The following is a 57,671-nucleotide window of genomic DNA, read 5'->3' as shown; positions in this document are numbered from 1 at the left end:
ACGCCGATCCAGAGCCCGCCAATAATGGCATCGATCTTAAGATTGAACACTTCCTGCTGATGAGGTGACGCGGCCCGGCAGGATAATTGCCAGGCGAAATGGGGCCAGACGAACGCCCATCCCACCAGTAAAAGCCACCAGCCCCCGGGTAAAAAATGGCTAACCAGCATGCCCGCAACCGGGAAAAACATCGCCGCCAGCCCCACGGCGCGCGCCAGCCGAACGCGCCGGGCGAACTGGATGCCGGCGCGGTGAGAATCATCCTGAGAAAGGGTTAAATTCCACTCTTCCCGAATGCGCTTTGTGTTGTAATAGGTTTCATCATTCATCATTTTTGGGAATATTCTGAAACATTTTCCCAAATTATAGAGAGGGGGTCTGCGGGGAAAGTATGAAATTTCGGGTGAGCCGCCGGAGCCGCTCACCCGTTCGAACTACACTTTTTTCTTCAGGCAGGCACTCATGAACTTGCTGCGGTCATCCCCTTTCAGGGACTGCTCGGTTGCCTTGGCATTACACTCGCGCATCTTTTGCTGCTGAGGCGTCAGGCTTTTTTCAGCTGGCTTTGAAGCGCCGTTTTTGAGGCAGTCGCTCATGTAGGTCTTGCGGGCATCGCCCTTCAGACTCTGAGACGTCGCCTGTTGATTACAGGTGGTCATACGCTGCTGCTGCGGCGTTAACGTTTTCTCTTCCGCGTTCGCCGATGCGACCAGGAACAGGCCGGAGAGCAGAGTAACCAGTAATGTTGTTTTCATTGCACCATCCTTTTGTGAACATTCCCTGTAAGTCTGGTTCGTGACAGGAAAAAAACCACCCGGCAGATGTGATTTCCGCCGGGAATTTATCATTTCAGACCCAGCGCCGCCTTCATGGTGTAGAACAGATCCGTTTGATCGGTCAGGCCTACCACGTTGGCCGCGTGCGGACCGTAGGCGGCAATGCGCAGCTGGGTGCCGGTGTGCTCCATGGACTCTTCTTCAGAGTTGCCGTAGCTCATCACCATGACGGCGCCATCTTTGGTGTTGAGCGCCTGCGTCAGGCCAGGGGCTTTGGTATCTGGCGGAACGATCTGGCTGGCGTGCGCGTGATCCGCGGTGACGATCACCAGGGTGTTACCGTCTTTTTTCGCGAACGCGAGCGCCTTCTGCACCGCTTCGTCCAGATCGACGGTTTCGCCAATCTGACCGCACGGATTTGCCGCATGATCCTGCTTATCGATTGACGCCCCCTCAACCTGCAGGAAGAACCCTTTTTCGCTCTTGCTCAGCAGATCGATCGCCTTATCGGTCATCGCCGCCAGCGTCGGTACGCTGTCCGTGCGTTTAGGGTTAGGCGTACAGGTCACCGCTGGCTTATCAATATTGCCGTGATATGAGGCTTTTGGACCTTCCCAGCGCACGGGCATGTTGCCGTCAGAGAACAGTCCCAGCAGCGGTTTGTCCTGGTTCGCCTCGGTTATCGCCGCCAGCGAATTTGCGTCACTCACCAGCTGATAGCCGCGCGCCTGCGCCTGCTCGCGCAGCGTTTTGCCCTGCCACTCGCCCGCCGTCGCGGTTTCCGCGAAGGTTTTCGCGCCACCGCCCAGCGTCACGTCAGGACGCGCATTCAGCAGCTGTTCCGTAATCGAGCCTTTGCCGCCTTTTTCCAGCGCGTTCGTTGGGCATTTTTCGCTGGTCACTGACGGGCCGTAGCATTTACGCGAGGTCACGTGTGCCACCAGCGCCGCAGGCGTCGCATCCTGAAGTTCAGCAGTGGAGACGTTACCGGTCGCCAGGCCCGCCGCTTTTGCCATCTCCAGAAGGGTTTGACGATCTTTTTCGTGAATATCCACGCCCAGCGCGCCATTATAGGTTTTCACGCCGGTGGACCACGCCGTGGCCGAGGCCGCAGAGTCCGTTACGTAATCCGGTTTACCGGTTTTTTTATCCAGCGCGTAGTGGGTATATTGTCCGGTCAGCGGTAATGCGTCGATACCTTTAAAAAAGCCGCCCGCCCCCTCGGCATAATTTCGCGCCGCCGTGATTTCGGAATCACCCATTCCATCGCCAATCAGCAGAATAATATTTTTCGCCGGTTTTTCATTAAGCGAAGCGCGAATGGCGGCGGTTTGATCTTCCGACAATCGGCGCGCGCCGCCGGGCTGGGTGATATCCCCTTTTGCCGCACGATTATCCAGGACGCTGGTTTGCGTCGTGTCAGCATAAATGGCAGGGGTAATTAACAGAGGAAGTAATGCGATGAAAAGTGCGCTCTGTTTCAATTTATTTTCTCCATGTAAAAATACATAAAAATAAAAACAGAGCGACTATAGGCATCCTGCATGACAATTCTATGACACGTCGTTACGTCCTGTGACGGTTTAGCTGCGCGGATGCCTTAACAGCTTCTTTACGTACTGGTGGAGCATCTCAGCATCTTCAACCGGTACCTGCGATTCAGGCCTGACGCTCTCCAGCGCGCCTTCCACGCTCTCAATCAACGCCTGCTGATCGGATTTCGCCATTTGTCGCAGCAGCGCGGTGACCACAATTTCAAGCGCTTCGACCTGGGCCACCAGCTCTTTTGACTCTTCTTCCTTTTGTGCCAGCTTGACCAGCAATTCAGCAATGAGGTTTTTCATCGTGCCAGTTCCTTTTCAGTTTTATCTGACGTTATCACTCTGAATCCATAATGCAAAGAGAAGAAATTAATTATGGTATGCAAAAGTGATACAGAAACGGAAATAAAGAGACCTCGCCGTGAGCGAAACGTTTTTCTATAAAAAGACGCCGCATTTTGTTATATAAAAATGCGGCTACCATAAGAATATATAATACATCTGCGAAAGCGTTATCTCGCCGATTTCGCCTCCGCCATTTGTCTGCGGCGTCGCAGCGCAATAGCCAACTGGATAATATTGATTAAAACGACCATCGCCGTCGCCGCAAATACCCAACGAAAACCGGCCATCGCGGAAACGGAGGCGCCAATAAGCGGACCGGCAACATTCCCCAGATACATAAATGACTGGTTATATCCAAAAATACGCCCCGTCACCTGGTCGCTGGAATATTTGACCAGCAGGGTCTGTACCGCAGGCAACATGGCGCCATCGGCAAACCCGAGAAGAAATCGCAGTACGCCAAGCTGAAGCGGAGAGGTGACGAACGACATCGCAAAGAAGAGCACCACCGCAAAGATCAGCGTCGCCATCAGGATGCGCGCCGTACCGATCCTGTCACCCAGTTTTCCGAGACGCGGCGCGGAAATCAGGGCGGATACGCCCGGCACGGCGGCAATCATGCCGCTTAAAAAAGCGATGTTCGTGCTCTCCGGCTCCATTGACTTGATAAACAGCGCCAGTATCGGCCCCACCGAACCGTTACAGAGCTGGATCACCATGGTGGTGACAAACAGGCTGATCATCAGCCCCGGATAAGGCAGCGAGGCGAAAACGGCCTTGCCGCTCAGGCGTTCAGATTTACTGATAACCGGGCGGCCTCCCTCTTTAATCAGAAAGAGCGTGACCAGAAAACTGACCACCAGCAGAACCGCAGTGATGATAAATACCGCGCGCAGTCCGACGTGGTCCGCCAGAAAGCCCCCCAGCAGCGGGCCACCGATGACGCCGCTGATCTGCGCCGTGGAGAGCGTGCTCAGCGCCCAGCCGCTCCGCTCGCGCGGCACCTGAGAGGCAACCAGCGCCATGGCGTTTGGAATATACCCGGACGTCAGCCCCATCACCGCCCGCAGAAAGAACAGCTGCCAGACGTTGGTGGCGAAGGCCTGCAGCAGAATGGCTATTGCCATCCCGAGCGAGGCGCGCAGCAGCATCAGTTTTCTGCCTTTTCGATCGGCCAGGCTGCCCCACATGGGTGACACAATCGCGGAAACCAGAAAGGTGACGCTGAACGTCAGGCCGGACCACATAGAGAGCGCTTCGTGCGAGGTGACCCCCAGCTGCGAGACGTACAGCGGCAGGAACGGCAAAATCTGGCTGATGGCCAGCCCGGTGAAGAAGCAACCGAACCAGACCGAGATGAGATTAACTTTCCAGGATTCCATACAGAATAGTCTTCATTTTTAGGCGAATTCGCCGTCAGATTAGCAAGTTACGCGTGTTAACGTCGCACCAGAGATGCGGCCTGACCGACTTTGGTGTTTTATCTTCCCAGTCATCATATTTGTGAAATAAGTCACAATTCATCCATTTTCTGGCGGAATATTATGCTTCACCGGCACAGGCCAAAACCGCGCATTCCGAGATGAAAATGGTTGGCATGCGCCGCGTTGTACTCTGGCCCCAGACCGTTCCCGTAGTACCCGCAGCTTGCCGCCAGCATCGCCTTCAGCCAGGGCTGCGTCGTGGCCGCCTTCCAGCCGTTCAGCACCGTGACGCGGTCGCCGTTCGCCAGACGAAAAGCGGCAATATCCAGCGCCTCCGCCGTGGCATGCTCGCTGCGGCGCGCGTCAGGGCGGTGATAAATATTGCGGCAGGCAAAGCTGCCGAGGTGATCGATACGCGCGAGGTCGCTGCCCGTATAGCGTTTTGTCAGCGGCCGGGCCTGCTGGCTGATAAAGAGGGCTGAGCTGAGCGCCAGCGGACAGCTGGCAAGAAAACTGCCGTTCAGGCCGACCGGGCCGAAGTTGCGCACGCGCACGACGTCGCTCAGCGGGCATTCCCCGGCGCTGTCAGCGACCGGCTGGGTGCGGATGAGATCGCGTTGATTAGCCTGCGCAAGCAGGTTTGCGCAGGCCTCGGGCGTTAAGCGCCGAAGCTTATACTGGGTGATTCGGCCTGGCGGATCGTCAAGCGTCAGCGGTATGAAAGGGTTGTAGTAAGGCGGCAACCAGCGGTAACCCACCGTTGCGACGGCGATAAGAATCAAAACGGTCAGCAGCGTTTTTCCTTTCACTCGCCCCCCTGAACATTCCCCCAAACATTATGGCAGAAGGTCGCGAAACCCGCCGGGCATCGTGGTATGTTATTGGCTTTTCGTCAGACTGGAAGAGAGTGAGATGGCTAAGCAGCGCGTAGGTATTGTCTTTGGGGGAAAATCAGCGGAACACGAAGTGTCATTGCAATCGGCTAAAAATATCGTTGATGCGATCGATAAAAGCCGTTTCGACGTGGTGCTGCTGGGCATTGATAAACAGGGCCAGTGGCACGTTAACGATGCCAGCCAGTATCTGCTGAATGCTCACGATCCGGCCCATATCGCCCTGAATCCTTCAGAAATTAGCGTCGCCACCGTACCCGGCGTCGCGAAGGGGCAGCTTATCGATGCCGGCAATGCTCAGGCACTCGCCCAGATCGACGTCGTCTTCCCTATCGTTCACGGTACCCTGGGGGAAGATGGTTCCCTGCAGGGGATGCTGCGCATGGCCAACCTGCCGTTCGTCGGCTCGGACGTACTCGGCTCCGCCGCGTGCATGGACAAAGACGTCACCAAACGCCTGCTGCGCGACGCCGGGCTGAATATCGCGCCGTTCGTCACGCTCACCCGCGCCAACCGCGACAAGCACAGCTTCGCGCAGATTAGCGCTGAGCTGGGTCTGCCGCTGTTTGTGAAGCCGGCGAACCAGGGCTCCTCCGTGGGCGTCAGCAAAGTGACCAGCGAAGCAGAGTTCACTCAGGCCGTCCGCCTGGCGTTTGAGTTCGACCATAAAGTGGTGGTTGAGCAGGGCATCAAAGGCCGTGAAATTGAGTGCGCCGTGCTGGGCAACGATTTTCCACAAGCGAGCACCTGCGGCGAAGTGGTCTTAAACAGCGACTTCTACTCGTACGACACCAAATACATTGATGATAAAGGCGCGCAGGTTGTCGTGCCTGCGGATCTCGATCCGGCGGTTAACGATAAGATCCGGGCGATCGCCATTCGCGCTTATCAGACGCTCGGCTGCTGCGGCATGGCGCGCGTGGATGTGTTCCTGACGCCGGAAAACGAGGTGGTGATCAATGAAATCAACACGCTGCCGGGGTTCACTAACATCAGCATGTATCCGAAGCTGTGGCAGGCGAGCGGCCTCAGCTACCCGGAACTGATCACCCGCCTGATCGAACTGGCGCTGGAGCGTCATGCCGCCGACAGCGCGCTTAAAAGTTCCGTAAACGGTTAATCGGCGCGCTTCGCCGACGCTGCCTCATCCGCTGTCGTCTCTTCAGGACGGCGGCGGATAATCAACCCCGCCAGCCAGAAACTGATGACCCAGGTCACCAGCCCGACGGCATAGGTTTGCCAGCCTTTTGCCTCAAACCCCAGCAGGCCCACGACACCGTTAAGAATAAAGATCAGCCCGATAGCGAAGGCGTAGTAGTGCCAGTCACGGCGTAGTTTGGACGTGAGCTTCATAACAACTCCGGCAGGAAAAAAAGACATCCTCTCACAGTTTTACGGCCAGGTCTGTGGCAGATACGGAAATTCTGAAACGCGACGCAATTTCACTTAAGTTAATAAATTGTGACGTGCTGCAGAAATCAACAATCCAGGAGGATTCCGGCGCGTAAATTACCACGATTCTGATATTGACAAATGCGATGACCTGTCAAACTCACCCTGTACGAAGCGTATTAACAGAGCGATTTATCCGGAGGTCATCATGGCTGACTTTACATTGTCGAAACCGATTTTTGGCGGAAAACCAAAAACCTCCACGGCGGGTAATATCGCGTATGCCCTGTTTGTTCTGTTCTGCTTCTGGGCTGGCTCGCAGCTGCTCAATATGCTGGTCCATGCGCCTGGCGTTTATGAACATCTCATGCAGGTACAGGATAACGGACGCCCGCGAGTTGAGATTGGCTTTGGCGTCAGCACCCTGTTCGGCCTGATTCCCTTCCTCGCGGGATGTATGATTCTGGGCGTTGTGGCATTAGTGCTGCGCTTTCGCCGCCGCCGTTAAAGCCCCATACAGCGAGCCCGGCGATCGTCCACGCGTTTCGCGAACCACGCGGTGGTCAGGTTACGCGTGATCTTCGGGCTTTCCAGCTGGATCCCCGGCAGGATAGCCCTCGGTAACGTTTTCCCGCTTTTCTTATCGGCAAGCGCAAACACGTTCTTGTAGAGATCCGTTTTCTCAAAGGCCAGGCTGTCGCCTTTCTCAAGCTGACGGCGAATGTCGCTGTTACTCATATCAAGCGTTGTCGATAATTTCCGGATCGCCCGCTCGGTGCTTCCCGCCTCGCTGCTGCCGTAGGCGATAAGATCGCCGTCCAGCGCCAGCTTAACGCCGCTTGCGCGGCTGACCGCACTCTGGAATGCCGCATTACGGCTGGCATACCAGCCTGCGTTAAAGTCGGCAAAGCGGTACAGCGGCTCATCGTAGTTCGCCGGGTAGTTCAACAGGTGATACGTGCCGAACCACAGTCCGCCGCGCAGGGAGAAGACCTCCTGGCGCACCGTACCGTCGATTTTCCACGGATAGCCGTCGGTGTGTTTCTCCGCGAACGCGATGCTTACCTGCATTGGGCCACCGGTGTGGACCGGGTTCAGTGAGCCAAACAGCTTCTGCCCCATCGGCACCATGTTGATGAAATCATCGAAAATAGCGCTAAGCTGTTTTTCGGTTTTCACCGTATCCAGCCGTTCGCTGTAGCTTTTGCCGTTCGGCGAGGTGATTTTAAGCGCGGTATGCACGAGGAACACCGGGATATGCATGGACTCCGCGCGGCGGTCGATCTCTTTCCAGGCGATTTTATTCAGCCCCGGCACAGCCGGGTCTGACTGATACATCGACTCCTGCTGTGCCACCGCCAGCACCGAACAGATGTTCTCCTCGGTCGGCGCGATCTTTTGGCTTTCAAAGGTTTTTGCCAGCGCGTCTGCCCACGCATTGCGATCTTTCACGCTGGCGGGCATTTTCTGCCGCACAACGCTCGCCACATCAACGGGCTTCTCGCCCTTTTTGAGCGGAGCGGCCCCCTTTTCGGCACAGCCTGCCAGCACAAAAGCGGCCAGTATGGTCAACGGTAACGCGCGCGGTACGGCAAAAGGCATAGCAACGTCCTGTATTAGCTAAATGTGTTAGTGACTTCCTGCAGGTCACGATCGTCCAGCTCGCGTTCAAAGCTGCGCAGACGTTTGTAGATGGACATCAGTTCCACCAGCGTGGTCCAGGAGCTGATCAGGTACTGGAATGAACTTCTGACCTGATCGAAAACGTTAGTAATTTGGGTCATCAGTCCCAGGGTAATTGTCCCTGCAACAATTGACGGGAACAACAGGACTATTCCAAAAACAGTATCGGCCTGAAGATATAAAATACGAGCTATGTTGAAATACATGTAGTGGAAGTAGAGCTTAAAGTAGTTAAAACGGACGTTCTGAAATAACTCTTTTACCGTTGGTGGCGCAGCTCGTGATGGGTCATCCTCACCGTAAACGAGTTCTTTACGGTAAGCCGCTTCCACGCGCTGATTTTTAAATTGTAACCCCGGTAATTTGATCCCCACCACAGCAAGAAGCCCCGTTCCCATAAGAGACCAGACCAGTGCGGCAATAACCAAACCATAGGGTAAATGACCAACAATTGGAAGTTCAGGCACATGGGGTGAAAGTGCAATCAGAATCGGTAAAAAAGCGATAAGTTTCATCACAGCATTAAGCAAGCTGACCCCCATGTCCTCCAGCGTTGAGGCAAAACGCATGGTGTCTTCCTGCACACGCTGTGCAGCACCTTCGATGTGCCGCAGTCGTTGCCAATTTGCCATGTAATATTCGTTCATAGCAGTACGCCAACGGAAAACGTAATGGCTAACGAAGAAATTGTTCAGCACTGCCACTGTTACTGCAATCATGGCAATGCCGGTAAAACTAACGAGACTGGCATAGAGTTCACCAATCGGAACCTTATTCGGGGCGCTTAGCGCTTTTTGGATCAAATCGTAGAAGGGTGCATACCATGCATTAATTGCAACGCTCACTTCCACCATGAACCAGGTAACGAAAATGATCAGCGCAGATCCCAAAATCGACCAAAACTGCCAACGATGCGGAGAATACTTGAACCAGAAGAGTGCAAACAGCCCCACACATACCGTGTAGTAGGCATAAAATGCGATAAAGCTCAGCGACCAGAAGCGCGCCGCGCTAATCGGCACCTCACCTGTCGCCCCCGTGATGCGCGTCAGCCATGCGCCGCCGCCCGCCTGCCAGAAAATGACAGCGATCAGTGCCCAAATAAATGCCGACAGGAAAAAAGGCCCCGGCTTTGGGAAAAAAGACTTAAACATAATGCTTCCTTCTTGTTGTTATGGCTGTTGCTGTGTACAACACGTCACCACACGAAAACCTGCCCGCGCCAGACTCCCGGCCCGGGCAAAAAGGTCAGACCCATGGGTTGATTATTAGTTCGCTTTCCAGTTTTCGAGAATTGTTTCGGTGCGTTTCACCGCGAGAGGATTCGCTGGCGCAATGAAGTTACGCCAGACGTCGTTGTGATGGTTAATCAGGATCTGTGCGTCAGCAGCCGGACGGTTGGCGGTGGTATGGGCATCTTCGGCAACGGTGATGTGATAACCCCGGCTAACGCCGTTCTTGATCGTCGCATCGACGCAGTAATCGGTGGCGCAGCCGCAGATGACAAACTCACGAATGCCCTGCTCCCGCAGCAGCGCCTCAAGCCCGGTGTTGTAGAAGGCATCGCAGGCCGTTTTGGTCACGTAAAGCGCACCAGCAGGCTGATGGAGTTCAGGCAGTAGCGCAAACCCTTCGCTTCCCTCTTCCAGCCCCCCGGCCTCGGTATGCTGTATAAAAATCACCGTATCGGCTGCCTGCGTAAGCTGGTTGATCAGAGAGACACACTTTTCGCGCTGATGACGAGGGGTTTCAAACACCCCGTTTTGCATATCGACAACCATAACCACACGCTTCTCAGACATACCGTTCTCCGTAAGATTGAGTGACACTGGTGCCTATCATAAGCCCGATGTCACAAAATGGGAGATGGCTCGCAAGTAAATTGTTCATATTTACCCATGGTTACGTTTTTCTCGCTATCGTTATGCAATTCGGGGCATTGCACGGTACCGATTAGTAGTATAAATACCCATTACTTTCCTCATTCACTTCATGGATGCTTTTCGTTGAAACGTTGTCTGCTCTCTTTTGCCGCGCTGTGTGCGGTGAGCTTCTCTACCGCCCAGGCAGCCCAACCGCTGACGGCTCCCGTTTTAGCTTCAGATATTGCCGATCGCTACGCGAACCTTATCTATTACGGCAGCGGCGCGACCGGTATGGCGATGGTCGTTATCGACGGAAACCAGCGTGTATTTCGCAGCTTTGGCGAAACGCGCCCGGGCAATAACGTTCACCCGCAGCTGGATTCCGTTATCCGCATCGCATCCTTAACCAAGCTTATGACCAGCGAAATGCTGGTGAAACTGCTCGACCAGGGCGTGGTGAAGCTCGACGATCCGCTCAGCAAATACGCGCCGCCAGGCGCCCGGGTCCCCACGTATCAGGGGACGCCGATCCGGCTCGTGAACCTTGCTACCCACACCAGCGCCCTGCCGCGTGAACAGCCAGGCGGCGCGGCGCATCGTGACGTATTCGTCTGGCCAACGCGCGACCAGCGCTGGAGCTACCTGAGTACCGCCACGCTGAAGGCGGCGCCGGGTTCGCAGGCCTCATATTCAAACCTGGCGTTTGACCTGCTGGCGGATGCCCTCTCAACGGCGGCTGGCAAACCCTACACCCAGCTGTTTGAAGAGCAGATCACCCGTCCGCTCGGCATGAAAGACACCACCTTTACCCCGTCCCCGGACCAGTGCCGTCGCCTGATGGTAGCGGAGAAAGGCGCCAGCCCCTGTAATAACACGCTGGCGGCCGTGGGCAGCGGCGGGGTTTACTCCACGCCTGGCGACATGATGCGCTGGATGCAGCAGTTCCTTTCTTCGGATTTCTACTCTCGCAGCAGCCAGGCCGACCGTATGCAGACCCTGATTTATCAGCGTACTCAGCTGCATCGGGTCATCGGGATGGACGTGCCGGGTAAAGCCGATGCGCTCGGCATGGGCTGGGTCTATATGGCACCGAAAAATGGCCGGCCAGGTATTATTCAGAAAACCGGCGGCGGCGGCGGATTCATCACCTATATGGCTATGATTCCGCAGTCGAACGTGGGCGCGTTTGTGGTGGTCACTCGCTCCCCGCATACGCGTTTCGTCAATATGAGTGACGGTGTTAATAACCTGGTGGCGGAATTGAGTGCCAATAAAGCCCAGGTGCTTACCGCATCCAACTGAGATTAATATTCCGTGGGCAAGCGGTTGATGCTGACCAGCTTGCCCCGGCTCATATTGATATAATTTCCCTGTCGCAGGGCGGCCAGAACTTCGGCAACAACAGAACGTGAAATGCGTGTGCTTTGCTGAATATGATTCATCACACCGATTTTTGAACGCAGCGTTTCATCCCACTCGGCCATATTAAGCAGCATCGCGCGGATCTGGTGATAGGAGTTATTGCCAACCAGCTGCTTATCGCGCTTCTCAAGAATGTAATTTATCCAGGATAACCAGCTGAAGGCCTCTTTCCACAGTGAAAATTGCTGGATTTGTTGTCGGGTAGTTTCTGTGGATAAATAAAAACCGGTACAGGCCGTTTTAGCAATCACTCTGTATTCCTGTGAATGATTAATCATCACCGTAGCCAGACCAAAAATAAAGGGGGCAGTCGCAATCCCCACCAGAAGTTCATCAGAAGGGCGATAGATCTCAATAACGCCGGTTTGTAATACGATCGTGCGAGGCTCATTCGATTCGCCCGACGTAATTAATTGTTGGGGTGCACATGTAAAAGGGGTACTGGCTGCTATTAACCCCTGTTCGAGCCGGCGTAATTCAGAAAGTGGTTTCGCATTAACGTTCATGCAGACCTCAAGTCATCCGTATTTGTCGGTTCAATATTATTTTTATTGCTTCGCTAAAAAGCGGAGGAGTTAACCCCTCCCCCGCTTTATTCATTACCAGGTATATTTCACACCCAGGTTTGCGCCCCAGTTCTGGTCAACGTCGCCGCCGCCAAGATATGTGGCATCCGTGTAAGCGCTGAAGTTCTTCGTGAAGCTGAACTGGGTGCCCAGCCCAACACGAACAGCTGAACCTTTCACGCCGTTATCAATGCTGTCACCGTTAATATCGGCATTGTTATCGGCGTCGTCATAAACCCAGGCCAGTTTGAAGTAAGGGGTCAGAGCCTGTTCGCCGCCGTAGTTGAAGGTGTAACCCGTATCAACACCGAGTTCATAACGCAGGCTATCGTATGATTGTCCATCCATGCGCATGTCATTGCTGAGGCGATAATCATCGCCTGACTGGAACAGACCCGATACGGCTGCGTATGGCGTTACGTAGCCAGAGAGGTTTGGCTTCCAGTCATAGCCCAGCTTCAGACCAAAGCCAACAGCGTCACTGGTGGTATTGCCGTCAACATACTGACCGTTGCTCATGTTAGCGGAGAGATCGTTGTTGAAGCGGGTGTAGCTCAGGGAGCTGTCGAGGAAAAGATCGTTCATGAACTTCGCTGACGCGTAGATCATCGCCGTCTGGCTATCCTGATCGACCTGACCGGTACGATCGCTGATATCGCCCTTCGCGAAACCTGCCGCACCACCGACGATCCACTTCGCGTTATTACCGTCAATCTGGGTATCCAGACCCACCATAATACCGCTCACGTCCTGATCGTAGCTGATAACGCCGTTGTCACCGTCGAAGTTGCCGCCGAAGTAGCTCACCCACGCCCCGCCGTTATCCGCTAGGCCGTGACGGCTGTTGGTCAGACGTGCACCTACGGTATCCTGCTGCAGATTCCAGATATTGGTATTAGCAGAAGGGATGCTGAGCGCCATATTGGCATAGTCGGTCAGTTCTTTCTGCTGCAGAACGACGGTGTCACCCTGCTGCTGCGCCTGGTAGGTATAAGCACCTAAATCGGCTTTGTTTGCGGCAGTAAAGCTGGCCGCCGTATCCGCGTTATTGTCATAGACACGGACAATCTCTTTATTTTTGTAATCAGCGACGGAACCTGCTCCGGTCGCGTCGTCGATACGGACTTTATAGTTGCCTGCGACGTCACCGTTCACCGCCAGATGGCCGTCAGAGTGAATGGCCACTACGCCGTAGTCATAATCGGCGCTGCGCTTGTCGTTAGTGATATAGCGTGCGTTGTTCAGATCGCTGTTCAGCACGTAATCGCGGCTCGCAACATTCAGCACGCCGCCATCGGTCAGAACCATAGTGTGCGTATCAACCTGGCCCAGACCCAGCGCCAGCTCTGCACCGTTATCCACGGTGATGGTGTTGGCATACAGCTCGGCCGTTTCTTCCGTCAGTGCCGCACGGCTATCGCTGTCCAGATACAGATGGTCGGTGGCCACGCCGCCGTTGTCGCCAATGTTCAATGAGGAAGCATTGGTCAGAGTGATGGTATCCGCCAGCAGGCCTGAGTTTTCAACATTGACCTGAGACTGGTTGTTTACCGTCAGCGTGTCGATGTTAGACATCTTGCGGGTATCCCACTCGGAGCCGTTATCCAGCGCAATGTTAAACAGACCGCTCTGATACACCGCTTCACCCGCAACATGTGCGTTGCTGTCATAGGTGGAATCCGGCCAAATGCTGTTCGGGGACAGCGTGCGCCAGTCTACGTTGCTGTAGCCCTGGCCATACATCTGCGTCGTGCCGATAGCCTCAACGCTGGACTGCGCAGCACCGACCCATTTGCTGCCGTTGGTCAGGGTGACATCCAGCTTATCGGTGCCGTCCCAGCCGTTGGTGGTAGGGTTATAGACACCGTCTTCGGTGGTATCGGTTGCCGGATCGCCGTTCGGGTAGAAGTTGTTGTCGAAGGTGCTGGAGAACAGGATGTCGCCCGTAACGGTGGAGTGATCGAAGGTGGCAGCGGTCTGCATCGCGTTATCAGACGCGCTGGCGGTAACAATCAGCGCGGCATCATCTGCCCCTGTCGCGTCGGTTTCACTATAGTCGCTCGGCTTCGCGGTCTGACCGTAGAATCCGCTGGTACCTAAATCGCGGTACGCACCGGAAGTCAGTACCGAATCTTTTACCAGCAGCGTGTCGGTAAAGACCTTGCTGCTGTTGGCTACGCCTTCAACGCCGTCGTACGGGGTATTATCCCGTTCCTGATACCCCTGCGTCAGGGTAATCCCCGCGACGTGAGAATTATTCTGGATAACAATATCTGATTCCACGTCCAGGGTAATCGCATTACCCATATCATAGGTATCCAGATAGTGTCTTTCCGTATTTTCCCCATTTACAACATCATACGCATAATGTTCATACGTATCGTTAATGGTGGAATTATCAACGGTCAGGCTAAAACGATCGTATTGAGCATGTTGGGTGCCGTCGGCATCCAGACCATCAGCACAGGTGGCGGTCATACACTGAGAGGTAATCATGCCATTAATGGTGCTGTTGGAAATACTCAACGCATTCGCCCGACCATTGATGCCATCATCGAGATAGTACGTTGAAATAACACCATTCACGGTGGATTTATTAATCACCGGGTAAATATCACCATCGTGGATGGCATCTGAGAAATCCCAGTCGGCATAGCCATAATACCAGGGAGTGGTCGCTGTATTATCGTATCCGAAGGTATTATATGTCGTACCGGAAATATCCTTCGCATTGGCCTGAGAAGCGATAGCCAGGGTGCAGGCTAATGCAAGTTGAGATACAACGAGTTTCTTTTTCCATGTTTGCATTGGGTCATCCCTCCTCAGGGACGTAAGCAAGTTTGTCCATCAATGAATTTGCAATATTTAATTGCGGAGGGAATTATGCAGTTTCATTTCGAAAAGGTTCAATGAATGTTTCCATTAAGTCCGCATTCAGACAAAAAACAGATTCAGACCACAACGCACAGGGCGTCATAAAATAAATATTATAAAAACAAAATGTTAATGCACGGGCAAAGCAATCAGGGAAATATCATAAAAAATAATAAATCATTTTTAATGATACATTCATTTCCATATAGAAATAACACAAATATCTCGTTCTTCTCTCAGCGTTATACTGTCCTGCATTATATATTATTGGTAACAGGCAAACTCATCTGCCGCATTTCGCAAAAGCAAAATGCCCACTTTAGTAAAACACCCGTCGCCACTTTGAGGTACACTAGCCCTCTTTGTTCCACAAACATCAGGCATACCATGACCGATTTAATTGCACGTCCCCGCCGTCTGCGTAAGTCACCTGCACTGCGCGCTATGTTTGAAGAGACAACCCTGACCTTAAACGATCTGGTGTTGCCGATTTTTGTTGAAGAAGAGATCGATGACTACAAAGCCATCGAGGCCATGCCGGGCGTCATGCGCATTCCGGAGAAATATCTGGCGCGTGAGATCGAACGTATCGCCAACGCGGGGATCCGCTCGGTGATGACCTTCGGCATCTCCCATCATACCGACGCCACCGGCAGCGACGCGTGGAAGGAAGATGGCCTCGTCGCCCGCATGTCCCGCATCTGCAAAGAGACGGTACCGGAAATGGTGGTGATGTCCGACACCTGTTTCTGTGAATATACCTCTCACGGCCACTGCGGCGTGCTGTGCGATCACGGCGTGGATAACGATGCCACCCTGCTGAACCTCGGCAAGCAGGCGGTCGTCGCGGCCGCTGCGGGTGCGGACTTCATCGCACCGTCTGCGGCGATGGACGGACAGGTTCAGGCGATTCGTCAGGCGCTGGACGCGGCCGGTTTCACCGACACCGCCATCATGTCCTACTCCACCAAATTTGCCTCCTCCTTCTACGGCCCGTTCCGTGAAGCAGCCGGCACGGCGCTGAAAGGCGATCGTAAAACCTATCAGATGAACCCGCTGAACCGCCGCGAAGCGATTCGTGAATCCCTGCTCGATGAAGCCCAGGGCGCAGACTGCCTGATGGTAAAACCGGCTGGCGCATACCTTGATATCCTGCGCGACATCCGCGAACGCACCGAGCTGCCGCTGGGCGCTTACCAGGTGAGCGGCGAGTACGCAATGATCAAGTTCGCCGCGCTGGCAGGGGCGATCGACGAAGAGAAAGTGATCCTTGAAAGCCTGGGCGCGATCAAACGCGCGGGCGCGGATCTGATCTTCAGCTACTTCGCCCTGGATCTGGCCGAGAAGAAAATTCTGCGTTAATCCGCTTTAGCGCCGGGTGGCGGCTTCGCCTTACCCGGCCTGCTCTCTGCTCAAATCTTCACCCAACTGCAATACAACCGACATCTGCGCCTTCTACTGTCTTCGCAAGACGGCAGGAGGAGTGACCATGTTTAGCCTCGATAGCGTTCTCGACGATCTTTGGCCTCAGGCGAGGCCCGCACCCTGGCAAAAAAGTCTGTTAAAAAGACTGTTCTACGAAGACGAGTTTCAGCAGTTTGCCGCCGCCCACCGCCATCTGAAAGGACTGGATATGGTGGAGCAGGTTCTGGAACACCTGGATATTCTCTGCACCGTTTCCGCCCGCGATCTCGAACAAATCCCCGAACATGGCCCGCTGGTCATCATTGCCAACCACCCGACGGGTACGCTGGACGGTCTGGCGTTGCTGTACGCCGTCTCCCGCGTGCGGCGCGACGTTAAAGTCGTGACCAACCGGATGCTGACCCACCTTGAGCCCCTCAGCTCGCTGTTTATTCCGGTGGACAATATGGGCGGCAGGACGGCGAAGTCGTCGCTGGTGCAGATGGAACAGCACCTGCAAAACGCGGGCGTACTGATCTTCTTCCCGGCAGGCGAAGTTTCCCGCCCCACGCGCAAAGGCATTCGCGATAAGAAATGGCACTCTGGCTTTATCAAACTCGCCGGCAAGCTGCGCGTCCCGCTGCTGCCGGTGCATATTCAGGCGCACAACAGCCTGCTCTTTTACGCCAGCACGCTGGTCTCTCCGACGCTGTCGATGCTGCTGCTGATGCAGCAGATGTTCCGCCGCCGCCACAGCCAGCTGCCGATTAAAATCGGCCAGCAAATTGCGTGGCATCACTGGCACAGCGCCACCCTTTCGTCGCGTGAGATGGCCGAGCAGTGCCGTCAGCACGTGATGCGTCTTGGCAAGGGAGTGCCCGGCGTCTTTAAAACCCAGTGCGCGATTGCCCGTCCGGAAGACCGGGCCACTTTGAAGCGCGCGCTGGCGCAGGCCGAATCTCTGGGCAAAACCAGCGACGGGAAAACCATCTATCTTTGGCAGCGCAACGGTCAGGAAGACGCCCCGCTGCTGCGGGAGCTGGGCCGCCTGCGCGAGATTGCCTTTCGCGCGGTGGAGGAAGGGAGCGGCAAACGCCGGGACACCGACAGCTACGACGATGATTATCTGCACCTGATCCTGTGGGATGAGGACGATCTGGAGATCGTCGGGGCGTATCGCTTTATGCCGACGGCCATGCAGATCGAAAAGCGCGGCGTTGAGGGGTTGTACAGCTATAGCCTGTTCCACTACGACGACAAAATGCAGGACGTGCTGGCACACGGCATTGAGCTGGGGCGAAGCTTTATTCAGCCGCGCTACTGGGGGCGCCGCGGCCTGGACTATTTATGGTCCGGCATTGGCGCTTATCTGGCGCGTTATCCGCACTACCGCTACCTGTTTGGCCCGGTCTCGATTTCCGGTGGCTTACCGCCTGCCGCGCGGGATCTGCTGGTGGCATTTTACCGCCTGTGGTTCCCGGCGACGCATCCGCTCGCCGCCTCGCGCCAGCCGTATCCCGCGTCCCTGCCGGACGTCCTGGCGCAGTTTGGCGGCGTGGATTACGTGGACGATCTGACGAAGCTGAAATCCCTGCTCGGCAATCTTGGCTGCGGCATTCCGCCGCTCTACAAGCAATATTCCGAGCTGTGCGAGCCCGGCGGCGTGCAGTTTATTGATTTTGGCAGCGACCCGGCGTTCAACAACTGCGTTGACGGCCTGGTGCTGGTGGATTTGTGTTACCTAAAGGCGAACCGCTATCAGCGGTATATTGAGGCGCACCTTTAAATGTGCGGTATTTTGTAGGCCGGGTAAGGCGTAGCCGCCACCCGGCAATTGTGCACCGTTTTCGCCGGGTGGCGCTGCGCTTACCCGGCCTACGGGTACTACAGGATCAGGGGCGGTAAAACGGCTTATCGCCCAAAATTGTCGCCCGCTGCATAATCCGGCGCTGCGGCAGATAGTCCGCATTGGCATAATGCTGCGTCACGCGGTTATCCCAGATCGCCAGATCGTTCTCCTGCCAGCGCCAGCGCACCTGGAACTCCGGCTTGGTGATATGCGCGAACAGGAAACTGAGCAGCGCCTCACTCTCTTTTTCCGTCACGTCCACGATGCGCGTGGTGAACCCTTCGTTGACGAACAGCGCCTGCTTGCCCGTCACCGGATGGGTCCGCACCACCGGGTGCAGCAGCGGAGGATGTTTCGCCACCGCCTCCTGCCAGCGCTGATGCTCCTCTTCCGTTTTACGGTACTTGTACTCCTGGAACGATTTTTTGAAATCGTGCTCCGCCCGCAGCCCGCTCAGCAGCGTCCGGAACGGCTCGGAGAGCGCCTCATACGCCGCAATGCCGCTGGCCCACAGCGTATCGCCCCCCGTCTCCGGCAGCAGCTTCGCCGCCAGAATCGCCCCCGCAGGCGGCGTCTCGATAAAGGTCACATCGGTGTGCCAGTTGTCGTTATCCGGCGGGTTATCGTTGTGGGTGTCGAGGACGATAATCTCCTCCACCCCTTCCGCATGCGGATAGACCGGGTGGATATGCAGATCGCCAAACCGCAGGGCCAGCGCGCGCTGCTGCTGCGGGGTGATCGCCTGTTCGCGCAGGAACACCACCTGATGACGCAGCACCGCGTGGTACAGCTGCTCGAACTGGTTATCGCTCAGCGGACGGGTCACATCCAGGCCCGATACCTGTGCGCCAATGTACGGCCCCAGCGGGGTAATGGTCAGACGTTCACTCATTGTATTTCTCCATGCCAGGGCGTCAGGCGGCGCTGTAACGCGCGCAGCCCCAGTTCTAATCCGAAGGCAATCGCGGCGATCACCGCGATCCCTGCCAGCACCACGTCAGTCGCCAGGAACTCACCCGCCGACTGCACCATAAACCCGAGGCCGCGCGTGGCGGCAATCAGCTCAGCCGCCACCAGCGTGGACCAGCCCACGCCGAGGCCGATGCGCAGCCCGGTTAAAATCTCCGGCAGTGCGCCCGGTAAAATCACGAACAGCAGCACCTGCGTACGGCTGGCCCCCAGCGACTGCGCCGCGCGGATCCGCACCTGCTGGGCGCTCTTCACGCCCGCCAGGGCCGACATGGCCACCGGGGCGAAAATCGCCAGATAGATCAGCAGGATTTTTGAGGTTTCACCGATGCCGAACCAGATCACCATCAGCGGCAGATAGGCCAGCGGCGGGACCGGACGATAAAGCTCAATCAGCGGGTCGAGGATGCCGCGCACCGTCGGGCTCAGCCCCATCGCAATCCCCACGGGAATGCCGATAATCACCGCCGCCAGCAGCGCCACCAGAATGCGCGCCAGGCTGGCGCCTAAGTGCTGCCAGAGCGTGGCATCCATAAAGCCCTGCGGCCCGGCGATGGTAATAAGTTTGCTCAGCACCTGTCCCGGCGGCGGCAGAAACAGCGGGCTGACCCACTGCTGGGCAGCAACCGCCCACCACACCGCCAGCAGCACCAGCAGCGTACCGACGCTCAGCGTAATTTGGCGCGAGAAAGGCCAGCGCAGCGCCAGACGCGTGCGGCGCGTTTTTTCACTGAAGACGATACTCATGAGAAAGCCTCCCGTTGTTCAAACACGCGGCTTAAGACGTATTCACGCTGTTCGATAAACAGCGGATCGGATTTGATGCTGCGTACGGGTTCTCCCGCGACGTAGCGGCGGGCAAAATCCAGCGGCAAGCGCTCCAGCACGCGGCCCGGCCCCGGCGAGAGCAGCACCAGCTCGGTAGCCATAAACACCGCCTCTTCGATATCATGCGTAATCAACAGTACCTGCTTGCCCGTCTCATGCCAGAGGCGCAGGAGCAGGGTTTGCATCTGCTCGCGGGTGAAGGCGTCGAGCGCCCCGAACGGCTCGTCCAGCAGCAACAGCTGCGGATTCGCGGCCAGCGCGCGGGCAATCCCGACACGCTGCCGCTGGCCGCCGGAAAGCTGCCAGATATAGCGTTTTTCCGCCCCTTCCAGCCCCACTTTTTTCAGCATCGCCCGCGCCGTTTCCAGCCGCTTTTCGCGATGGATGCCCGCAAGCTGCAGACCAAACGCCACGTTTTCCTGCACGTTGCGCCAGGGGAGCAGGCCTTCATTCTGGAAGACCACGCCGCGCTCGGCGCCGGGGCCCTCCACCTTTTTGCCTTCCAGTTGAATGGTGCCATGCTGATAAGGGACAAACCCGGCGATGAGATTCAGCAGGGTGGTTTTTCCGCACCCGGACGGGCCCAGCACCACCAGCAGCTCACCGCTGTCCAGCGTCAGGTTGATGTCCTGTAAGGCGGGTTTACCACCGTAATCGGCAGACAGATTTGTAATATTCAGCATGGCGAACCCCTTATTTCACAAAACGATCGGTCACGTACTGGCTGTAATCCGCCGCTACCGCGGGCACTTTGCCCTGCTCCTTCAGGAAGGTGGCGGTATCCACAATCGCTTTGTTAACCGGCCCGGTCAGCTGCTGCACCTGCTGCGCGGGGGTCAGATAGGTATTGCCCTTCACCAGCCCCGGCACGTCCGCTTCCGGCACGCCGCTCAGGCGGGAGAGTTTTTCCAGGTTGGCGGGCTGCTTCAGCCATTCATCCGGGTTACTGATGTACGGCTGCTGGGCGTCAATCGCGCTTTTCGCGAAGGCTTTCACCACCTCAGGATGTTTCTCGGCGAAGTCTTTGCGCACGACCCACACGTCGAGGGTCGGCGCGCCCCACTGGCCCACTTTTTCGGAGTCGGTCAGCACGGTGCCGTCTTTTTGCAGCTCGTTCACCGCAGGCGCCCACACATAGGCCCCGTCAATGTCGCCGCGCTGCCAGGCCGCAATAATCGCCGGCGGCTGGAGGTTAATAATTTGTACCTGCCCCGGCTTGATGCCCCAGTGTTTCAGCGCCGCCAGCAGGCTGTAGTGGGTGGTGGAGATAAACGGCACGGCGATGCGTTTGCCGATCAGGTCTTCCGGTTTGGTGATGTTTTTCTTCACCACCAGCGCTTCAGAGTTACCGAGCTGCGAGGCGAGCAGGAACACCTCAATCGGCACCTGCTGGCTGGCCGCAACCGCCAGCGGGCTGGAACCGATATTGCCGATCTGCACGTCGCCGGAGGCTAACGCACGCACCACGGACGCGCCGCTGTCGAACTTGCGCCAGTCGACCTTCGCGCCGCTCTCTTTGGCAAAGGTGTTATCCGCCTGCGCGACTTTCGCCGGTTCCGCAGAAGTTTGATACGCGACGGTGACGTCCACCGCCTGCGCCTGAAATGCCCACAGCGCCAGCGCGCCGAGTAGTGTGATTCGCGATGAAATTGCCATAGTGCCTGCTCCCCTTGTTGTTATGAGGGCAGTATTTCCAACGCGGGAATTTTGATAAAGGAATAAAAATGAATCGCTCATAACGATTCGTTTTTAGATAAAAAATGGGAAAGGATAGTTGGTTTTGTGCGGTTGTTTTATGCCGGGTGGCGCTGCGCTTACCCGGCCTACACATTGTGCGATCCGTAGGCCGGGTAAGGCGCAGCCGCCACCCGGCAAAAAAACTCAGCGCTTCGCGTTAAGCTCAGCAATATCCTTCGGCGTGGTGCGACAGCAGCCACCAATCAGCTTCGCTCCGGCGTCCAGCCACTGGGGCAGATACCCCGCCAGCGTCTCACACGCTTCGCCGTGGTGGTGCCAGGTTTTGGTCACCGCATCATAATGCTCGCCCGAGTTCGGGTAGACCACCAGCGGCAGCGACGTCAGGCTCTGCAGGTGCTTCAGCGCCGCCGTGGTATTTTCCAGCGCGATGCAGTTAATGCCCAGCGCGACGATATGCGGAGAGTCGGCCAGCACGCTGACCACGTCACGCAGCGGCGTGCCGTCGCTCAGGTGCTCGCTGTCCCGCAGGGTAAAGGAGAACCACGCCCGGGCGCGGGGATACCCGGCCAGAAGGGCCGCCAGCGCCTTAATCTCAATAAAAGACGGCAGCGTTTCGCAGGCCAGCAGGTCAGCGCCCGCGTCCAGCAGCGCTTCCACGCGCGGGCGGTGGAAGGCAGTAAACTCCTCAGCGCTGCGCACGTAATCACCCCGATACTCTGAGCCATCCGCCAGATAGGCACCATACGGCCCAACGGATCCCGCCACCAGCAGCGTGCCCGCATGCGGGTTTTCGGCCAGATACGCTTCACGCGCCTTACGCGCCAGCTCCACGCTTCTGCCAATTAGCGCCCGGGACTGCGCCTCGTCCAGGCCGCGGGCCGCAAAGCCCGCAGGCGTGGCCTGGTAACTGGCGGTGATCGCCACCTGTGCCCCCGCGCGGTAGTAATCAAGGTGCACTTCACGGATAAGCGCCGGGTTTTCCATCAGCACTTTGGCAGACCAGAGGCTGTCTGCCAGGTTGCAGCCGCGCGCTTCCAGCTCCGTCGCCATCGCGCCATCCAGCACCACAAACGGCTGCTTTTCAAGGAGGGCGGTAAGCGGATTATTCTGCGACATGTTCGGGCTCCTGCGATGTCATATTTCGGTTCAGGTAGTAGGCACCATAACACAGGGCGACAAACGGAATCCCGCAATAAAGGGCAATGCGCTGGCTTGGGTCAAACCACAGGCCGACGCAGGCCACCACGCAGAGAATAAACCCGAGTACCGGCACCAGCGGATACCACGGCGCGCGGTACTGCAGCGCAGAGAGCGGCTGGCCGGACTGCAGATGGCGACGACGGAAGACGAAGTGCGACGCACAGATGCTGATCCAGACGGCTACCACCGCAAAGCCAGAAATCGCCGAGAGCGCGACAAATACCGTGTCCGGCGCCACGACGCTTGAGAAGAGCGCCAGCACGCCGCCGAGCATGGACACCGACAGCGCCGTCAGCGGCACGCCGTTTTTGTTCACGCGGGCAAAGCAGCGCGGGAGCGTTTTCTCATTAGAGAGCGACCACAGCATGCGCCCGGAGGCGTACAGCCCGGAGTTCGCCGCCGAAAGGATCGCCGTCAGGATCACGAAGTTAAAAATATCCGCCGCGTAAGGAATACCGACCTTTTCAAACACCAGCACGAACGGGCTCTTTTCCACGCCCGCCTGCTGCATCGGGATCAGCGCCGCCAGCACAAACACGGTGCCGATAAAGAAGATGATCAGGCGCGCAATGGTGGTGCGGATCGCCACCGGGATGACCTTGTGCGGGTTTTCCGTTTCCCCTGCGGCGATACCGATGAGTTCGGTCCCGGAGAAGGCAAAGTTCACCGCCACCATGGTCATCAGGATCGGCAGGCCGCCGTGCGGGAACCAGCCCTCGGCGGTGATGTTGCTTAAGCCCGGCGCGGGTGAACCGTCCTGCATCGGGATAAAGCCAAAGACCGCCGCGCCGCCAAGAATAATAAAGGCGATGATGGTGATGACCTTCACCAGGGAGAACCAGAACTCACCCTCCGCAAAGAAGCGCGTGGAAATGACGTTCAGGCCAAAAATCACCACGCAGAAGATCACGCACCACGCCCAGACGGGCACCTGCGGGAACCAGTACTGCATGCAGAAGCCCGCGGCGGTAAAGCTCGAGCCGAGCGCCACCGTCCAGGTGAGCCAGTAGAGCCACGCCACGGTGTAGCCCGTCGCCGGGCCAAGATAACGCGCGGCATAGACGTGGAACGCGCCGGTTTCCGGCATCGCCACGGAGAGTTCGCCTAGACACTGCATCACCAGCCAGACCACCAGCGCACCTATGAGGTACGCCAGCAGCGTGCCCGCCGCCCCGGTCGTGGAAATGATGTAGCCGGTATTGAAGAATAACCCTGTCCCAATCACGCCACCCAGCGAGAGCATGATCAGGTGGCGTGTTTTCATGGTGCGCTTAAGCTGCCCATTTTCTTGTTGTGTTTGCATATTACCTTCTATACGTATGGACATCTAAACATCCAAAGAAGGTGTGTTATACCGCGATTGTTAATAAAAAGCTAGATGACCAGACGCAAACGGGCGCGCCGCGCGCTGAGTCTGGGGTGGGTTGTGAGGATCACATAGAGAATCGGACGCCAGGCCATAAGCACCTCCGCAAGCAGATACTTACAGCATGGTGCGGGAAAAGTCGATCTTCGGTCAGTCGAAAGTGGTATCCGTAAAGCGCGAAGTCATACCGTAACACTCCCCGTAGGACGGGTAAGGCGCAGCCGCCACCCGGCGCAAGGTTGGTAATTCTCACAATCAGTTCTATAGTCGTCACAGTTTCTTAGTAACCAGGACTGACTGATGCGCTTTAACGGACTGACTAAAGGTTTCTTTATTTTCATTCTCGCCCTTGTGACCTGGGCCTTCTTCGACGTGCTGTCGCCCTACTTCTCCGCGATACTGTGGGCCGCCATTCTGACCGTTATCTTCAATCCGGTAAAAAACAAGCTGCGCGCCGCGCTGGGGGATCGCAACGGGCTGGCCTCGCTGTTGACCATTGGCATTATCTGCCTGATCGTCTTTATTCCGCTGATGGTGATCCTCTCCTCGCTCGCCATTGAGCTGAACGTGGTTTACACCAAACTGCAGGAGAACAATACCCAGTTCCCGGAAGTGGTGGCGAGCATCTTCAACCACCTGCCTGACTGGGCCAGCGGCTTCCTCGCGGATCACAACCTGACCAACGCGGCGCAGATCCAGAAAAAACTCTCCGACGTCGCGCTGCAGGGCGGACAGTATCTGGCGGGCAGCGCGTTCCTGATCGGCAAAGGCACCTTTGGCTTTGCGATTAGCTTCGGCATCATGCTGTATCTGCTGTTCTTCCTGCTGAAAGACGGCCCGTATCTGGTACGCCAGATTCTCGACTCCCTGCCCCTGTCCGATTTTGCCAAGCAGCATCTGTTCGCCAAATTCGTCGGCGTGTCACGCGCCACGGTAAAAGGGACGGCGGCGGTGGCCGTGGTTCAGGGCATCCTCGGCGGGATTGCCTTTGCCATTGCCGGTATCGACGGCAGCGTGCTCTGGGGCGCATTGATGGCCTTCCTCTCGCTGGTGCCCGCCATCGGCTCGGCGATTGTCTGGGTGCCCGCCGCTATCTTCCTGTTCGCCACGCACCAGATCTGGCAGGGGCTGTTTATTGTCGGCTTCTTCGTGATCGTCGTCGGGCTGGTGGATAACATCCTGCGCCCGCTGCTGGTGGGGAAAGACACCAAAATGCCGGACTATCTGATTCTGATCTCAACCCTCGGCGGCATGGAGCTTTACGGCATTAACGGCTTTGTGATTGGGCCGCTCATCGCCGCGCTGTTTATCGCCTGCTGGAACCTCTTCTCCGGACGCGATCACGAAGGCAACGCTGAAGAGCTGGACGCGGATTTCATCGAAGAAGGAAAAAATCCTCCAGATTTGTAAGGACGTGACGATAAAGACCACACCAGGCGGCGCCGTGCCGCCTTTTTTTTCGCCTTAAATCAGACGTTTTCTATAATTTGAAGAACGCCATCCTACTCATGTCGTAAAAGGATCATCTGGTGCGAATCGCGACGATAACAAACTGGGCCTATGGGGCCACGGTCTGCCTGACCATCGCCTCCGGCATCATCATGCTGATGGCGTCCAGTGCGGATACCCTCGAACGTCAGGCCGTTGAACAACGGCAGAAATTTGATCAGCTGACGGAAGATATCGAAACCGATATCTGGGCGCAGTCTGATTTAGCGCGGCTGTACGCCATTAAAAAAGATCCTCAGGTACTCAAGGAATATAACCAGGCAGAAAACAGCCTGAAGCGCATCGAGCTTCGGCTGGAAAAGCTGCAGGATAACGGCGCATCGGATGAGGAACTGGCCCTGCTGCATGAAGGAATAAAGATCGTCGATGAGCTGCAGGACGAGCAGCAAACCGCCCTCGAAAGCCTGGAACGCGGTGAAGACGCCCAGGCCGTAGCCTTGCTCTATGGTCAGCCCTATGAGCAGGAGCTTGAGCGCGCGCAGAATCAGCTCGATCACTTCCGCCAGATACTCGACAAGCGCGTCATCGCCGCCGTTCAGGAGGCGACAAAAAAATCGAAAGCGCTGCGTACCGCCTCTGAGCTGACGGTCGGCCTGACCGCCCTGCTGTTCCTGTTTGTGCTCGGCTTTATATTAAAACGCCGCGTGCTGCGCCCCGTGGTGCGCCTGAGCGACGTGGTGCACCGCCTGGCATCCCAGGATTACGCGGTTGAAACGCCCAATTTCAACCAGATTGATGAGATAGGCGATATGGCTCAGGCCATCAGCATCTTCCGTGAAAACGGCCTGGCGCGGCAGCGTCTGGAAAAAGAGCGCGATGCCGACTGGGCCATCCGCGAGCTGCTGGCGCGCATGACCCAGCGGCTGCAGGGGTGTGAGAACTTTAACGATGTGATTAACGTGGCGGAGCTGTTTGCCCCCAATATCGCGCCGGGGATCGCGGGCCGGCTCTACGTCCTTGACCGCGAGCCGTGGCAGATGCGCTGCGTCGCGCAATGGCTTTCGCCGGTTGGTGAAGAGACGACGTTCCACCCGGACGAGTGCTGGGCCGTGCGTCGCGGGCAGAGTCATCCGCCGGTGAACGGCGAGCCGGATATTGCCTGTTATCATCTTCCGGCATCCCAGGCGGAAAGCGCGCTTTGCGTGCCGCTTATCGCTCAGGGTGAGGCCATTGGCCTGCTCTCCTTCCAGAATATCACGGCGGATAATGCCCCTTCCCGCGCATATCTGGAGCTGATGGCCGAGGCGCTCGGGCTGGCGCTGGCCAACCAGCGTCTGCGCGACGCGTTGCTGGAAAAAGCGTTGTTTGACCCGCTCACCGGCCTGCGTAATCGTCATCATCTGGAAGATACCCTGCAAACCCAAACGGCACAGGCGATACGCACTGGCGTGCCGTTAAGCTGCATGATGATTGATATCGACCACTTCAAGAGCATTAATGACCGTTTCGGCCATGAAGCGGGCGATCTGGTGATCAAAAGCGTGGCGTCAATTGTTCAGCGCGCCGCACATGACAACGGGCTGGCATTCCGCTACGGCGGCGAGGAGTTTCTGGTGCTGCTTTCCGGTGCCGATGAAGCAGAAGCGTACGCCTGCGCGCAGAAGATTTACACCGGCGTGCATGAGCTGTCGCTTCGCTACGGGCTGACCGAGATTGGGCCGGTGGACGTGTCGATTGGCATTGCCAGCTACCCACAACATGCCCAGACCGACAACCTGCTGCGCGCTGCGGATGTGGCGCTATACCGGGCAAAAGAGCTGGGACGCGCGCGGATTGTGAGTTTTGGGATGCTGGAGGCGGGCTGACGCTGATTCTCGCGCCCTGACTTTCCCCCGGTTCAGGCGCGCGTGATAGCCCAGAGCACGACAATCCCCAGGGCATTGCTCCGCTTTTCCACATACAGGGTGGTATCGGAATAAACGTTACCCTGCGGGTTACAGATGCGGATCTCCTTCTTTAATTCCGGCTCGTAGACTTCCGCACCCGAGCAGGTGTGGCGGGTACTGGACTCATACCGGTAAGGTTTGCTCCAGGCCGAATAGTCCCCCTCCAGCAGCCAGGCCGTTGTAAAGACCGCGAACATGGCAACCGGCAGGCTGCAAATAAAGAAGCCGAGGTAGATTTTGACCGCGTCAGCAAGGCGCTTACCTTTCAGTCTCCCCTTTCTGATGAAATAGACCATCGGCACCAGCGCCAGCAGCAACGCCCCACAGGCAAGGTACTGCTCCCCGCGGATCGAAAGGTATGTCACGCGGTAAATGTTGACTGACCAGACCACAAAAGCCGATATCAGTGCTATCCCGCCCGCGATGAGAGGGATCCAAAAGGAAAAACGCGCTTTTTTCATGGTGGACTCGTCCTTGTCATTCTTGTCGGGTCAGAAGGTCAATCATTGCCCGGGTGGCTGCTGTGTATGACCGGATACCTAGGTGACAGATCAGACCGGGAACATAGGTAACACTTTTAGTCTATCCGGAGCACACTCTGGGTTTTTCGGTCGTCGTACGCAAGCGTTATTCCATTAAAGATGATGGCCTCAAGGCCAGACACGCCAGCAATCCGTCCGAACGGAGACCTGGTATTTACCTCGAGTCGCCTCAATGACCACTTCGCGGGAGCCGTTAAACCCGGAGAAGAACGCTATGATTTGTGGCGCTTGCGTCTCGATGCTTCAAAGGATTAGTCGCGCGTCACCTCAGTAATCAATATCGACAAGCCATTCATGTCATGACTTTTTTTAGCCATCTCACGGTATTTGGTTGGGGAGAGTCCATATTGGTTTGAGAACGCTCTGCTGAAGGTGGACGGCTCTTCATAGCCTAGCATTGTAAATATATCTGAAACAGAGAGCTGCGTATGTCTGAGCATATGCGCGGCTTTTTCAAGTTTCCGGCTGCGGATATAGAGACCTATACTTATGCCACACTCCTGGCGAAAGTTTCGTTGAATATAAGCCAATGAATAACCGGATTTTCGCGCCACATCCAGAACGGTAATAGGTCTGTATAAATTCGAGTCAATCCAGTGAGTCAGGGACTTAATTACAGTTTCACGATCTTTTAAAAGAGTAAACTTTATACACATAAGTATCCACGAAATTTTATTTACAAGAAGTCCGCTGGCAATGTCATCCAATGACAATTGAAAATAATATTTCCAAAAAGAAAAAATCACCCTAATAATAGGGTGAGAGAATGCTTACTGTATTTTAGTGAGATGTCGTTGCAACATCTTCATTTTGTTCAGGACCATACAACTTCATAAACGCATTAACGGAGGCCTGCGCTTTCATGACAATTTCACTTTCGTCCGGCTGATCCTTTCGTGCTTTTAAAAGCAAGGGTTCAAGGATACCGGCCTGGAGAAGAGAGCGAAAATACTCAGCGGCCAGCACTGGGTCATCTTTTCTTAAAATATTTTGATTCATTAAATCGGTGAAAAGCGCCGATACGTTTGAACGTAGTTTTTGCATTCGTTCATAATACAACTCTCCAATTCCCGACCTTCCGGCTTCGGAAATCATTAATCTTTGCAAGTCCACAATATCCGGTGAACAAATATAGCGTAAAAAGGCAACGGCAAATTGCTCGATGACCAGCTGTGGTGATTTTCTGAAAAGGCGCACCTGCCCTGCAGTTTCAATAGTCATGCTCTTAATATACTGTTCTGTTTCAGAAGACATGCATTCTACAAAAAGCTCTTCTTTCGAAGAAAAGTGACTGTAAATTGTCGATTTTGAGCCACCCACAATCGCGTTGATCTCAGAGATAGACGTAGCATCAAATCCTTTTTGTCGAAACAGCCCGGATGCAACGTCCAGAATCTGTTGCCGTTTAAGCGCTCTTTTATCCATATGTTTCCTCGGTAGTTTAGGTATTTGGCCGCTCGCCAACACTTTTTGTTATCTGATTTCGGAATCACGTCTGTGAGTAGGGTTCGTAATCGTACCGACGAGTACATTTTTATTTGACGGCGTTCAGAAGTCAAGATATAAATCGTACCGTACTGTACGGTACTGCATTTGGACTACTTGATGAACAGCATGATGAGCGTACTGATGAAAGGTTTTCAGGAGGCACTCCCGAGGTGTCGTATTTCCGGTTCAACCCGGTCCAGGATAGTGATGGGCTGTGTTGTCTTTTCCGCCATCAGCCTGAGCGGATGCGCCATGATCCCCGATCTCGGCACCCCACCGCCTATGAAGACGGTCACACAACTTAAAAGCGATCAGAGTTTCCCACATCAGAACGGCCAGTGGCCGAAAGATGACTGGTGGAAAAAATACGGTGATGAGCAGCTCAACGGACTGATTGATGACGCGCTCAAAAATTCCCCTACGCTTAACATCGCCGACGCTCGCGTGAAGCAAGCGCAGGCGATGACCCAAAGCGCGAGCGGATCGCTTTTCCCCGAGGTCACCGCTAACGCCAGCTTTATGCGGGACAAAATGAGTTACAACTATGTGACGCCTGAAAGCGCAACACCCCAAAACTGGAACAGCTATGGGCGCACCACGCTGGATATGAGCTGGGAAATTGATTTCTGGGGTAAAAACCGCGCTGCGCTCGCGGCTGCAACGTCAGGTGAAATGGCGGCAGTCGCGGAAAAAGCGCAAACAAGACTGGTGCTGTCTTCGTCTGTTGTTACCGTTTACGCGGAGCTGGCGCATTTATACACCGTTCGCGAAACGCTTAACGATACCCTGACGATACGAACCAGTACGCTTGCGTTGTTCCAGCAACGGCATGACGCGGGGCTTGAAGATTTATCCAGCCTTCAACAGGTTGAGACGCGTCAACTCAACGCAAAAGCAAACCTGGTGGCAATAGATGAAGCGATTGCGATCAAAAAACATGCCCTCGCCGCATTGATCGGTGACGGGCCTGACAGGGCGCTGGCCATAACCGCGCCTAAGGCAACGCTTTTAGCGCATGAGGACCTTCCTCCCAATATTGCGTTGGATCTGATTGGTCGCCGTCCCGATATTGTCGCGGCACGTTTACGCGCAGAGGCGGCAGCAGAGAAAATCAAACAGAAAAAAGCCGGTTTTTACCCGAGCGTTAATCTGGTTGCCTTTGCCGGATTCCAGTCATTGGGTATTAACAACCTTACCCGAAGTGGCTCAGCAATTGGCAGCTTTGGCCCGGCAATATCGTTGCCCATATTTAATACGCAACAGCTACAGGGTGATTTGAAATACGCCAGCGGTGAATATGACATTGCGGTGAATGTATATAACGACACGTTAACGAATGCACTTCGTGAAGTGAGCGATGCGCTCACCAGCAGAGCCTCTCTTAAAGACGAGATGCTGTATTCTCAGGCGGCAGTCGCGTCAGCAGAAAAAGCGTATTCGCTCACCAGACAAAGGTATGAAGGAAAAGTTGCTGATTATCTTGATGTCTTATCCTCGGAAGACGAGCTGGTCGCTGCCCGCAGAAAATTAGCCGACGTTAATTCTCGTGCCTTTACGATTGACGTCGCATTAGCGCGCGCTTTAGGCGGCGGATATACCTCGAGCAAACAGTGATTATTTAACACCAGGTTAATAACTAAATAGTGGAAAGAAAGGAAATAAAATGAGTCATTCTGCAGCGATTGAAAATCAAAATATTGAATCATCCGATATCAAAAAGAAAAAGAGAAAACGTTTGTTCTCCTGTCTTGCAGTGAGTATTGCGCTTGCTGGTGCAGGCTCTTTTGCCTGGTGGGAATTCGTCGGTTCCCGGTATGTTGAAACCGATAACGCCTATACCGATGTCGAATCAGCCCAACTCTCTTCTGCCGTTACCGGTACGGTAAGCGCCATCCTGGTCACGGATTCCCAGGTGGTAAAAAAAGGCGATATTCTGATCCAGCTGGATCCCACCGACGCGCAGCTAGCCCTTAATCAGGCGGAAGCAGACCTGAACCTGTCCATTCGGCGAGTAAATGGATATAAGGCCACTGATACAAAGCTCGGCGCAGAAGTTGTGGCTAATGAAAAAGAGCAAAAACGCCTGCTGGCCCAGGTTGATGCCGCAAACGCTGACTTCCAGCGCGCGACGGTTGACCTCAAACGACGCGAGGCGCTCATGCAGACAGGCGCGATTTCAGGCGATGAGCTGACGCGCATTCAAAACGTTTATGCTTCCGCTCTGGCAAACCTGAATGCCGCTAAAGCCGCCGTGGCGCAAGCAGATGCTGCAAAACAGGCGGCGGTGGGTGCAAGACAAGCGAATGCCGTTCTGATTGAGAACGCAGATACCGAGACCAACCCTGAAGTTGTCCTTGCCAGAGCGAAGCGCGATCAGGCCAGACTGGATCTGGAAAGAACCGTAATCCGTTCGCCAGTCGATGGCGTAGTTGCTCGTCGCCAGGTCGAGCTTGGGCAACGTGTACAACCTTCCACACCGTTATTGTCCGTGGTGCCAGTACAGCAAATTCACGTCAATGCCAACTTCAAGGAGGTTCAACTCCAGCATGTGAAAGTGGGACAGAAAGTGGAGCTGGTAAGCGATCTGTATGGCGATAACGTGATTTTCCATGGAACGGTAGAAGGCTTTGATGGCGGAACCGGCGCAGCGTTTTCAGTTATTCCTGCTCAGAACGCAACGGGTAACTGGATTAAGGTTGTTCAGCGTTTACCCGTACGCATCAAACTCAATGCTGACGAGCTTGCAGCACATCCGCTGCGGGTTGGGCTGTCCATGAAAGCGACAGTTAATTTAAAAAGTGAATAACGGAAACCGGGCTATGTCTACATTCGTTATCGATAACCAGCCTCCTTCGCTGAAGGGCGGTATGTTATGGGTGGGTGCCCTGGTTCTTGCAATGGCGAACTTTTTAGCCGTGCTCAATATGACCATTGCAAACGTCACTCAACCCAATATGGCTGGTGCCCTGGGCGCAGGCACCAGCCAGGGTACCTGGATCATCACGGCCTATGCCGTTGCTGAAGCCATTACGGTACCGCTTTCAGGATGGTTAACCACACGGTTTGGCGGCGTGCGCGTTTTCTCCATTTCCGTGTTCATGTTCGGTATTTTTTCATTGCTTTGTGGCCTTTCCACTTCGCTGGGAATGCTGCTGCTGATGCGAGTTTTTCAGGGCATGGCAGGAGGCCCCCTGATGGCCTTATCACAAACGTTACTGCTGCGTATTTTCCCGAAAGAAAAATCCATGCAGGCGACGGGACTATGGGCGATGACAACATTGCTCGCGCCCGTGATAGGCCCGGTTCTCGGTGGATGGATTTGCGATCATTACAGCTGGTCGTGGGTGTTTATCATCAACGTTCCAATGGCCATCGCTTTTTCAGTCGTGGCGTGGTCAGTATTGAAAATCTTCGAAGATGAGCTGGTTAATAACGCTATTGATATCGTTGGGTTTGTTTTACTGGTTATCTGGGTTGGCGCACTGCAAATCATGCTGGATGAAGGGAAAGACCTTGACTGGTTTGCCTCAGAAGAAATATGGGTTCTGGCGATTGTGGCCTGCATAGGTTTTTTGAGTTTCTGTATCTGGGAACTGACCGCTGACCATCCGATTGTCGATATCAGCGTGTTTCGCCATCGCGGTTTCTCGGCCAGCATGTTTGTGCTCGCGCTTGCGTTTGGGTGTTTTTTTGGTCTGAATGTCCTGACGCCTTTGTGGTTACAATATAACTTAGGGTATACAACAACATGGGCCGGGATTGTGGTGGCCTGGGGTGGCCTTCTGCAGGTGGTCTTTTCTCCGGTTGCCGCTAACCTTTCCAACAGAATCGATCCGCGCATTCTTATCTTCTTTGGCTGCGCCTGGCTCGGTCTCGATACCTTCTGGCGCGCCTATGCGACGACCGATATGGACTACTGGTCCATCTGTGTCCCCTTGTTATTCATGGGGGTGGGAATGCCGTTGTACTATGTCCCGATTACGGGCCTTGCAATGGGCTCGGTAGATGAAGCGGAAATGCCCTCGGCAGCCGGGTTAATGAACTTTGTTCGAACGTTATCAGGCGCGTTTGCCACATCGCTGGTGACGACGTCATGGCAAGACCAGCGCTATATTGCGCATGACAAGCTGGCGTCCGTCGTTGACCCGACAGGCGATCTTTCACAGTACATCAACTCGGCGCCTCAGCAAGGTGGGCAGTTTGTTAGGGAGCTTTTTGACAAGATGGTTAACAGCCAAAGCATGATGCTTTCTACCAATAATCTGATGATGTCGATAGGCGTCATATTCTTTATCGCTGCTTTTGCTATTGCTTTAGCACCGAAACCCTCTCGCGTTGTTGATGCCGCATCTGTAGGACATTAATCGTTATTCAGCACAGGGATGTGGGCGTCAAATAAAAGAGAAAATTTGATGGATGAAAAACCAGGACTTTCTGTACAGAAAAAGCGGTGCTTAATATCAGAAATATATTTTTCAATATATAAAAAAGTGGACGCTTCCCAGTGGAAGAAGCGTCCTAAATCAGGCAATTATTCAGACACAGATTGAAACCGTTGACTGACGATCTCATCGATAATATCGCATACTCCCTTCTGTTCATTATTTACATTTTCTGCCATCGCCTACCTGTTTCGCCACTCTTTATCGCTGGGTCACCGACTCGGTCACAACTTCCGCCACAATGAGTAACCCGGTCTTTTTTGCAGCGGAAAGGTTTAAACTTTTCGTGATATTCTTTCTTTACGCCCCTTAGTTCCTATACTCGAGCCATATTCGCCACCGTATTAACACCTGTCACGCGCAATACGTTGCGCATGGCAGGTGAAGATATTTTGTTCTGGAAAAACGTCTATGTCGAAACTGGATTTGAGGTCCAAAAACACCTGGGGCGCGCTGGCAGCGATCGCCGTTGTCGCCGGAACGCTGGCATCTGCTTTTGCATGGACGGCGGGCTGGCTTGGTTCACGCACGGTCAGCCAGGCACTGGTAGGGGAAACACCGAAACCCTTCCCGCCGGGTTTTCGCCGCGCGCATGGAAAAGGCATCTGCTTTGCCGGAACCTTTACGCCAAACGGCTCGGCGGATTCCCTTTCAACCTCCCGCCTCTTCTCGCAGCAGGAAGTGCCCGTGGTGGGCCGATTTTCTATTGGTACTGGCGATCCGCATGCCCCGGATAGTACGACCAAAACCCTGAGCATGGCGCTACTGCTAAAGACAGATGACAAGCAACAATGGCGGATGGCGATGAACAACGAGCCTTTCTTCGCCACGCACAGCCCGGAAGGTTTTCTGGCCTTGCGAAAAGCCACTGCTGTTGATGCAGCCACCGGAAAACCGGATCCGCAGCGTCTCAAAGACTTTTTAAAAGCGTACCCGGAGGCGGAGAAATACCTTAAATGGGCGGCACAAAAACCCGCCCCCGGCAGCTTCGCGGGCGCAACCTTTTACAGCATTAACGCCTTTTACCTTGTGAACGCGCAGGGGGAACGTCAAGCCGTTCGCTGGATGATGCGTCCGCACGAGCCTTTCCTGTCGATAAGCGATGAGCAACGACAAAAAGCCGATGACAACTTCCTGTTCGAAAACCTGCGTCAGCGCCTGGCGCAGAAGCCACTCTACTGGGATTACGTTTTGCAGCTCGCACAGCCGGGCGATCCGGTGGATGACCCTTCCCAGCCATGGCCGGACGATCGCAAAAAGAGGGTGGCCGGTACGCTGGAAGTGACGCGCGTCGAAGCACAATCCACAGGCGCGTGCCGCGACGTTAACTTTGACCCTTCTGTCGTTCCTGCAGGCGTTGCGGTGTCTGACGATCCCATCTTAAACGCCCGTTCCGCTGCCTACTCCCACTCTTTCAGCCGCCGTGAGCGGGAAATCGGCTACGGCAAGGCCACCGAAGCCGTGCAAAAGCAGGAGGTAAAATGAGCCCAAATAAAGATAGGCGAGAGCACGCGCCGCAGCATTTCAATACCCTGGCGCGGAGCCTGCACTGGCTGATGGCGGTGATGATCCTGGCCATGCTGTTCATCGGTGCCGCGATGATGACGTCGTTACATCACCGGATTTGGTTAATCGATCTGCACCGGCCGCTGGGTATCGCCATTTTACTGCTGGCACTGGTGCGTCTGGTCAACCGACTTCTGAGCCGGACGCCCCCACTTCCTGCCGATTTGCCCGTCTGGCAGGTGCTTGCCGCAAAGGCATCACACTGGATGCTGTATGGGTTAATGCTGGCAATGCCGCTGCTGGGCTGGGCGCAGCTGTCGGCAGCGGGCCTGCCGATTGTGATGTTTGATGGCGTCAACCTGCCGGCGATTGTCCCGACCAGTCCAGCACTGTATGCCTGGTGTCACGACGCCCACAGCCTTCTGGCAAAATTGCTTTTTGCCGTGGTGCTGGTCCATCTCTCTGCCGCACTGATTCACGCGTGGATCTACCGGGACGCAGTGTTTGCCAGCATAGCGAAAGGGGCAAGTCGGCGTAAGCCATCCGGGAGGACCTGAAGTAAGGCAAGTGGTAGGGGACACGCACAGTCGAAATGTTCGTGTCCTCGCTTGTCATCATCCTGAAACAACGGACACAACCGGAGCACGTATTTGGTCTCCAGATTCGCGCGTCAATACGCCACGAACACCCCACAATTGTCTTAGAAGATAATATCCCTCAATTAAAGCGATTATTTTTTAATCAACAGAGCATTTATGCCCGCAATTTTAGCTTTTATCAAAAAGTTAAGTGTCGCTTGAGTATCAAATACTCTGTCACCTACACCATCTAACTCATTGATTTAATTGATATCACATCAATAAAAACGATAAAACCCCTGACTTCCCAACAAAATATATCAACTCGTGTGATATCTAAATTATAATTCTTATACTTCTGTTAAAAGGTGGAGGTCAAAATGCGATTAACCCTACTGCTGTTATGCTGTCTGGTACAGAGTGTAACCTGGGCTGGCGACCTGCCAAAACCAGTTGGTAAACCCATTTTAACGATTTCCGGTAATATAGAAAATACCAATGAAAATGGAAAAGCAGTGTTTGATCTCGCCAGCCTTGAAAAACTTGGTGTCGTGAGTTTCGAGACAACCTCCCCCTGGTATAACGGTCGTACGAAGTTTGAGGGTGTGCCAATGAGCAAGCTCATGGATTATGTGGGTGCAAAAGGTACGAACGTGAATGTTATTGCGCTTAATGATTACTCAACCATCATCCCTCTCAGCGACTTTAAAAAATACAACGCCATCCTTGCCTTAAAGGTCAATGGCGAATATATGCGCATCCGCGATAAAGGCCCATCGTTCATTGTATACCCCTATGACAGTCTTCCTGAGTTGAATAATCAGATTTATTACTCACGATCAGCATGGCAGGTAAGCAAAATGAAGATTGAGTAGTCGTTCAGGAGAACATAATGAACAGGATACTGGTTGGTATCATTTTTTCTCTTTTTATCACGACAGGATATATTGCATACCTTGTTTATGATCGTCAGCAAGAATTGCAAAAACTGACTCAATACACTGAGTCCTGGTCCGTGGCACAACTGGTATCAGAGTATTACCGTTTTGAATCATGGCTTGGTCTATACGCAACCGATACCGATGACGTTACGATAGACCAGGTCCGCATGCGTCTCGAAATTATGCTCAGTCAGGGCGATTTAATGAAGGGGGGCGATTTAGGTCGCTACATTGACAGCGATAAAACGCATCAGGAACTCGCTTTACGCTTAGAAAACATACTGGCCTATCTGGATAGCCATCTTGAAAATATGAGCCACCCGGCGTTAAAAGCATACCTGACAAATATGCATGAACTCGATGCACCGCTAAGCCAGCTTTCTGCCACGGCATTAACAAAAGATATTAACACAGTTAACGAATCCAATAAAAAAATACAGATACTGTATTATATCTACTCGGCACTTTCATTGCTCCTGGTGATTTTAAGCTTTATTCTCGGCTTCTTAATGATCTACCAGAATAAAAACATTCTGAAAGCACACATGCAGGTTAAGAGCCTGGCTGACGAGCTTCAAATATCAAAAGAAAAGCTGCAAATTCAGAACTCGAAGCTGGAGTATGATGTTTATCATGACTCCCTCACCGGCATGAAAAACCGCCTTTTCTTCTGGGACGATCTCAACAAAATTAATCTTCAGGCAGATAAAAACCACGACCCCGTCACGGTGATGTTATTTGATTTAGACCGTTTCAAAGAGGTCAACGATACCTATGGCCATGATACGGGAGATTTGCTGCTGAATCAGGTATCCCGACGGCTGACCTCGATGAGCAGCGCAACGGATACGTTTTACCGTTTGGGCGGCGATGAATTCGCCCTTCTCTCCAGCGGACTCACGGAAACCGCCGCCGTTTCGCGCGCCAAAGAAATCAGCGATCATATCAGCCAGCCCTATACGATTAATAACCAGCTGATAAAAATTGCCACCTGCGTGGGTATCGTTTTATCTGATAATGAACGACGCTCTGATTATCTATACAAATTTGCCGATCTGGCCCTTTACGAAGCGAAAAAAGAAGGTTCGCAGCAGATCAAAGTCTTCCGTCAGTGGATGCTGCAAAGACTGCAGGAAAGCAGAACCCTTGAACATGATATGGCTCTGGCGATCGATCACAATGAATTCGTTGTCTATTACCAGCCTATTGTCGATTCATTCAGCAATGAAATTTATGGCTATGAAGCGCTTATTCGCTGGATACACCCGGTGAAAGGGATACTCGCGCCAGATTATTTTATTTCCGTCGCTGAAAAAACGGGAATGATCAATGAGATCGGCAAGTCGGTGCTTGAGATGGCCTGCCGGGAAGCGGTGTCCTGGGCGGTGCCGGCCAGGATCTCGGTGAACGTCTCCCCCGTTCAGCTAGGCACGAAATCGTTTACCGCGATGGTGCAGTCCATCCTGAAAGAGACAGGGCTACCGGCCAGCCGACTTGAGCTAGAGGTAACAGAGTCTTCGCTCTTCAGTGACAGCAACATGCCGATCACTATTCTCAAAAAGCTCCGGGCACTGGGTGTCAAAATTTCCATCGATGATTTCGGAACGGGATATTCCTCGCTCTCACGACTGAGTGAACTGAATTTTGATAAAATTAAAATAGATAAATCTTTTGTGAATCCGATATCCACGCAGGATGATGCCCTTAATATTGTTAAATTGATTACCGGCATGGCGAAGAGCCTCAACATGCGGGTCATTGCAGAGGGTGTTGAAACCGAAGCGCAGCTTGAACGGCTTCAGGCGCTTGGCTGCGATCTCGTGCAGGGATACCTGTTCGGAAAGCTACAGGCTGAGATTGACAGGAAGATTAGATACGGTTGAAATGGTTGTCCGGTTGTTTCTGGCCCAAAATCACGTAGACGGTTGATAATCAAAGGTTAAACAATGAAAAAAACAGCCCCGGAGTATACGCCTGTTGATTTATCTCGTTGGCCAAGGAAGGAGCATTTTGAAGTCTTCCAGTCATTTGCTGAATGCACAATTAACCAAACCGTTCTGATCGACATTACCGCGCTGCGAAAACATATCAAAGCGGTGGGCTGGAAGTTTTACCCGACGATCATTTTTCTCCTGTCTAACATCATGAACCGGCATCCTGAGTTCCGTATGGCCATGAAGGACAATGAGCTTGTCATATGGAATGAAGTTCATCCCAGCTACACTATTTTCCACCCCGAAACGGAGACCTTTTCGTCACTGTGGAGCCACTATGACGGCAATATTCATCACTTCCAGAATACGTATGCAGAAGATACGGCCCGCTATGGAAATAGTCTTTCCTACTGGCCTAAGGAAGAGTCCCGGGAAAACGTCTTTTTCGTGTCGTCTATTCCGTGGGTAACGTTTACCAACTTTAATATGAACATTGCGCACATGAAGAACTTCTTTTCGCCTATGTTCACGTTTGGAAAATACTACGAGCAGGATGGAAAAGTGCTGCTGCCGCTCGCGGTGCAGGTGCATCATTCGGTGTGTGATGGCTTCCATGTGGCAAGGATGTTTAATGAGTTGCAGGAGATGTGTGATGGTTTGTCGGCGTTGTCAGAGGAGAGGAATGGCTGAAGTGCCTTAAATAGGGGAATCTCAATAAAGTTGCTTAGAAGATAGTGCGATAATAGAAGTCAAACCATGTACGTAAACTGCTTGAATAACGATGTCAATAAAATGATTTGGAAACCTAATTAATTGCTGAAGGAAATGCTTATAATCGGTTAGTTGTCTGTTTTTGGAGTGCCCCGAGGTTCCACCATTATTTAGCACCTGGCTGTTCTTGACCGTGATCGCGCCCGTTTTTTTCGACTGATGGCTGCCCTTACGCAGGATGCTAGGTTAAAGAGTATTTTATATCCAGACGTAGTACAATGACGTCGGTAAACTTGTCAATGCCTCGCTCGGTAGCCCTGATTGACAGCAACGCATTCGGGGGGAGAAGTGTTGCTGCGGCGAACGACTTCTACGATCTCACGGAAGATGCTGATGCCGGAATGATAATTCAAAATAATAAATTATTAGGTCGGCAAAATTATCTAGCATCATACTTGCTCGCATCAATCTTTAATAACTCGTTATTATATTCCTTTATTTTCTTTCTTCCTGGGAAAAGCATCCAAAACATAAAAGCCATAAATAAACAAGATAACATCAGAACAACACCAAGAATCATATAACCCATACCATTATTTAATAACGAAAGAGGGAATGCCAGACCAAAAATAACATAAAAAATGGCAGCAAGTTTTGCATACAAGCGATAACGCTTATACTTCCCTTTATAACGTATAAAGAATCTATCATATTTACATTGTACATGCGGTGCTAAGTGCCCCCATCGCCATGATGGCAAATTCAATTCAGAATATGTTCTAATATACAGAACTAAGCGCCTGAATTTTAGATTATTAATTCCCAGAACACTTTTTTTAACATCCCTTTTAATCTCTGCCTTCATAAATTCCATTTCAAGAGGGTCAATATACTCGGAGTAATTTTCAAAAATATGTGTAAATTTTGTTGCTTTAGGTAAGAACCAGCTAACATCTTTAAATAATTTATACACACCAATCGCTGCAGTTATAGTTGTAATAATAAGCCCAAAAAATGCGAGGGTATCTTTTATTTCCATTCAACAAATCCTCCTAGGTAAATATCATGAACAATATACTATCAGGCGGCATGGAAGACTATTACAAAATACCCGCCGCGAACGGCACGCATGCTTATGATGAGGATGTCGAATTAATGCTATATGCCTAGGCTATCAACGTTGACCCTCTCAGGATTTGGGATTTAATCATCTGTGCGCCAACTCCGAACCGTGTACGTAAAGCCATCGCCGCCCCCTACCTACTGCTTTATTGCCAAAATTCGGATTTTGACCATGCAGTTCTATACAATCCCATGTCAAAACTGGTCGCCGAGAATCGGTAGAATTTTCACATAAGCGACCAGCGAAACTAACGACGGCAAATTATAGGCACTCCCCAGAGCGACACACTCATTAAGCACATTATAGAATCCTGCGATGTGGAACTGCGGAACACAAAGATTGCATGCTTGAGCGCCATATGACGGATCCGGATTTGCTGTCGGCGGTGAAAGAGCGGCTTGTAGTTCTTCTCGCCTGGCTATGCCGTGTCGACCCGTCGCGCATTAAGTTCATAAGTACCCGACTCAAATTAAGGTACCGTTTATGTACTAGTTTTAAGTTTGACTATAGCAGTAAAAGATGAGTAACGGTAACGCTGAACTGAAAGATGTTTAACACCATAAATGGAAAAAATGGACAACCGAAAATAATGAAGAATTAAATGGTGCAGAAAATAAGAATAAAAAGAACACGAATGCATTGATTTGAAAAAACAAAAACCTAAAAATGCCCCCACTACTAACCACCGTGTAGAAGCAACTCTGAAGGATAGTTTTAACTGTATACAATTGTTACCAACGTTCAAGGCGGCTTGTTAGGTCTTTATGAAGCTCAATTTGTTCTTCTTGCCATGCACTCGTCCATTTCCATTCAGGACTTCTTGGTTTACAGTCTTGGCAATCTTTACAGAATTCACTTTGGAATCCACCTAAGGGTTTTGAATTATAAATTTCGTCTAATCTCCAACCACCCATTACATGATTTTTTTTCAAGCATACAAGATATTTCATAGCAGCCGAATATAAGCCAACCATCATGGCAGGAATGCCAACTGAACGTGAAGCAATCATAATTAAATGTTCACAATTTTTTATAACGCGTTCAGGATTATAATCAAGCAACCCCTGTTTTATAATCCGTCCCATCTCGTCTTCCGGATCATCTATCTTAAATCCCATTTGCTTTGCACGGCTTGTGAAAAAATCAATTTCACTATCCGGATCACTCCGTTCCATGAAAGTAGTCTTGTGCTTAGCAATTTTTTCAAGTGCTAAATTTAAGCTGAACTTTATGTCCTCATCATTAATAAATTCTAATTTTTCCCTTGCCTCATGAAAACATTTCCCATAATCATCACGATTAGTGCTAACAGTAGCGTAGATTAATACAAACTTCCCATATAAGGCTTCATTCTCTTGCACCTTACATATTTCCATTGCCAAATCCAAACAATAATCTATCCAATTAAACAAATATTTCGAAGATTCAATCCGTTCATCTATTTTGAGTCTTTGCGCATACACCCCTAACTTAATAGCAACGCGTGATATAGCATCGGTGAAGAAGTTATCATTACCCTGCAACACCATTTTATTAATTGAAGAGATTGTTTTTTGTACATGACTTGCAGTCGCAGTTGCTATTCTATCGTTCTCATGGTTAAGCATCCATGAAGTCAATTCATCATGCGATGTATTTTTCTTTGTAATAACAGCATGATAGTCCGTTTCAATCAACTTATCTATAATGAAAGATCTCATTAAGAAAACAACATACATTCTGTAATTTCCGTTTTTCCTTTTACTACGTACAAGCCCAATTAATGCATTATAAAGATTAAACAAGTGCTCGTCTTTCAATTCTTCGTTCTGCAATGCATGTATATAAACCTGCTCTATATATATTGCAGAATTAAATCTGGTATCGAACAACTCTGAAGATGAATCGAAAGTAATTTTAGCCTTATTGAAAAGCTCCTTATAACTCTTCGATTTTAATAATCGTTCATATTGTTCAATATATAGATAAAAATTAAACTCTTTATTCCTTTGAATTAAATCATCAATGAGCTTAGTAGGGCTATTTTTTAGCATTTGGTTAATGGGCGTGTTTATTTTATTTAACGAGTTTATTTTCATCCATGTCATATTATCCTTTACGGCGCGTATGAGTTCATTACTGCCGTCCGGCAAGTTATTTTCGCATGGGATATGAATTGTGATGTTTTTCTTTCCTTCACCATTAGCTATTGCCAATCTGCCACTTAAATTTTGATCATCTTGCAAACTAATCCAATAAACTTTTTTTGTAGTAACATCTACAACAACCAGAATAATTGGAACATCCAGTTGATTCATGTAATAGTTTAATCGCTCTGTTGAAAGGCTAAAGGAAGTAATACTCCCCCCATTAATTATAGAAACATTTTCCTGGCCTTTAATTTGAGCTTTAAATATAAAACCGGTAGCTTTTTCATTATCACCTATTATTTCAATCTCTGCATCAACTCCATAGTCCTCCTGATCTTCTTGGCAACGATATGCCCAGTTGACCGGAATACTGGATTGGAAAATTCTTCCCGCCGCTCTACCAATTTGCTTCGGAGTTAATGTCATTTCTCTTACCTTCTATGTGAGTTAATATTCACAAATTCTACTCCAAACAATAGCCAGATGAGGTGGTTTTGTTCGTAAATATCTATCAATCTCTTGTTTTTTTGATGGTTCTCCTTCAACGAGTGCATACTTTAAAAAAACGTAACCCACCAAAATCGCACTACACCGCACCCGCCTGCGTTTTTCAGATCGCAAAAATTTTTCAGTTGGGATCTTTTACAAATGATAGCGCCAGACCGCACCAAAACTGGGGATTTACAGCGAGCAGGGAACTGAAAAGAGTGAAAAGAATTTCAGCTTTTTTCAGTTTAGCTTTACTCCAACATCGTAACCACTTGAATTAAGCTATTGATAGTAAAGAAATATAAAATTTTAGGTGAGATTTTTCATGATAACTGACGGCACACTAAAAAGTTAACAACTGATTCTTATAGACGTCTTCTCTTAAGCAGCTGAAATTTAATGAACCGGAGCCGGGAAAATTTTAGTTACTCCCGGTGAACCGTTCAGTGGCTCTCTTTGGCTGCCAACAGGAGTTCTAATGCTTTTTGTCGCTCGTCCGGTGGCAAGGCATCCATTAGTTCTTTAATCCGTCCCTGGCCGCTCAAAGCGCTGGGACTAATCGTGTGTGAGAAGGAAATGTTCATCACAACGTATGCCCACACTCAACATTTGAGCAATAACAATACACATATGATAATTTTGGGTGCTTTCGGTTTGTTTTCCTCACCGTTGCCGCAGACATACACTCCGGGCAGTAAATTGTCATCACTCGCATCGCTAAACCTCTGTTGCCTGCCAGAAGAAAGGATTTTGGTTCTCCTCCATTTTGTTCTGAACGTGTAACACTGGTAGCAAGTATTAAACTGAGAGGTAACGAGAGGTAACATACTGAATTTTTTACCTCTATTACAGGCCACCTCCATCAGATGATTTATGGTTTATAGCTTATATCTTTACCTTTAGCGGCTTCAACCTGACTGGCATTCAGCATCATCGAGGACACATTTACTAAGCCGAAAAGATGATGCCCTGATTGCCCCCCCAATCGCATGTTGATTTCATGAGACAAGGGGTGACCTCAAACGACTAAAATAGCGTAATTTGTATGTTCTGAAGGGTTTTGCTGATGTGAATCGTCGTGAGAAAACTAGAGGATGGTGCCGATAATAGGAGTCGAACCTACGACCTTCGCATTACGAATGCGAAGTTTTTATATTTTAACTGCTTGAACAACCATCAGAAATCACAAATTTATCATTTTAAATCATAATATTAAAACAAAAAACCTGTTGATGTAAATTGATGAGTGTTGATGTTTATCCTTTCAATTTACTTACACCAGCCGTTACATTACTGTAAACCGTAATCCCCAACAGGAACCCTAAAAATGGCGCTTTCAAGACAAAAACTAACCTTCGAACGAATTCGAAGATTTACTTTACCTGAAGGGAAAAACCAAGTTTTCCTTTGGGATACGGACGTAACAAGCTTGGCATGTCGAGCAACTCGTGGAGCAAAAGCCTTTGTATTCCAAAGCCTGTATGCGGGAAAAACCCTTCGCATGACCATTGGCAACATTAACGATTGGAGGATTGATGATGCGAGGGCCGAAGCCAGGCGACTGCAAACATTAATCGATACTGGGATAGATCCGCGTATAGCTAAGGCGGAAAAAATTGCTGAAGCGGAATCACAGCAGGCTGAATCTCGTAAAACGAAGGCAACCTTTTCAAGCGCTTGGGAAGATTATCTTGATGAATTGAGAACCGGAATCAGCGCAAAAACTAAACGCCCCTACTCTGCACGCTACATTGCCGATCACGTTAACTTGTCCAGTCGTGGAGGCGAAAGTAAAAAAAGAGGCCGGGGCCCAACCTCACCTGGGCCACTGGCTAGCCTGCTCGACCGACCATTATCAGAACTAACACCAGAGAACATTGCCGAATGGCTAAGTACAGAGAGACAAAATCGGCCTACCGTCACTGCTCATGCCTACCGTCTGTTGCGTGCATTCATCAAATGGGCTAATTACCAGAAAAAATATCAGGGAATAATCGATGGCGATCTTGCACAAGATCATAACGTGAGAAAAATGGTTCCAATATCAGCGAGCAAAGCGGGAGATTGCTTACAAAAAGAACAGCTCAAAAGCTGGTTCAGTGCCGTGCGTAGCCTCAATAATCCCATTGCATCAGCCTATCTCCAAGTGCTTTTGCTCACCGGTGCACGGCGTGAAGAAATTTCCTCACTTCGCTGGTCTGACATAGATTTCAAATGGTCAAGCATGAGAATTAAAGACAAGATCGAAGGCGAGCGAATTATCCCCCTCACTCCCTATGTTTCTGACTTGTTACGCTCACTGATGGAGATCCCCAATCGTGGTACAAACGAGGAGAATTGGGTTTTCAGAAGTAACAGCAAAAGTGGCAAAATTATTGAACCGCGTTCAGCACATAATAGAGCATTAACTCGCGCGGAGTTACCACATATCAGCTTGCACGGATTGCGCCGTAGTTTTGGGACCCTCGCTGAATGGGTCGAAGTACCAACAGGTATTGTTGCGCAGATTATGGGCCATAAGCCTAGCGCTCTTGCTGAAAAGCACTATCGCCGCCGTCCATTAGATTTGCTAAGAAAATGGCATGAAAAAGTTGAATTATGGATCTTAGAAGAAGCAAAAATAAAAAACAACGTTGATAAGCGTTGATTTTATCAAATATCAACAACTTACATAAAATCACATGTGTTGACAGAAATTTTTTTTCAGTTATCTTTTATTACTGCTAACTACATTCACTCACTAAGCAGGAGATTAACTACAGTGACTAACCCAATAACTGTATCAAGAGAAGACCGAAGTGCGGAAATCAGAGCGAGATGGGGTTTACATCCGACTAAAAACAAAAGTTCTAATTTTTGGGAAACAACAATTCAGCGTTTTAATAATAGTAGTACTGACCGAATACTACCTCTTTGGCACCGTGTTTCAAAACTTTTAGTTGCTATTAGGAATGTAGTCAATACTATAACATGCCTTTTTCCACCAAAGGGGAATACTTCCCGCTCACGCCGAAGTTCAACAACGTCATCAAAAAACTCATCATCATCTTCATCGGATGGTAGTAGTAGCGACCCCGATCCCGATAGAGACCCCATATTCACCCCTTTTCATTTCATTCTTTCATCTCTGTTAAAAACAATGATCGTCTTATTTGCCCACATATCAAATGTTGGGGTGATGAAATGAGCGATATCAAACATCAAAAACCCTCTCAGTCACAACTAATTTCTACCCGCGAGTTAGCTAATATTATTGGCTATGAAGTACAAACTATTCGAGCTTGGCTTTGCAAAGACAAACTGCCTAATGGTTTACCGCGACCGAAGAAAATTAAAAACCGACACTATTGGTCACGTAAAGACATTGATAGATACCTATTAACCTTCTCAGTATATAGTAACTAATAGAGGCCTCCCCCGGCTATTCTAAAGAATAGCCGGGTTAGTTAATACAAACCTTCCATTAACAATGGGGGGAGATTAATACTATTTATCACATCTCACATTAACAAAATTCAAGGTCACATATGAAAAAACGCATCACTTTCAGCGTAAACAATAGTTCTACTATTGATGCAATTGACGACTATAGCAATGCAAAAGGATACTCCAGGTCAGAGGTGATATCATTTTTATTAAACGCCACAGTCCCAGCATTGAATAAAATAACATCGCAATATCATATAGCTCAAACTTTGGAGTCAACATTAGGCTGTATTTTTGAAGAGAAGGTCCCGTCAATAGCACGGGGGGAGCCAAAATTAACTTACGAAGAGTTTTTTCATTCCGTCTGGAACACTCACATTCGACACCGGAACGAGGTTGTCGATCAAGATTTTTATGCGCACAAAATACCTCATGATAAGATGGGTAAGAGCGAAAAAAAATTAATTCATGAAAAGCTCTCATACATTATAAAAAGTTTCAATGTAAAAAAAGCAATTTTTATTTACACAGATCGGCGCGTGAACCACAAACATCTCATTGCAGGAGGGTTATCTAATATCATACTGATAAAGGAAACAGTCTACGATGGTTGTTTTTTTGATTTGAGCAGCATTGTGATTATGCCAATCTTTGAACTTATTACATTTGGAGTTGAAGCAGTATTGAAAAGAAATAAAACTCCCCCTAAACAATCATGCTATTGCTGGATACCAATTTATTACACAAATGATCTAGCGGTAATGGTCCCTGTGATTGCCGAAGGCGATACACCTCAAAAGGCGATGAAAGGAGGAGATGCCATCATTATTAACCCCTTTAACGGTGAAGTAAGCCATACTTTCTGATACCAATGTTAAGCATAACCACTTAGTTGCATACATCTCGACAGTATGGAGTTAGTACCTAATAGCTTGATGAGGGTAAAAGATGCCTACTAACAAAGCAAAATCAAAGAAAATTCTAGGAAGGCCTGAAGGAAGTAAATATTCCCATTTAATTCAGAGTGAGAAGGCTAAGCATTACTCTCAATCCAAGGTGGCAAAGATCTTAGGAATAAGTATTTCCACGGTAAAAAGACACTGGGATAACGGCATCTTTGGGTGATTATAATTGCAGAGTTGCTTTTTAATTATTTTACTGCATGGGTAATGGGTTGATAACAAGTTTTATTGTTGGAAAGGTATTATATAACAGTCATTACTATTAATAGTTAATTAATATAACTAACCACAGACATTCAGCTATGTCTGATCATATTACTATATACGGCTATCCAAAGCCGTAGGGCTAACGACAGGATCGAAACATGGAATTATATCATGGTTCCCATGGTGAGCATGTGCTCGCCTATAAAAAACATATTGAACGAGTCGTCAATGATGCTATCAGTGAATTCCCCAGAACAATGGCGTTACGTGTTGATGTTCATTATCCACCCATTTTAGACAGAGGTGACACTGTTTGCTGTTTTCCTAATCTAGAGCCTGGTGCCATATCCCGTTTCCGTAATGCATTAAATGCCATGTTGGAGGCCAATGAGAGAACCAGAGCAGCTAACGGCAAAAGAATATATCCAAACCGTGTTCGTCATGTTTGGGCACGGGAGTTTTCCGAAGAAGGAAAATGTCACTTTCACCTTGGTCTTTTTTTTAATAAAGATGCTTATTACCATTTAGGTGATTATGAGGCTGAAAGAAATTTAAGGATGATGATTGTAAGAGCATGGTATAGCGCACTGGGATTGGAACTGGATGATTATCCGGGATTGGTTCACTACCCTGAAAATTGTCGTTATATTTTAGACGTCAATGATTTTAACTTTGAAGGAGAATACAATAAATTACTGAATCGTCTCGACTACCTAGCTAAACTCGATACAAAAGCATATGGAGATGGCGACCGTAGCTTCGGCTGCAGTCGCGGGTAATTTATTTTTTACAGCAATGGCCTTTCTTATGGATGGAAAGGCCAGACCTTATATATCAAGAAGATGGTGAGCGATAAAGTATTGTTTTCAAGTAATCATCTGTTGCAGTAAACTCAGGGAGTTGGCCACTCATGGCCTGTGTTAGTGGAATAATCTTTGTCCTGACTCCCATCCCCCTGAAATCAACGTAACCATAATCACGTAAGACTTCCATAATAATCGTATTGCGTGGTGATCGCTGACCTGTAACCATCTTTTCAATCGACATCGAATTATTCAGCGCCCCTGGGCTAATAACTTCAAATCGATTGCTATACAAGCCAATCTCTATCTCAACAAAGCGTGTCCAGTCACGATGAGCCAGTGCATTTACAACAGTTTCGCGAATAGCTTCCAGTGGATAATACCAGGTTGTTTCCCGACGTAGATGCGTATCGGGTAGAGGGGCCTCTGAAGTGATAAAGGGCATGATAGTTGACATCAAACGCTCAATCAATCCACCATCGATCAAAGCCTTTCCGGCTTCCTCAGTATCAAAACGCCCAACCATTGGACCATCCAGAATATCATCGAGTAACGGTTGGTACTCCTTATCCTCGCTGGCAAACGCAAAGACTCGGATATCTGGTCGATGCGAGAGTTCAACCATTTTGATTTTGAACTCAACGGGATAATTAGGGCTTTTTTTACGCACTGTGGTTAATGATTTCATGGATAGTGTCCACCATATTTGGTGTCCACTATCCTCTCAGGAATTTCAGGATCTGCCAGACGGTGCTGAGACGACGCTTACGAATGTTATACCCCCTGCTGCAGTGGAAAGACGTGGTGACAGATACCCCTTCCCCACATTCAGGCAGCAACTCTTTCATCAGTAGCAGGCGGGAATCAATATGAGCAGGATCGGTGTGGTTAAAACGATGAAGGAGCGATTTTGTCCGCAAAGAATCCGCTTTTATGGCGGGTTCAGCAGGGAAAAAGTAATCCCCATCTTTAAGACGGACACGTTCCACCCTGGTATCAGCGCAGGGCGGCAATTTATCATTCATTAATTCTGTTTCCTCCGTATGCAGCGTGGAGCCTTTCCTGTTACCGGTTTTATCCGGATGTATGCTGTCCCGTGAAGTGGCGGGCAAACTCACTTCTAAAAAATTACGGCCAGATCTTGTCATGCCTATCACAAAGTATCATAACCGAGCATTGTGTAAAGATGAAAACCGTCAAATTGAGCGCAATCGAGCTGCATGATATGATCAGAACCCTACTAAATCAGAAGTATTGGGTATGAGATTACTTTTGAGGAAGCACGTAAATGAAACGAGTGGTTCTGTTTTCATGTGGGAGCGCTTGTCGCTCCCTGAATAGTCCATGTGACAATGAAGATTAAACAGCATCATAACCAGCATGATGCCGTTGCATTTCTTGCATATCGGCAGACTACATCAGAACCCGGTAACCTTGGATGCTGGGATAATGGCAGAGAAGAGGCACTTACTGTATCTACGGTAAAAAGCGGTTTTGTCGATGAAGTTTTAAAGGAAACCCTCCAGAAACGCTGATGAAATTGCGCAGTTTCGCTGGCCTGATGCGACAACAACTCGCCAGTAGAATGGGTATTTCTTACAAATACCTGCGCAGCATAGAAGCAAACCCATCCAGAGCGAGCATTACTACACTTAACCATTATGCCAAGAAGTGTGGTGTTAAAAGCCCTTTGATTTATCTGTAAATAAGATAAAACATGATAATTTCATCAAGTTGCATGGTAATTTATCCAGGATCCATTTGTGTCCAGGACGTAAGTCTTCACAGCTGTCGAATCAATTCTATTTCGTAAGGCGGCTCACGTTTTTATGCCCTGAGCAGTGCTTTTCCGGCTGGAACTTTCCCCCACTCATTCACTGTGATTTAATATGCTAAACCGGTTTAATTAAGTTTAGCCTTGGAGGGTTTTAGCATGAAAGCAAAAGTTTGGGTTCTGGGCGACGCAGTGGTGGACCTGCTACCGGAGAGTGAAGGGCGCTTGCTACAGTGCCCTGGAGGCGCGCCGGCTAACGTGGCGGTAGGGGTTGCCCGCCTTGGCGGCAACAGCGGATTTATCGGCCGCGTCGGCGGTGACCCGTTTGGCCGCTACATGCGTCATACCCTGCAACAGGAGCAGGTCGACGTCAGCCATATGTATCTTGACGATCATCACCGCACGTCCACTGTGGTGGTCGACCTTGATGACCAAGGTGAACGCACCTTTACCTTTATGGTACGCCCCAGCGCTGACCTGTTCCTGGCTGAAGAAGACCTGCCACAGTTTGCCGCCGGACAGTGGTTGCACATCTGCTCCATCGCGCTCAGCGCCGAGCCCAGCCGCAGTGCTACCTTCGCGGCTATGGAGAACATCAAACGTGCCGGTGGCCGGGTGAGCTTTGACCCTAATATCCGCCTGGATCTCTGGCAAGATCAGAACCTGTTGCACGCCTGTCTCGACCGCGCCCTGCGTCTGGCGAACGTGGTGAAACTGTCCGAAGAAGAGCTGATACTCATCAGCGGGAGTAATGATATCGCGCAGGGGATCGCCAGCATCACTGAGCGTTATCAGCCTGAATTACTGCTGGTGACTCAGGGTAAAGCGGGCGTCATCGCCGCATTCCAGCAGCAGTTTATCCATTTCAGCGCTAAACCGGTTGTCAGCGTGGATACCACCGGTGCGGGCGATGCGTTTGTCGCCGGACTGCTTGCCAGCCTTGCTGCCAACGGGATGCCGGCGGATATCAATGCCCTGGAGCCAACGCTCGCTCTGGCGCAAACCTGCGGTGCCCTGGCAACCCTGGCGAAAGGCGCGATGACTGCCCTGCCATACCAGCGCGATCTACACCGCCAGATTTGATCCTAAATACCGTCGTACGCGGTCCACTTTGTTGCATCCATCACACTTATTAAACCGGTTTAGCAAAATCAATTTCAAAATGTTAAATGTCGTGCTTAACATTGCAACTAAACCGGTTTAGTAAAAACACACAATTTTTTATTTTCCTTTTGGGATGCAATCAATATGTTCAGAAAAAGCACACTCGCGGTTCTTATCGCTTTGCTAACCGGCGCCGCCTCAGCCCATGCACAAACGGATCTCAGCAGTATCGAAGCCCGTTTAATTGCGCTGGAAAAACGCTTACAGGATGCCGAAAACAGAGCGCAAACGGCAGAAACCCGCGCAGAGTCGGCAGAGAAGAAAGTACAGCAGCTCACGACACAGCAACAAAAAACCCAGGACAGCACTCAGGAAGTGGCTCAGCGTACCGCCAAACTGGAGAAAAAAGCCGATGAGAAAAGCGGGTTTGAGTTCCACGGCTACGCCCGCTCCGGCGTGATAATGAATGACTCCGGCGCCAGCACCAAATCCGGAGCCTACATGACGCCAGCAGGGGAAACCGGTGGGGCTATTGGCCGCCTGGGAAACCAGGCCGATACCTATGTTGAAATGAATCTTGAACATAAGCAGACCCTGGATAACGGGGCAACGACCCGCTTCAAAGTCATGGTCGCCGACGGTCAAACCACTTATAACGACTGGACGGCGAGCACCAGTGATTTGAACGTGCGTCAGGCCTTTGTTGAACTGGGCAACTTGCCCACCTTCGACGGGCCGTTTAAAGGCTCCACCCTGTGGGCCGGGAAACGCTTTGACCGGGATAACTTTGACATTCACTGGATCGACTCGGATGTCGTGTTCCTCGCCGGTACCGGCGGCGGTATTTACGATGTCAGGTGGAACGACAGCGTTCGCAGCAACTTCTCTCTTTACGGGCGTAACTTCGGCGATATTGCTGATACCAGCAACAGTGTGCAGAACTACATCGTCAGCATGAACAATTTCATCGGGCCGGTGCAGATGATGGTCAGCGGGATGCGGGCAAAAGACAACGACGAACGCCAGGATACCAACGGTAATCCGGTCAAAGGCGATGCGGCAAATACCGGTGTACATGCGCTGCTCGGGTTGCACAACGACAGTTTTTACGGCCTGCGTGAAGGTGCCAGCAAAACCGCCCTGCTCTACGGTCACGGACTGGGTGCCGAAGTTAAAGGTGTCGGCTCTGACGGCGCGTTACGCTCGGGGGCTAACACCTGGCGCTTCGCCAGCTACGGCACCACGCCACTGAGCAAGAACTGGTTTATCGCCCCGGCGATACTGGCACAAACCAGTAAAGACCGTTATGTCGATGGCGACAGCTACCAGTGGGCAACCCTCAACATGCGTCTGATCCAGGAGATCAATCAAAACTTCGCCCTCGCTTATGAAGGCAGTTACCAGTATATGGATCTCAAACCTGAAGGTTATAACGATCGCCATGCGGTAAACGGCAGCTTCTACAAGCTCACCTTCGCCCCGACCTTTAAGGTTGGCGACATCGGCGATTTCTTCAGCCGTCCTGAAATCCGTCTTTACACCTCGTGGATGGACTGGAGCAAAAAACTCAATAATTACGCCAGCGATGACGCGCTGGGCAGCAGTGGTTTTAAATCGGGCGGCGAATGGTCGTTCGGGATGCAGATGGAAACCTGGTTTTGATGGTTAACACCTGGCGACAGTAACCGCCGGGGCGACAAAATACGTTTCGTCGCCCCGGACACAATAACAACGAAGAGAATGCGCTCCGGCTACCACGGGACGACAACTCGAAAATCAATACGCATTCAGAGGGTACTATGGATTTTGAACAGATTTCCCGCTCGCTACTTCCGCTTCTGGGAGGCAAGGAAAATATCGCCAGCGCCGCGCACTGTGCCACACGCCTGCGCCTGGTGCTGGTCGATGACTCACTGGCCGATCAGCAGGCCATCGGCAAAATTGATGGGGTGAAGGGCTGTTTCCGTAACGCCGGACAGATGCAGATTATCTTCGGCACCGGGGTGGTGAACAAAGTCTACGCCGCCTTTATCCAGGCGGCAGGGATTGGCGAATCCAGCAAATCGGAAGCTGCCGACATTGCGGCGAAAAAACTGAATCCTTTCCAGCGCATTGCCCGCCTGTTGTCGAACATCTTTGTGCCGATCATCCCGGCTATCGTCGCCTCCGGCCTGTTGATGGGCCTTCTGGGGATGGTTAAAACGTACGGCTGGGTCGACCCGGGTAACGCCATCTACATCATGCTGGATATGTGCAGCTCAGCGGCGTTTATTATTCTGCCGATCCTGATTGGCTTCACCGCCGCCCGCGAGTTCGGTGGTAATCCTTATCTTGGCGCGACGCTTGGCGGCATCCTGACTCACCCGGCGCTCACCAACGCCTGGGGTGTGGCCGCCGGTTTCCACACCATGAACTTCTTCGGCCTTGAGATTGCCATGATCGGCTATCAGGGCACGGTGTTCCCGGTGCTGCTGGCGGTGTGGTTTATGAGCATCGTTGAGAAACAGCTGCGTCGCGTGATCCCCGATGCACTGGATCTGATCCTGACGCCGTTCCTGACGGTGATCATTTCCGGTTTTATCGCCCTGCTGATTATCGGCCCGGCTGGTCGCGCGCTTGGCGACGGTATTTCGTTTGTCCTTAGCACCCTGATTACCCACGCCGGTTGGCTGGCCGGACTGCTGTTTGGCGGTCTCTATTCGGTTATCGTCATTACCGGTATTCACCACAGCTTCCACGCCATCGAAGCGGGACTGCTGGGCAACCCATCCATCGGCGTCAACTTCCTGCTGCCGATTTGGGCGATGGCCAACGTCGCTCAGGGCGGTGCTTGTCTGGCGGTGTGGTTCAAAACGAAAGATGCCAAAATCAAAGCCATTACCCTGCCCTCGGCGTTTTCTGCCATGCTCGGCATCACCGAAGCGGCGATTTTTGGTATTAACTTACGCTTTGTAAAACCGTTTATCGCAGCCCTGATTGGCGGCGCGGTGGGCGGCGCGTGGGTGGTATCCATGCATGTTTACATGACCGCGGTGGGCCTGACGGCTATCCCTGGCATGGCTATCGTGCAGGCCAGCTCGCTGCTGAACTACATTATCGGGATGGTTATCGCCTTTGGCGTCGCCTTTGTCGTCTCCCTGGTACTGAAATACAAAACGGACGCTGAATAATGTCACATCCATCACGCCTGCCTGCGATTTTGCAGGCTGTTATGCAGGGCCAGCCGCGCGCGCTGGCCGACAGCCACTATCCCCGCTGGCACCATGCGCCGGTGACCGGGCTGATGAACGATCCCAACGGCTTTATTGAATTTGCCGGACGTTATCACCTGTTTTATCAGTGGAACCCGCTCGCCTGCGATCATAAGTTCAAGTGCTGGGGGCACTGGAGCTCTGCCGACCTGCTGCACTGGCAACATGAGCCGATCGCGCTCATGCCGGATGAAGAGTATGACCGCAACGGCTGCTACTCCGGAAGCGCCGTGGATAGTCAGGGCACGCTCACCCTGTGCTATACCGGCAACGTAAAATTTGACGACGGCAGCCGAACCGCGTGGCAGTGCCTGGCGACGGAAAATGCCGACGGCACGTTTACCAAACTCGGCCCGGTATTACCGCTGCCGGAGGGCTATACCGGCCACGTGCGTGACCCGAAAGTCTGGCAGCACGAAGGTCGCTGGTACATGGTGCTGGGCGCACAGGATTTGCAAAAGCGTGGCAAGGTGTTGTTATTCAGCTCAGCGGACCTTCATGAGTGGACGAGTCAGGGCGAAATCGCCGGTTATGGCATCAATGGCCTGGACGACGCGGGCTATATGTGGGAATGCCCGGACCTGTTTGCCCTCGGCGACCAGCATGTCCTGATTTGCTGCCCGCAGGGCGTGCCTCGTGAGAAAGAGCGCTATCTCAACACCTACCCGGCAGTGTGGATGAGCGGCGATTTCGACTACCACCGCGCGGCCTTCGAGCATGGCGAACTGCACGAATTGGACGCAGGGTTTGAGTTCTACGCCCCGCAAACCATGCTTACCAGTGATGGCCGCCGTCTGCTGGTCGGCTGGATGGGCGTGCCGGAGGGCGAAGAGATGCTTCAACCGACCCTCACCAACGGCTGGATCCATCAGATGACCTGCCTGCGTGAGCTGGAGTTTATCGATGGTCAGCTATACCAACGTCCTCTACGAGAGCTGAGCGCCCTGCGCGGCGAAGCGCACGGCTGGGCAGGGAACTCCCTGCCGCTGGCACCGATGGAAATCGTTCTACAAACCACTGGGGACGATATTTTGAGCCTCGATTTTGACGGCGCATTAATCCTTGAACGCGATGCCAGCGGGATCCGCCTGGCCCGACCCAGTCTGGCCAGCGACGAGAAGCATTATCGTTACTGGCGCGGAGACGTCCGCTCGCTGCATATTTTCATCGACCAGTCTAGCGTGGAGATTTTCATCAACGGCGGCGAAGGAGTGATGAGCTGCCGCTACTTCCCGGCCTGTTCAGGGCAGCTAATGTTCTCTGGCATCACACCGGACGCATTCTGCTACTGGCCGCTGCGAACTTGCATGGTAGAATAAGCGTTTTGCCTCAAGCTCATGGCGTCGTAATGAAAACTAAACGCGTAACCATTAAAGATATCGCCGAACAGGCTGGCGTCTCAAAAGCGACCGCCAGCCTAGTACTGAACGGTCGTGGTAAGGAGCTGCGTGTGGCGCAGGAAACGCGTGAGCGAGTACTGGCGATTGCCCGTGAGCAGCACTATCAGCCAAGCATTCACGCCCGCTCGCTGCGCGACAACCGCAGCCACACCATCGGACTGGTGGTGCCGGAGATCACCAACCACGGCTTTGCGGTCTTTTCACATGAGCTGGAAATGCTGTGCCGCGAAGCAGGCGTCCAGCTATTGATCTCTTGTACTGATGAAAACCCCGGTCAGGAGAGCGTGGTGGTCAATAACATGATTTCCCGCCAGGTTGACGGTCTGATCGTCGCTTCATGTATGCACAACGATGCCGACTATCTTAAGCTCAGCCAACAACTGCCAGTAGTGCTGTTTGACCGTTGTCCTAATGAAAGCCTGCTGCCGCTGGTGATGACTGATTCGATTACCCCAACGGCGGAACTGATTTCCCGCATTGCACCTAAGCATAGCGATGAGTTCTGGTTTTTAGGCGGTCAGTCGCGTCTGTCGCCTTCACGCGATCGTCTGACCGGCTTCACGCAGGGTTTGGCTCAGGCGGGTATTGCACTGCGCCCGGAATGGGTGATTAACGGTAACTACCACCCGAGCTCAGGCTATGAGATGTTCGCCGCACTCTGCGCGCGACTTGGGCGGCCGCCTAAGGCGCTGTTCACTGCCGCCTGTGGACTGCTCGAAGGGGTACTGCGCTATATGAGCCAGCACCATTTACTCGACTCAGATATCCATCTGACGAGCTTTGACGATCACTATCTTTATGATTCGCTGTCGCTGCGTATCGATACCGTACAGCAGGATAACCGCCAGTTGGCCTGGCACTGCTATGATCTGATAAGCCAATTGATCGAGGGCGATACGCCCGAAACGCTACAACGCTACCTGCCCGCAACGCTGCAGTTTAGGCATCAGTAATAACTGAGCATTTTTGAATACCCTACAGAGGTGAAATCTGGTGCGAATCCAACAATCAAAAATCAATATTTGTAGTGATGTGATGCGGAAAGGTCTTCACTGCATCAGTAATCACACCAATCGGGTTAAACGGCAAACTGAGTGGTGGTAAAGACTGACACCGGCATTATTACTGTCACTGTGGAACATCACTCCGGCGGGTTTACCGCAAGCTTCCCACGCAATTTCCAGCGCTTTGATGTCAGCTTGCTGTCCGGTGAGAATGACATTGCCCAACCCTCAGGTTTCCTTGCGAACAGATCGAGAACAACAGCAAGGTAAGCCCAACGCTTGCCTGTCCAGAGTAGAGTAAGAGGCAGGGCGTAGTCGGACTATTTCCCTGCCTCTCCTCCCCGAACCGGACGTGCACCTTTCAGCG

At 51.8% G+C, this 57,671-nt stretch carries 48 protein-coding genes and 4 pseudogenes (1 of these 52 running past the window's edge); 25 read left to right on the top strand and 27 right to left on the bottom strand.

Going from position 1 to position 57,671, the window contains the following annotated elements; translation table 11 throughout:
* From adrA to C6A40_RS00245, 6 genes are all read right to left on the bottom strand, one after another.
* Positions 1–332, bottom strand: the beginning of a protein-coding gene (adrA, locus tag C6A40_RS00270) for a diguanylate cyclase AdrA (RefSeq protein WP_114191216.1). The gene continues 772 nt to the left of window position 1, outside the view; only the first 332 of its 1,104 coding nucleotides appear in the window; the start codon lies at positions 330–332; the stop codon falls past the left edge of the window.
* A gap of 102 nt (positions 333–434) precedes the next feature.
* The gene (gene psiF, locus C6A40_RS00265) at positions 435–755 is read right to left on the bottom strand and encodes a phosphate starvation-inducible protein PsiF (protein WP_008503278.1); all 321 of its coding nucleotides are present in this window, start codon (positions 753–755) and stop codon (positions 435–437) included.
* An 89-nt stretch (positions 756–844) separates the two neighbouring features.
* Positions 845–2,260, bottom strand: a complete 1,416-nt coding sequence (phoA, locus tag C6A40_RS00260; protein WP_021241677.1) for an alkaline phosphatase — start codon at positions 2,258–2,260, stop codon at positions 845–847.
* Between the two features lie 99 nt (positions 2,261–2,359).
* The gene (gene iraP, locus C6A40_RS00255) at positions 2,360–2,620 is read right to left on the bottom strand and encodes an anti-adapter protein IraP (protein WP_008503281.1); all 261 of its coding nucleotides are present in this window, start codon (positions 2,618–2,620) and stop codon (positions 2,360–2,362) included.
* Positions 2,621–2,829: 209 nt separating this feature from the next.
* Complete coding sequence (locus tag C6A40_RS00250) at positions 2,830–4,044, bottom strand: multidrug efflux MFS transporter (protein WP_045335382.1); 1,215 nt, start codon at positions 4,042–4,044, stop codon at positions 2,830–2,832.
* A 167-nt stretch (positions 4,045–4,211) separates the two neighbouring features.
* On the bottom strand, positions 4,212–4,895 hold the full coding sequence (locus tag C6A40_RS00245; RefSeq protein ID WP_045335381.1) for an extensin-like domain-containing protein: 684 nt from the start codon (positions 4,893–4,895) through the stop codon (positions 4,212–4,214).
* A gap of 103 nt (positions 4,896–4,998) precedes the next feature.
* Here C6A40_RS00245 and ddlA point away from each other — a divergent pair, with 103 nt between their 5' ends.
* On the top strand, positions 4,999–6,099 hold the full coding sequence (gene ddlA / locus C6A40_RS00240; RefSeq protein WP_039265813.1) for a D-alanine--D-alanine ligase: 1,101 nt from the start codon (positions 4,999–5,001) through the stop codon (positions 6,097–6,099).
* On the opposite strand, the gene C6A40_RS00235 is transcribed toward ddlA, so the two are convergent.
* Entirely contained in the window at positions 6,096–6,332 is a 237-nt protein-coding gene (locus C6A40_RS00235; protein WP_008503286.1) for a DUF2754 domain-containing protein, read from the bottom strand. The two genes, ddlA and C6A40_RS00235, sit on opposite strands and share 4 nt — an antisense overlap.
* Positions 6,333–6,579: 247 nt before the next feature.
* Here C6A40_RS00235 and C6A40_RS00230 point away from each other — a divergent pair, with 247 nt between their 5' ends.
* Entirely contained in the window at positions 6,580–6,879 is a 300-nt protein-coding gene (locus C6A40_RS00230) for a DUF2755 family protein (RefSeq protein WP_008503287.1), read from the top strand.
* On the opposite strand, the gene C6A40_RS00225 is transcribed toward C6A40_RS00230, so the two are convergent.
* From C6A40_RS00225 to C6A40_RS00215, 3 genes are all read right to left on the bottom strand, one after another.
* Positions 6,876–7,973 (bottom strand): DUF1615 domain-containing protein, encoded by a 1,098-nt coding sequence (locus C6A40_RS00225; RefSeq protein ID WP_021241682.1) that lies wholly within the window; start codon positions 7,971–7,973, stop codon positions 6,876–6,878. The genes C6A40_RS00230 and C6A40_RS00225 overlap by 4 nt on opposite strands.
* 14 nt (positions 7,974–7,987) lie before the next feature.
* Complete coding sequence (sbmA, locus tag C6A40_RS00220) at positions 7,988–9,208, bottom strand: peptide antibiotic transporter SbmA (RefSeq protein WP_045335380.1); 1,221 nt, start codon at positions 9,206–9,208, stop codon at positions 7,988–7,990.
* Between the two features lie 114 nt (positions 9,209–9,322).
* Positions 9,323–9,856 (bottom strand): isochorismatase family protein, encoded by a 534-nt coding sequence (locus C6A40_RS00215; protein ID WP_023343468.1) that lies wholly within the window; start codon positions 9,854–9,856, stop codon positions 9,323–9,325.
* A gap of 204 nt (positions 9,857–10,060) precedes the next feature.
* Here C6A40_RS00215 and ampH point away from each other — a divergent pair, with 204 nt between their 5' ends.
* Entirely contained in the window at positions 10,061–11,221 is a 1,161-nt protein-coding gene (ampH, locus tag C6A40_RS00210; RefSeq protein WP_008503291.1) for a D-alanyl-D-alanine-carboxypeptidase/endopeptidase AmpH, read from the top strand.
* A 2-nt stretch (positions 11,222–11,223) separates the two neighbouring features.
* Here the strand turns inward: ampH and C6A40_RS00205 are convergent, their stop codons facing one another.
* Positions 11,224–11,847, bottom strand: coding sequence for a helix-turn-helix domain-containing protein (locus C6A40_RS00205; RefSeq protein ID WP_008503292.1), 624 nt, complete (start codon positions 11,845–11,847; stop codon positions 11,224–11,226).
* Between the two features lie 93 nt (positions 11,848–11,940).
* Positions 11,941–14,715 carry an autotransporter outer membrane beta-barrel domain-containing protein gene (locus tag C6A40_RS00200; RefSeq protein WP_114191215.1) on the bottom strand — a complete coding sequence of 925 codons (2,775 nt, stop codon included), beginning with the start codon at positions 14,713–14,715 and terminating at the stop codon, positions 11,941–11,943.
* A 453-nt stretch (positions 14,716–15,168) separates the two neighbouring features.
* Between C6A40_RS00200 and hemB the strand changes: the two genes are divergently transcribed.
* Positions 15,169–16,143, top strand: coding sequence for a porphobilinogen synthase (gene hemB / locus C6A40_RS00195; protein WP_021241687.1), 975 nt, complete (start codon positions 15,169–15,171; stop codon positions 16,141–16,143).
* A 127-nt stretch (positions 16,144–16,270) separates the two neighbouring features.
* Positions 16,271–17,971 carry a lysophospholipid acyltransferase family protein gene (locus tag C6A40_RS00190; protein ID WP_045335379.1) on the top strand — a complete coding sequence of 567 codons (1,701 nt, stop codon included), beginning with the start codon at positions 16,271–16,273 and terminating at the stop codon, positions 17,969–17,971.
* Positions 17,972–18,077: 106 nt separating this feature from the next.
* Here C6A40_RS00190 and tauD read toward each other — a convergent pair whose 3' ends face one another.
* The 6 genes from tauD to mmuP form a co-directional block, all read right to left on the bottom strand.
* The gene (tauD, locus tag C6A40_RS00185) at positions 18,078–18,926 is read right to left on the bottom strand and encodes a taurine dioxygenase (protein ID WP_008503402.1); all 849 of its coding nucleotides are present in this window, start codon (positions 18,924–18,926) and stop codon (positions 18,078–18,080) included.
* On the bottom strand, positions 18,923–19,750 hold the full coding sequence (gene tauC, locus C6A40_RS00180; RefSeq protein WP_032656513.1) for a taurine ABC transporter permease TauC: 828 nt from the start codon (positions 19,748–19,750) through the stop codon (positions 18,923–18,925). The genes tauD and tauC overlap by 4 nt, the downstream gene beginning before the upstream one ends.
* Positions 19,747–20,514 carry a taurine ABC transporter ATP-binding subunit gene (tauB, locus tag C6A40_RS00175; protein ID WP_045335378.1) on the bottom strand — a complete coding sequence of 256 codons (768 nt, stop codon included), beginning with the start codon at positions 20,512–20,514 and terminating at the stop codon, positions 19,747–19,749. Before tauB ends, tauC begins: the two co-directional genes overlap by 4 nt.
* A 10-nt stretch (positions 20,515–20,524) precedes the next feature.
* Positions 20,525–21,487, bottom strand: coding sequence for a taurine ABC transporter substrate-binding protein (tauA, locus tag C6A40_RS00170; protein ID WP_045335377.1), 963 nt, complete (start codon positions 21,485–21,487; stop codon positions 20,525–20,527).
* A gap of 225 nt (positions 21,488–21,712) precedes the next feature.
* Positions 21,713–22,645, bottom strand: a complete 933-nt coding sequence (mmuM, locus tag C6A40_RS00165; RefSeq protein WP_045335376.1) for a homocysteine S-methyltransferase — start codon at positions 22,643–22,645, stop codon at positions 21,713–21,715.
* Positions 22,632–24,032: an S-methylmethionine permease gene (gene mmuP / locus C6A40_RS00160; protein WP_045335375.1), complete on the bottom strand. Its 1,401-nt coding sequence runs from the start codon at positions 24,030–24,032 to the stop codon at positions 22,632–22,634. Before mmuP ends, mmuM begins: the two co-directional genes overlap by 14 nt.
* A 363-nt stretch (positions 24,033–24,395) precedes the next feature.
* On the opposite strand from mmuP, the gene C6A40_RS00155 reads away from it, so the two are divergent.
* A complete protein-coding gene (locus C6A40_RS00155) occupies positions 24,396–25,505 on the top strand; it encodes an AI-2E family transporter (RefSeq protein WP_008503245.1) in 1,110 nt (369 codons plus the stop codon).
* A 119-nt stretch (positions 25,506–25,624) separates the two neighbouring features.
* Positions 25,625–27,409, top strand: a complete 1,785-nt coding sequence (locus C6A40_RS00150) for a diguanylate cyclase (protein WP_023293190.1) — start codon at positions 25,625–25,627, stop codon at positions 27,407–27,409.
* 32 nt (positions 27,410–27,441) lie between these two features.
* Here the strand turns inward: C6A40_RS00150 and C6A40_RS00145 are convergent, their stop codons facing one another.
* Entirely contained in the window at positions 27,442–27,951 is a 510-nt protein-coding gene (locus C6A40_RS00145; protein WP_025912602.1) for a hypothetical protein, read from the bottom strand.
* A 195-nt stretch (positions 27,952–28,146) separates the two neighbouring features.
* Between C6A40_RS00145 and C6A40_RS25565 the strand changes: the two are divergent.
* Positions 28,147–28,287, top strand: a pseudogene (locus C6A40_RS25565) (L-dopachrome tautomerase-related protein); the annotation flags it as partial.
* Here C6A40_RS25565 and C6A40_RS00140 read toward each other — a convergent pair.
* Together C6A40_RS00140 and C6A40_RS00135 are read right to left on the bottom strand one after the other, a co-directional pair.
* On the bottom strand, positions 28,284–28,688 hold the full coding sequence (locus C6A40_RS00140) for a helix-turn-helix domain-containing protein (RefSeq protein WP_023326759.1): 405 nt from the start codon (positions 28,686–28,688) through the stop codon (positions 28,284–28,286). The pseudogene C6A40_RS25565 and the gene C6A40_RS00140 sit on opposite strands and share 4 nt — an antisense overlap.
* A gap of 124 nt (positions 28,689–28,812) precedes the next feature.
* Entirely contained in the window at positions 28,813–29,457 is a 645-nt protein-coding gene (locus C6A40_RS00135; RefSeq protein WP_039023708.1) for a TetR/AcrR family transcriptional regulator, read from the bottom strand.
* Between the two features lie 189 nt (positions 29,458–29,646).
* On the opposite strand from C6A40_RS00135, the gene C6A40_RS00130 reads away from it, so the two are divergent.
* From C6A40_RS00130 to catA, 8 genes are all read left to right on the top strand, one after another.
* The gene (locus tag C6A40_RS00130; protein ID WP_157930008.1) at positions 29,647–31,134 is read left to right on the top strand and encodes an efflux transporter outer membrane subunit; all 1,488 of its coding nucleotides are present in this window, start codon (positions 29,647–29,649) and stop codon (positions 31,132–31,134) included.
* 49 nt (positions 31,135–31,183) lie between these two features.
* Entirely contained in the window at positions 31,184–32,326 is a 1,143-nt protein-coding gene (locus C6A40_RS00125) for an HlyD family secretion protein (RefSeq protein ID WP_045335374.1), read from the top strand.
* Between the two features lie 13 nt (positions 32,327–32,339).
* Positions 32,340–33,884 (top strand): DHA2 family efflux MFS transporter permease subunit, encoded by a 1,545-nt coding sequence (locus C6A40_RS00120; protein ID WP_044597112.1) that lies wholly within the window; start codon positions 32,340–32,342, stop codon positions 33,882–33,884.
* Between the two features lie 489 nt (positions 33,885–34,373).
* Entirely contained in the window at positions 34,374–35,447 is a 1,074-nt protein-coding gene (locus C6A40_RS00115) for a catalase family peroxidase (protein ID WP_045335373.1), read from the top strand.
* Positions 35,444–36,025, top strand: a complete 582-nt coding sequence (locus tag C6A40_RS00110; RefSeq protein WP_045335372.1) for a cytochrome b — start codon at positions 35,444–35,446, stop codon at positions 36,023–36,025. The genes C6A40_RS00115 and C6A40_RS00110 overlap by 4 nt, the downstream gene beginning before the upstream one ends.
* 401 nt (positions 36,026–36,426) lie before the next feature.
* Positions 36,427–36,921, top strand: coding sequence for a molybdopterin-dependent oxidoreductase (locus C6A40_RS00100; RefSeq protein WP_008503255.1), 495 nt, complete (start codon positions 36,427–36,429; stop codon positions 36,919–36,921).
* A gap of 17 nt (positions 36,922–36,938) precedes the next feature.
* Positions 36,939–38,870, top strand: coding sequence for a putative bifunctional diguanylate cyclase/phosphodiesterase (locus C6A40_RS00095; RefSeq protein ID WP_114191214.1), 1,932 nt, complete (start codon positions 36,939–36,941; stop codon positions 38,868–38,870).
* 63 nt (positions 38,871–38,933) lie between these two features.
* The gene (catA, locus tag C6A40_RS00090; RefSeq protein ID WP_045335369.1) at positions 38,934–39,611 is read left to right on the top strand and encodes a type A chloramphenicol O-acetyltransferase; all 678 of its coding nucleotides are present in this window, start codon (positions 38,934–38,936) and stop codon (positions 39,609–39,611) included.
* Between the two features lie 460 nt (positions 39,612–40,071).
* On the opposite strand, the gene C6A40_RS00085 is transcribed toward catA, so the two are convergent.
* From C6A40_RS00085 to C6A40_RS00075, 3 genes and pseudogenes are all read right to left on the bottom strand, one after another.
* Positions 40,072–40,671: a hypothetical protein gene (locus C6A40_RS00085; protein WP_045335368.1), complete on the bottom strand. Its 600-nt coding sequence runs from the start codon at positions 40,669–40,671 to the stop codon at positions 40,072–40,074.
* 815 nt (positions 40,672–41,486) lie between these two features.
* The gene (locus C6A40_RS00080; protein ID WP_045335367.1) at positions 41,487–43,310 is read right to left on the bottom strand and encodes a DUF4365 domain-containing protein; all 1,824 of its coding nucleotides are present in this window, start codon (positions 43,308–43,310) and stop codon (positions 41,487–41,489) included.
* 506 nt (positions 43,311–43,816) lie between these two features.
* Positions 43,817–44,088 (bottom strand): annotated as a pseudogene (locus C6A40_RS00075) (ogr/Delta-like zinc finger family protein).
* A 537-nt stretch (positions 44,089–44,625) separates the two neighbouring features.
* Here C6A40_RS00075 and C6A40_RS00065 point away from each other — a divergent pair.
* The 3 genes and pseudogenes from C6A40_RS00065 to C6A40_RS00045 all read left to right on the top strand — a co-directional run bounded on the left by C6A40_RS00065 (position 44,626) and on the right by C6A40_RS00045 (position 48,747).
* Positions 44,626–46,020: pseudogene (locus C6A40_RS00065) on the top strand (tyrosine-type recombinase/integrase).
* A gap of 880 nt (positions 46,021–46,900) precedes the next feature.
* A complete protein-coding gene (locus C6A40_RS00055; protein WP_008321066.1) occupies positions 46,901–47,665 on the top strand; it encodes a hypothetical protein in 765 nt (254 codons plus the stop codon).
* Positions 47,666–48,126: 461 nt separating this feature from the next.
* Positions 48,127–48,747, top strand: coding sequence for an inovirus Gp2 family protein (locus C6A40_RS00045; protein WP_008321072.1), 621 nt, complete (start codon positions 48,127–48,129; stop codon positions 48,745–48,747).
* 55 nt (positions 48,748–48,802) lie between these two features.
* On the opposite strand, the gene C6A40_RS00040 is transcribed toward C6A40_RS00045, so the two are convergent.
* Together C6A40_RS00040 and C6A40_RS00035 are read right to left on the bottom strand one after the other, a co-directional pair.
* Positions 48,803–49,459, bottom strand: coding sequence for an ATP-binding protein (locus tag C6A40_RS00040; RefSeq protein ID WP_003029581.1), 657 nt, complete (start codon positions 49,457–49,459; stop codon positions 48,803–48,805).
* 28 nt (positions 49,460–49,487) lie between these two features.
* Positions 49,488–49,796 carry a maltose acetyltransferase domain-containing protein gene (locus C6A40_RS00035; RefSeq protein WP_003029582.1) on the bottom strand — a complete coding sequence of 103 codons (309 nt, stop codon included), beginning with the start codon at positions 49,794–49,796 and terminating at the stop codon, positions 49,488–49,490.
* 509 nt (positions 49,797–50,305) lie between these two features.
* Here C6A40_RS00035 and C6A40_RS25560 point away from each other — a divergent pair.
* From C6A40_RS25560 to C6A40_RS00005, 6 genes are all read left to right on the top strand, one after another.
* Positions 50,306–50,476: a helix-turn-helix domain-containing protein gene (locus C6A40_RS25560; protein ID WP_077258089.1), complete on the top strand. Its 171-nt coding sequence runs from the start codon at positions 50,306–50,308 to the stop codon at positions 50,474–50,476.
* Positions 50,477–50,704: 228 nt separating this feature from the next.
* Positions 50,705–51,628, top strand: coding sequence for an aminoimidazole riboside kinase (locus C6A40_RS00025; RefSeq protein ID WP_003029584.1), 924 nt, complete (start codon positions 50,705–50,707; stop codon positions 51,626–51,628).
* Positions 51,629–51,793: 165 nt separating this feature from the next.
* Positions 51,794–53,311, top strand: coding sequence for a carbohydrate porin (locus C6A40_RS00020; protein ID WP_003029587.1), 1,518 nt, complete (start codon positions 51,794–51,796; stop codon positions 53,309–53,311).
* A 137-nt stretch (positions 53,312–53,448) separates the two neighbouring features.
* Positions 53,449–54,819, top strand: a complete 1,371-nt coding sequence (locus tag C6A40_RS00015; protein ID WP_000345204.1) for a sucrose-specific PTS transporter subunit IIBC — start codon at positions 53,449–53,451, stop codon at positions 54,817–54,819.
* Positions 54,819–56,219, top strand: coding sequence for a sucrose-6-phosphate hydrolase (locus tag C6A40_RS00010; RefSeq protein ID WP_003029589.1), 1,401 nt, complete (start codon positions 54,819–54,821; stop codon positions 56,217–56,219). Before C6A40_RS00015 ends, C6A40_RS00010 begins: the two co-directional genes overlap by 1 nt.
* 29 nt (positions 56,220–56,248) lie before the next feature.
* Entirely contained in the window at positions 56,249–57,253 is a 1,005-nt protein-coding gene (locus C6A40_RS00005; RefSeq protein WP_003029591.1) for a LacI family DNA-binding transcriptional regulator, read from the top strand.
* Between the two features lie 165 nt (positions 57,254–57,418).
* Here C6A40_RS00005 and C6A40_RS25185 read toward each other — a convergent pair.
* A pseudogene (locus C6A40_RS25185) lies at positions 57,419–57,606 on the bottom strand (DDE-type integrase/transposase/recombinase); the annotation flags it as partial.
* Positions 57,607–57,671: the final 65 nt, after the last annotated feature.

The sequence above is a fragment of the Enterobacter sp. GER_MD16_1505_Eko_090 genome, assembly GCF_003331015.1.
GTDB lineage: Bacteria > Pseudomonadota > Gammaproteobacteria > Enterobacterales > Enterobacteriaceae > Enterobacter > Enterobacter roggenkampii.
This window is presented reverse-complemented; position numbering and strand designations above follow the sequence as displayed.

What these genes read in the sequence shown, in the direction of transcription:
- C6A40_RS00045 (WP_008321072.1), top strand. Translation starts at nt 48,127, where the DNA reads ATGGAATTATATCATGGTTCCCATGGTGAGCATGTGCTCGCCTATAAA.
- C6A40_RS00200 (WP_114191215.1), bottom strand. Translation starts at nt 14,715, where the DNA reads ATGCAAACATGGAAAAAGAAACTCGTTGTATCTCAACTTGCATTAGCC.
- mmuP (WP_045335375.1), bottom strand. Translation starts at nt 24,032, where the DNA reads ATGCAAACACAACAAGAAAATGGGCAGCTTAAGCGCACCATGAAAACA.
- C6A40_RS00020 (WP_003029587.1), top strand. Translation starts at nt 51,794, where the DNA reads ATGTTCAGAAAAAGCACACTCGCGGTTCTTATCGCTTTGCTAACCGGC.
- C6A40_RS00025 (WP_003029584.1), top strand. Translation starts at nt 50,705, where the DNA reads ATGAAAGCAAAAGTTTGGGTTCTGGGCGACGCAGTGGTGGACCTGCTA.
- C6A40_RS00190 (WP_045335379.1), top strand. Translation starts at nt 16,271, where the DNA reads ATGTTTAGCCTCGATAGCGTTCTCGACGATCTTTGGCCTCAGGCGAGG.
- C6A40_RS00225 (WP_021241682.1), bottom strand. Translation starts at nt 7,973, where the DNA reads ATGCCTTTTGCCGTACCGCGCGCGTTACCGTTGACCATACTGGCCGCT.
- C6A40_RS00095 (WP_114191214.1), top strand. Translation starts at nt 36,939, where the DNA reads ATGAACAGGATACTGGTTGGTATCATTTTTTCTCTTTTTATCACGACA.
- C6A40_RS00035 (WP_003029582.1), bottom strand. Translation starts at nt 49,796, where the DNA reads ATGAATGATAAATTGCCGCCCTGCGCTGATACCAGGGTGGAACGTGTC.
- tauC (WP_032656513.1), bottom strand. Translation starts at nt 19,750, where the DNA reads ATGAGTATCGTCTTCAGTGAAAAAACGCGCCGCACGCGTCTGGCGCTG.
- C6A40_RS00250 (WP_045335382.1), bottom strand. Translation starts at nt 4,044, where the DNA reads ATGGAATCCTGGAAAGTTAATCTCATCTCGGTCTGGTTCGGTTGCTTC.
- sbmA (WP_045335380.1), bottom strand. Translation starts at nt 9,208, where the DNA reads ATGTTTAAGTCTTTTTTCCCAAAGCCGGGGCCTTTTTTCCTGTCGGCA.
- tauA (WP_045335377.1), bottom strand. Translation starts at nt 21,487, where the DNA reads ATGGCAATTTCATCGCGAATCACACTACTCGGCGCGCTGGCGCTGTGG.
- C6A40_RS00110 (WP_045335372.1), top strand. Translation starts at nt 35,444, where the DNA reads ATGAGCCCAAATAAAGATAGGCGAGAGCACGCGCCGCAGCATTTCAAT.
- C6A40_RS00040 (WP_003029581.1), bottom strand. Translation starts at nt 49,459, where the DNA reads ATGAAATCATTAACCACAGTGCGTAAAAAAAGCCCTAATTATCCCGTT.
- C6A40_RS00100 (WP_008503255.1), top strand. Translation starts at nt 36,427, where the DNA reads ATGCGATTAACCCTACTGCTGTTATGCTGTCTGGTACAGAGTGTAACC.
- ddlA (WP_039265813.1), top strand. Translation starts at nt 4,999, where the DNA reads ATGGCTAAGCAGCGCGTAGGTATTGTCTTTGGGGGAAAATCAGCGGAA.
- psiF (WP_008503278.1), bottom strand. Translation starts at nt 755, where the DNA reads ATGAAAACAACATTACTGGTTACTCTGCTCTCCGGCCTGTTCCTGGTC.
- C6A40_RS00015 (WP_000345204.1), top strand. Translation starts at nt 53,449, where the DNA reads ATGGATTTTGAACAGATTTCCCGCTCGCTACTTCCGCTTCTGGGAGGC.
- C6A40_RS00230 (WP_008503287.1), top strand. Translation starts at nt 6,580, where the DNA reads ATGGCTGACTTTACATTGTCGAAACCGATTTTTGGCGGAAAACCAAAA.
- C6A40_RS25560 (WP_077258089.1), top strand. Translation starts at nt 50,306, where the DNA reads ATGAAATTGCGCAGTTTCGCTGGCCTGATGCGACAACAACTCGCCAGT.
- C6A40_RS00055 (WP_008321066.1), top strand. Translation starts at nt 46,901, where the DNA reads ATGAAAAAACGCATCACTTTCAGCGTAAACAATAGTTCTACTATTGAT.
- hemB (WP_021241687.1), top strand. Translation starts at nt 15,169, where the DNA reads ATGACCGATTTAATTGCACGTCCCCGCCGTCTGCGTAAGTCACCTGCA.
- tauD (WP_008503402.1), bottom strand. Translation starts at nt 18,926, where the DNA reads ATGAGTGAACGTCTGACCATTACCCCGCTGGGGCCGTACATTGGCGCA.
- C6A40_RS00130 (WP_157930008.1), top strand. Translation starts at nt 29,647, where the DNA reads ATGATGAGCGTACTGATGAAAGGTTTTCAGGAGGCACTCCCGAGGTGT.
- C6A40_RS00155 (WP_008503245.1), top strand. Translation starts at nt 24,396, where the DNA reads ATGCGCTTTAACGGACTGACTAAAGGTTTCTTTATTTTCATTCTCGCC.
- C6A40_RS00125 (WP_045335374.1), top strand. Translation starts at nt 31,184, where the DNA reads ATGAGTCATTCTGCAGCGATTGAAAATCAAAATATTGAATCATCCGAT.
- C6A40_RS00205 (WP_008503292.1), bottom strand. Translation starts at nt 11,847, where the DNA reads ATGAACGTTAATGCGAAACCACTTTCTGAATTACGCCGGCTCGAACAG.
- iraP (WP_008503281.1), bottom strand. Translation starts at nt 2,620, where the DNA reads ATGAAAAACCTCATTGCTGAATTGCTGGTCAAGCTGGCACAAAAGGAA.
- catA (WP_045335369.1), top strand. Translation starts at nt 38,934, where the DNA reads ATGAAAAAAACAGCCCCGGAGTATACGCCTGTTGATTTATCTCGTTGG.
- C6A40_RS00010 (WP_003029589.1), top strand. Translation starts at nt 54,819, where the DNA reads ATGTCACATCCATCACGCCTGCCTGCGATTTTGCAGGCTGTTATGCAG.
- C6A40_RS00140 (WP_023326759.1), bottom strand. Translation starts at nt 28,688, where the DNA reads ATGTGTATAAAGTTTACTCTTTTAAAAGATCGTGAAACTGTAATTAAG.
- C6A40_RS00085 (WP_045335368.1), bottom strand. Translation starts at nt 40,671, where the DNA reads ATGGAAATAAAAGATACCCTCGCATTTTTTGGGCTTATTATTACAACT.
- C6A40_RS00215 (WP_023343468.1), bottom strand. Translation starts at nt 9,856, where the DNA reads ATGTCTGAGAAGCGTGTGGTTATGGTTGTCGATATGCAAAACGGGGTG.
- C6A40_RS00120 (WP_044597112.1), top strand. Translation starts at nt 32,340, where the DNA reads ATGTCTACATTCGTTATCGATAACCAGCCTCCTTCGCTGAAGGGCGGT.
- C6A40_RS00115 (WP_045335373.1), top strand. Translation starts at nt 34,374, where the DNA reads ATGTCGAAACTGGATTTGAGGTCCAAAAACACCTGGGGCGCGCTGGCA.
- C6A40_RS00005 (WP_003029591.1), top strand. Translation starts at nt 56,249, where the DNA reads ATGAAAACTAAACGCGTAACCATTAAAGATATCGCCGAACAGGCTGGC.
- tauB (WP_045335378.1), bottom strand. Translation starts at nt 20,514, where the DNA reads ATGCTGAATATTACAAATCTGTCTGCCGATTACGGTGGTAAACCCGCC.
- C6A40_RS00080 (WP_045335367.1), bottom strand. Translation starts at nt 43,310, where the DNA reads ATGACATTAACTCCGAAGCAAATTGGTAGAGCGGCGGGAAGAATTTTC.
- C6A40_RS00235 (WP_008503286.1), bottom strand. Translation starts at nt 6,332, where the DNA reads ATGAAGCTCACGTCCAAACTACGCCGTGACTGGCACTACTACGCCTTC.
- C6A40_RS00135 (WP_039023708.1), bottom strand. Translation starts at nt 29,457, where the DNA reads ATGGATAAAAGAGCGCTTAAACGGCAACAGATTCTGGACGTTGCATCC.
- C6A40_RS00145 (WP_025912602.1), bottom strand. Translation starts at nt 27,951, where the DNA reads ATGAAAAAAGCGCGTTTTTCCTTTTGGATCCCTCTCATCGCGGGCGGG.
- mmuM (WP_045335376.1), bottom strand. Translation starts at nt 22,645, where the DNA reads ATGTCGCAGAATAATCCGCTTACCGCCCTCCTTGAAAAGCAGCCGTTT.